Here is a 43,735-nt window from a genome sequence, read left to right as displayed (position 1 = left end):
AAGTAACATCAGAAGTAGATGAGATGGCTAAAGCCATAGTTGAAGATGTTAGGAAGAATAAATTTTAAAAAACTTCTTATTTAGGGTTTTAAATAAACTCAAATTTGTTTAATGAAAAACTACTCAGGCAATTTGCTTGAGTAGTTTGAAATATATATTTTATAAGAAAATAGCTAAAATTTTTAGTTATTTAAGCTATTTTTAAATGATTGCTAACTATAATACGATTTCTTTTAAGTGTTCCGGATTAGCTCAGCGGTAGAGTAGGTGACTGTTAATCACTTGGTCGCTGGTTCGAACCCAGCATCCGGAGCCATTCTTGTTTAAAAATCCTTTTAAAAACCTGATTTTAACGATATTTTAAAAACTTTAAGTTTTCTTATTTTTTGCATTCCCTCTTTATTTCCCATCAGGTCTATTTAATCTTCTAAAATTCTTCTATTTTGCTCTAATGTGTTTTTATGCATGTTATTTTTTGTTTTAAAGAGTTACAGATAAAAAACATAAAATGTTTTTACTCTAATTCACTACAAATTACCCTAAAGAGCTATATTTTATAAAGAATTTCTAAAAATACCTCATTCTGTGATGAAAAAATATCCCAATTAGTATAATTAGTAGTAAAAGTAAAAAGGATATTTATGCTTGATAGTAATGAATTTTTAAATACAGTACTACAAAGTCTAGAAAGACAGTTTCCATCTGTGCAAGCTCTAGATCGGAAGCAAACAGCCAAGGCGATTGGAATCGGACTTTCAACATTAGACTTACGCATTAAAGATGGCAGGAATTTGCCTAGATATATAAAAATAGGTGATGCTAAAAATTCAAGGATAGTTTTCCCTTACTTTCAATAGCTGAGTTTTTAACAAATCAAAGGCAAAAGGTTCTATGATGAAGCAAAATAAGAGAAATAGGCTCACTATAAGACTTGATGATAATGAACTTAATCAAGTGAATCTAAATGCTTCAATATTTGGGCTAAATAAGTCATCCTATATAAGATACGTTTTAATAAACGCTAAGCCACCTATTCATAAATTTGATAAGGCAATGATAATTCAGGTAGCAAAAATAGGCAATAACATAAACCAAATTGCAAAGCATGTAAATATAGATAAAGTCATAGATTGTGTTGTTTTAAAGCAAATAATTGATGTCAATAAAAAATTAGACGACTTAATGCTATAAAAGCAAAGTCCAAGAAGTTAAGCATGTTAGTAAAATTCTGTAAAACTAAAAACGGCGGTAGTGTTGCTGGCATCAACTATCTTTTAAATCATCGGGTGAAAGACAAGACGGCGTTTGTTTTGAAAGGTAGCGAAGTGATTACTAGGTAAATAGTATCCAATATGACCAAAAAACAAAAATTGTGTATCGGTTTTTTGAGTTTTGAAGAAGCTGATATTGCTTTAGATATTAAACAAAAGATTATAATGGTTAGATCATCTGTTTATTTGTAAATTTCACTTTTTATAAGCTCTTTGTGCCCTAACAATAATCGAGCGGATCAAGATCACTATACTCTTTTCATAGTCTATAGTAGTCAAAACACCCAAGCTCTTTTAACGCTAGCCTTAGCTTCTTTCGCTCAAGATGCTCATATCTAAAGCTTATCGCATGTATTAAGATCTCTCTTATAAATTTTTTATCATTGCTAAATTTTTGTGCCGAACTTTTTAAAGTTGCTATGACATTTTTTATAAACACACCTTTATAATAAGCCACACTTAAGGCCTGAAACAGCATTATCTTTGCCTTGTCGATAACTCCATTTTCATAAAAAATTTCTGCTATTTTTATGCATATTAGCGTGTCTTTTTCGAAGTAGATCTCACTATCCCAAAGTCCAAATTCGTCTGATATCTTATCTAAACATATATTTTCTTCTACGCTACAGCCATTATAAGTGTCAAACTCGGCATCAGATCTTAAAAACCACTCAAATTTTATCTTTGCATTTTTGCAGATGACGTAAGTTTGCCAGCTTCTCATAGAGGCTCTTATAGCGTAGCTATGTAGTTTATGTTCGAGTTTTACGAAGTAGCATTTGCTTTTTAGCGGGATTATCTTCACTACTTCGCTTTTTGAAATTTGGTCTGCGATCTCTTTGTAGTATGAGAGCGGTTTTTATCTCTCTTTTGATATATCTTTCTGCCTCATTGGCCACAACGAAAAATTCTTCTTTTGTTGTGGAGGCTTTTATAAGTTTTTTGAAAACCTCGCGAGCCCATTTGTGAAAGCCTATATGTGAGAAAAGATCGTCCTCTAGTTCATATACTCGCCCAAATATCTCAGCGCTTTTGTTCTTTTGCATGAGCTTAAATACAGCAGCAGCACCGGCTATGCCGTTTTCAGGCCTACCACACATCATGCGGTATATCCATCTTGTGCAGACAAAGCATTGATTTGTCGAGTCATTTAGTAAGTGACCTAGCATATCCTTTGCTTGCTTCTCTTTACCAGCTTCAAATAACTCTTTTATCTGTTTGATCTTCTTCATCGCCACTCCTTTTTGGGATGAATTCTAAAGTAAAAAACGGACAAAATTTATTCCTATTTTGTTGGTATGATCCTGCAAAAGGACGTTAAAATAAAGATCTTTTTGACGATATAGAGTAGATAAAGGAGGAATGTAATGGAAAATGAAACAAACTATATTTTAAGTGCTGGCGATATGCTAAGTTGTCAAAAATATCAAATTCCAGACTATCAGCGCCCATATGTGTGGAGTGAGGATTTAGCCTTGGGGCTATTTTCAAGCATTAAGAGGTCATTTGAGAATGGAATCTCTGATGAAATTTTATTAGGACATATTATATTGCATGTAGAAGCAGACGCCATCAATATAGTTGATGGACAACAGCGTATAACTACGCTGGCCCTTATTTTAAAAGCTTTAGGCGATAATGATGTGCTTTTTTTAAATAATAAACTAAATATCTTATCGCACAAGGCTTTGAAAAGAAATTTTGAGCTTTTAAAATTAGAATGGGCTGATACAAAAGATAAAGAAAGACTCGTAAAATATATAAAAGAAAAGGTTAAATTTACGTTCGTAAAAACTGAAGACTTAGACGAAGCATTTTTGTATTTTGATACGCACAATACTAGCGGCAGAGCCCTTAGTGAAACAGATCTGCTCAAAAATCACCACCTAATGTTTATGGATGAGACAAAATCAAAGCAATTAATGCTTCACTACACTAAAAAATGGAATGAGTACTCTTTATGCGGGGTTAATACCTCTTGGTTTTTGAGGGAGAATTTGATATTTCGCACACTACGAACTGCACTAACCATAAGAAGTATAAAAACTAATGCATATTATCCACATATAGTATTTGGTTATTATGGAGCAGATGAAGAGTGGTATAGGATAAATTATTCTATTTTTCAAGAATTTAAAAACCATTTCGATGAAAAAATAAAAATTTACAAAAGCAATATATCGATAGTAGATGATGTGCTTGGTGGCGCAAATTTTTTTGAATACGTTTTTAAGTATTGCGATATCTTAAAATATATTGAAAGTAGTTTTATATTTTTTAATGGAGATTTTACAGGATGTAGTTACCTAAATCATGCTTGCCACGTGGTTTTACTGTGTGTAGCTGATAAATTCGGTATTGAAGCATTGGATGAAATTTCAGATTTAGTACTTTTCAATGTCTTAATAGTAGTTTGTAAACATGATAGGATTGATCCGAATAACTATATGCTATCAAATTTGACCAACCGACTCCTGCAGCTCATAGACACATCAAGTGTATTAGAAACTTTAAAAATAAAGATAGAAAAAGAGTTAAAATCTAATGTTGATACAGTATATATCTCGCCTGAAAAACTAAAAAAATTAAAAAATAAGGATAAATATACAGAAAATTATATAAAAAGTTGCTCGTTTGGTATTATAAAATTGAAAGGAAAAGAAGATGGAAGCAATAAAAAATAATATAGGCAGTTTAAAAAAGCTTAAATTTGAAATACCTTTTTACCAAAGGGCATATTCTTGGGAAAAACAAGATATTGAAAAGTTAATAAATGACATAAATGCTAGAAGCAAACACTATCTTGGCAATATCGTATTTAAAAAAAATAATGATAAATTTATAATTATAGACGGGCAGCAGAGGCTAACTACCATTTATATTATTTTTATGGATCTAAGAGAAAAACCGTTTGAGTTAGATTATGAAATAGACAGTGGTGACGGCGAAAAACTAAAAAACTTTGATATCAACGAACATAGATATATTAACCAGCAAATTTTAGATGCTATTAATTTTGTAAAAGATAACAAGACTTTATGTGAAATTTCTTTTAAAGAAAAAATAAACTCAGCTATTTTTACAATGACTATTATCCCAGAAAATATCAAAGCTACTGAGTATTTTGAACTAGTTAACACAAAAAGCATCCAGCTTGAAAATCATCAAGTTTTAAAGGCTAGATTTTTAAGTAAAATTCAAGATAACTATACAGACGTAGCAAGAAAATGGGATATGATCTCAAATATGGATGAAAAGTATAAGGATCAAGTAAAAAACAACAATAAAGATATACAATGCGGGGAGCTAGAAACTATAAATGTGCTTTTAAACAAAACCTACAAAGAAGAGCAAAAAGCACAAACTAAAACAAATTCTGTTGCAAAAAGCTTGGTAAAATTTCCGGTATTTTTACTTCTAGCTTTAAAGGTCTTTGTTGCTAAAAAAGAACTCAAAATAGACATTATCATAAACAAAGATAAACTTTTAGGTGAATTTGATAAGGTTTTTAAGGAAGAAACCAATATATACTCTGAATTTATTAAGTTCCTAGAAGATATGCGTAATAAATTCGATGAATTTGTCTATAGAGATGACGATATGAAAGACAAAAAGCTACTAAATTTACAAAGGATGTTTTACTATACCAGTGAATATGATAAGCCAGAATTTATTGCTGCACTACTAGCCTTCTTAGATAAAAGCTCGCTAGGAGAGTATAATGAGGAAAATGCAAAAAAAGTTACTAAATTTCTTGAGCAATTAGACAACGAACTGGTAAAAAGTGCTCTAAGAAATAACGGATCTCGTAAAATAGTAGAAACAATAAATAACGTTATAGAAAAAATTTATAAAAACGAAAACATAGAAACACAAATGCTTGAAAAAATAGACTCAAGTTTTTTGGATAATGGGACAGCGGTACCACACTATTGGTTCTATAGGCTAGAGTATCTCCTTTGGCAAGATTTTGAAGATTTAAATGTTTGTGGTATTTGTGCAAACAATATAAAAACAGTATTTCCTAAATTTAATAGAGACGAATACCTAATCAAATCCCAAGACACAGCAGAGCATATGTGGGCAACAAATCTACAAGAAAATAACAAAGCACTAGATGATTTTGGAAATTTGGCCTTAATAAGAAAGGATTTTAACTCTAGTTTAAGCGATTATGATTTTGGTGAGAAGCTAAAAAGGATAAAAGAAAATCCAAACTCAAGTATAAAAATGTTGATATTTTACACACTTCAACAAGGCTATAACATTGAAAGAATAAAAGACCTTGGCGTAAAAATGAAACAAATTCTTTTTCAAGGCATAACCAATGGCACTATCTAAATCCCTCTACATCCGTGGTCTTCAGTGTGAAAAGAGCTTGTGGCTTAAAAAGAAAAAGCCTGAGGTTTTGCAAGTTCCAGATGATGGCGCGCAGGCTGTGTTTGACACTGGCACATCAGTAGGCGAGCTAGCCTGTGAGCTTTTTAGCGGTGGCAAGAGGATAGAGTATACTGGCGACTTTGGCTCGCAGATAGCAAAAACGAAAGAGCTTATCGAGCACGGCACAAAGGTCATCTACGAGGCCACTTTTTGCTTTGACGGCATTCTCGTGATGGTTGATATCCTTCGTATCGGCAAGGACGGGCTTATCATCAACGAAGTAAAGAGCTCAACCTCGGTAAAAGAGGTCTATATCGATGATACAAGCATTCAGTACTACGTCATTAGCTCGCTTGGCTACAAGGTGAGTGCCGTAAATATCATCCACATAGATAATAGCTACGTAAGAGGCAAGAAGCTCGAGCTTGAGAAGTTTTTTCACACCGAAGACGTGACTGAGCAAGTAAAGCAAAAACAAGCAGATATCCCTCAAATTTTAAGTAAATTTGACGAAATTCTTAGCAAAGACACTGAGCCAGAGATTGATATCGGAGTTCAGTGCGCTAACCCATATCTCTGCGACGCTTGGGAATACTGCTGGCGCGAGCAGCGAGGCATACCAGAGTATAGCGTCTTTAACATATCTAGGTTAAGAAGTGATAAGAAATTTGAGCTTTATAAAAGTGGTGTGGTTAAATTTGAAGATATCAAAGAGCTGGATAAATTTAACGCCTCTCAGCAGATACAAATCCGCTCCGAACTATCCAAAGAGCAGATCATAGACAAAGAGGCTATCAAAGAATTTCTAGACACACTTAGCTATCCGATCTACCACCTTGACTTTGAGACATTTCAGCAAGCCGTGCCCGAGTTTATAGGGCTTAGTCCGTATGAGCAGATACCTTTTCAGTTTTCTATCCACAAGGATGATGGCAAGGGAAATTTGGAGCATTTTGAGTTTTTAGCAGAGGTCGAGGCTGATCCTAGATATGAGCTGGCGCTAAATTTGATCAAATTTATCCCGAAAGATGCCTGCGTATTAGCCTATAATATGAGTTTTGAAAAAAGGGTGATAAGACGTCTTGCTGAAATTTATCCGCAAATTTCAAACGAGCTTATGGCAATACACGATAACATAAAAGACCTGATGGCGCCATTTGCTAGCAAAAGCTACTACCACCCAAAAATGCAGGGCAGCTACTCTATAAAATACGTCCTACCAGCGCTCGTGCCTGAATTTGAGTCGGCATATAAGGATCTAAATTTGATCCACCATGGTGGCGAAGCGATGCAGGCCTATGAGGCTATGGCGTATATGCCAGCCAAGGAGCGCGATGCCTATAAAAAGGCACTTTTAGCATACTGCAAGCTAGATACTCTAGCTATGGTTAAGGTTTTAGAAAAACTGCGCGAAGTGGTAAAATAGACAAAAAAGTGTCCGCTTCGCTGGCTATAATGCTTTAAAAATTAAAGGAGAAAAATATGGATATAGAAAAATTTGAATCTATACTAAAGCAAATCAAAGTCCTAAATGACAAGCTAGAGATCAAAAAGCTACGCGGCAATAACGACTATAACTTATTTTGAGCACTTCTTGATATAAACGACGAGGTGCGATTACACTCACGATTTATCTACTCATTGCTTGATCCAAATTCATTGCACTACCAAAAAGAGTTATTTTTGGAACTTTTTATAAAGGCGTGTGGGCTAGAGAATTTTGGACTAAATTTACAAACTGCAAAAGTCTATAAAGAATACAAAAATATCGACATTTACATCACAGACGGCACAAAACATATCATCCTAGAAAATAAAATAAATGCCGGCGATCAAGAAGCCCAAATAAAAAGGTATATAGAAAACATTCAAGAAGAAAATAACGGTGAGGCTGATATTTGCGTGTTGTTTTTATCTAAGCAAGGGCGAGAACCTAGTGACTATAGTTTAAGTGAGCTAAAGATCGAAGGCTACAAAATTTTAGATATAAGCAGTAATGAAATAGCTAAATTTAGGGCTATTTCATACAAGAAATAAATAGTGGAGTGGCTTGATTTGTGTCTTGATGAGGCTGGAAATTTGGCAAATTTAGCTGCTGTGATATCACAATATAAAAATGTCATTGAAAAAATTTATGGAATTTACAAAGGAGTACAAATGGATCAAGAAAAAATAAGCGAGATAATACTAGAAAAGGAAAACTATAAAATAGTTAGCGAAATAGTAAACAGCGCTTTTGATAAGGCCAGAGAAAAAGTTATTAACAATTTTTTTGTCAGTGCATCAAAGATTATAAAGGATAAGCTTGATGGTTATTGGGAGGTTAGTATAACTAAAGCAGATTCTAAAAAATATTTTAAACCAATTAGAATTTATAAAAAAAGTCACTGTGCCACTGGAGAAGATTTGTGTTTTTGCATAGAATTTCAAAAACAAAATTTTACGGAAGCTTGGGCTGGTTTTCAATGTATTATAAAAAAAGAGGATGTTGATATATTAAAACAGTATATTGCTAACTGTAATCCCAAATATTGTAATGAGTGGTGGGCGACTGGACAATACTTAAGTGTTGGTAATGGTGACTTCGTAAAAGCTATAGTGCTAGATGATTATTCCGCAGAAAAATTCGCAGATGAAATGGTAAAAATGATAAAAGATTTTGAAGGCATGGCTAATCAAATAGATGTCCTTAAAAAAGAAAAAAAATATAAATTTAAGTGTCAAAAATGAAAACAGTTAATCAAGAAACAATACTTTGCGCAAAAGAGATCATCAAAAACGCAGACGCCATAGTCATCACAGCAGGTGCTGGCATGGGTGTGGATAGTGGATTGCCTGATTTTCGTGGGGATCAAGGCTTTTGGAAGGCATATCCGCCGCTAAAAGATAAGGATCTAGGCTTTACTGATATAGCAAATCCTCAGTGGTTTTTTGATGATCCAAAGCTAGCTTGGGCATTTTACGGCCACAGACTAAAGCTTTACAACAAAACTGAGCCTCACGCTGGTTTTGCCATGCTTAGAGAGCTTTGCGCACAGAAAAACGAAAACTACTTCATTTGCACTTCAAACGTCGATGGACACTTTGCCAAGGCTGGCTTTAGCAAGGATAAAATTTACGAAGTTCATGGCTCGATCCACCACGCCCAGTGTATCCACAACGACGATGGGATAATATGGCCTATGCGCGAGAGTAGTGTAGAGGTTGATGAGGCTAAATTTATCGCTACAAAGATGCCAGTTTGCCCTGAGTGTGGCTGCGTGAGCCGTCCAAATATCATGATGTTTTACGATCACGAGTTTAATCCAAAAAGGACCTGGGCGCAGCGCAAAAGATATGAAGCGTGGCTAAGTGAAAATGAAAACTCAAAAATAGCCATAATAGAAATAGGCGCAGGCCTAGCGGTGCCAACCATCAGAAAGCATGGCGAGGCGCTAGTAAAACGCTCTAAAAAGGCAACCCTTATCCGTATCAACCCAAAAGATAGCGACCTAAACCCACAGCTTGGTATCAGCCTAAAGCTAGGCGGCCTAGAAGCGCTAAATCAAATTTTATAGCAGGAGAGAAAATGGAGCACACCAGCATCTTTGAAACTTGGTATAAAAATGACAGTGGTGAGTCAAAGCACATGGCTATATTTAGGGCAAGGCATGACATATATGCGCTTAGTCAAAGCATATCTGATAAGCTCTTGGCGCTTCTTGAAAACGCAAAGGGCACCGAGATAAATTTTAAAATTTCTAAAGATATGCCACTTGATGCCGTGATCAAGCTTTGCTTGGAGCAGATAAGAGATACGCTTTGCGAAGAGTGTAAATTTAATGTGATCATCACTGATGATCTAGCTTATGTCGATGAGCGGATCATTGATATGAAAGCGACTATAAAATATTAAAAAAATAGACGATGTAGATATCAAATTCTAAAAGGAGAGAGGATGGAGATAAAGTCACGAAAAGAGGACTTTGAAAAGCTTTTTGCAGATATGAGCAAAGGCTACATGGCGGCAAAGGCGCAGGCAGATAGGCAAAGAGCCATGGGCAAGCATGACTATAATATCTTTACTTTGTTTCATGGTTTTAACGATGAAGTAAATTTGCACTCAAATTTCATAGCTTCGCTACTTGATCCAAATGGTGATCACTACAAGGGTGATCTATTTTTAAAGCTATTTTTAGAGATGTGTGGCATAGATGACTTTAGCATAGATACGAGCAGGGCCACCGTTTTTAAAGAGTTTAAGCATATAGATATCTACATAAGCGATGGCAAAAAGCATATCATCTTAGAAAATAAAGTATATGCAAAAGACCAACCTACGCAGATAGCAAGGTATATTGAAACTATTAAAGGAGAAGGCGCTAAAGAGAGCGACCGTGTTAAAGATGAGGATATATGTGTTTTGTATCTGCATCCAGACGGCAAACTACCAGATAATCAAAGCTTTGGCGACTATCATACTAGACTACTAGGAGAAAATCCGTCTATTAAATTTAAAGTCATTAGCTATGGCAAAGAAATTTTAGAGTGGATAGATAAGTGCAAAAATGAGGTGTCAAATTTAACTGACCTAAATGTATTTTTATCACAATACAAGGACGTGATAGAGATGATTTATGATAGATACAAAAGGATAGATAAGATGGAAACAGCAAATTTGGTAGAAATTTTTAAAGAAAACTATACTGCGGTATCGGAGATAGCAAATAACTATCAAGAGATGAGAAAGAAGATAATATATAGTTTTTTTAGCAATGCAGCAAAAATTCTGAGAGGTGATAGCGAAATCAAAAGCGTATATGATATTAAAACTGAAGAGAACCAAGACTATAGACCTATAATTATCACTAAAAAGAACCCTAAGGATGGTGAAATATGGGAAAAATTTTACTTTACAGTCGAATTTCAAAAATCTCCCTATTCTATGCCATATGTTGGTTTTCGTAGAAAAGAAGATAAAAATACAAATGCTAAAAATTACAAAAAACCTTGTGAAGATCAGTTGAAAAAACAAACAGAATATTTCTTGGCCGTTGATGAGTTATATAAGGATGTTAATATTGATATTTGCAAAAAAATAATAGAAGAAGAATTTAAGCCAGAAACTTTTGTAAAAATGACAAATGCAATCTTAATTAAGCTTAAAGAGCAAAAATTAGAAATGCAAACAAACCAAAACTAATTTTAGTGGCTTTTGCCACTAAAATTTTAAATTTAAGACCAAAATTTTATAAAATAAGACATACAAAAGTCCAAAAAGCCGAGTATCATCTCAAAATAAAAAATGAGATGAGATGAGAAATTTTGACAGACTTGTTACATTTTATCTATTGCGTGCAGTGCTTTATGACGGGCTATTTGACAAAGTAGATGGACGTACAGCTGATAGGGCTATAGAGGGTCTTGGTTATGGCGAGGAGCAGATAAAAGCGATAGGCGGTATGTCAAATTTCTTAAAAGAGCTAAAGAAAAGGCATGATGATATCTTAAAAAATATGCCAAAATTTCCTGCTGTGCTAGATAAAAACCTAAAAATGATTAGCGAAAAGTTAAATTTGGATGAGACGCAAAAGCAAATTTTAGGCTTTTTGATCATCGTATTAAACTCAAGAGCGCTTGAAAACACTATTGGCAAGATCGAAGAAATATACAATAGTGATTTTAATAAAATGATCGCCATTATCTTAAATTTACCGCAACGTGCTGTAAATAATGCACTAAAACATGATGGGAAGTTGATAGGCTCAGGACTACTTGTAATATTGAGCCATGAAGATACTTTTTGTTGCAAATATGGCTTTATAAATGGTGACTTTGCTTTTGAGATATTTGAAAACAAAAACTATTTCAATAAAATTTTCTTAGAAAGCATAGTGCCTTGTGGCAAGGGCGATCTAAAGAGCTGTGACTATGGGCACATAAAGGACGAGCTAGCTCTTACGCTTGAGTATCTAAAAAATGCCATTAGCACAAAAAGACATGGAGTAAATATCTTGCTTTACGGACCTGCTGGCACTGGCAAAAGTGCCTACGCCAAATACATAGCAAAGTCGCTAAACAAGCCACTTGTTCTAAAAAAATCAAGCGATCTAATAAACCAATATATCGGTGAAACAGAAAAAAATATAGCTCAGGCTTTTAAAGATGCTAAAGAAAAAGGCGCTGTGCTTGTTTTTGATGAGGTTGATACCTTTTTGCAAGATAGAAATAATGCGGTTAGAAACTGGGAGATAAGTCAGGTAAATGAGATGCTAGTGCAGATGGAAAACTTTGAGGGCATATTTATCGCTACGACAAATTTGCTTGACAGGCTTGATAGTGCGAGCATCAGGCGCTTTGATATGAAGATAGAATTTGGCTATCTAAAAAGCGAGCAAGCACTTAGCCTTTTTAAAAAAGAGTGTGAAATTTTAGGGCTAAAGGCTAGCAGTAGCGATCTAGAGCTTGTTGGCTCGTTCGCCTTTTTAACGCCTGGAGACTTTGCAGCTGTGCTAAGAGCAAACAAATTTAGCCCACTAGCAGATGCAAACGAATTTGCAAATCGCCTAAACGACGAGATCAGATATAAAAAGATAGAAAACGAAAGAAGGGTTGGGTTTTAAAAATGTGATCTTTAGTTATAAAAATTATAAGTCAAAAGTAATCTAGGTTTATATAAACTTTTAGAAAAATGCTTTAAAACATTTTAAAAGGAGATAATTGTAATGGAAGCAAAAACAACTATTAGAAGAATGTTAAGTGGTAACTTTATTCGTGTGCCAAACTACCAGCGAGCTTATTCATGGGATAAAGATAAGCAAGTTAGGCAATTTTTGATTGATTTAGATGATTATATAGATAGTGGCTCTACTACTCCATATTATTTCGGACATTTTCTTTTTGAGCAAAAAAGTGAAGATTTATACAATATAATTGATGGACAGCAACGTTTAACTACAATTGAAATTTTTCTCTCGTCAGTATTTAAAAGACTGGCAAGTATCAGATCTTTAATAGAAGATGATAAAAAAATAATAGAAGACGATAAAGAAATAAAAGAAGATGTGATAAAAAGAAACAGCAAATATAGATTTTCGACCGTCGAATATGATAATCCGTTTTTTAAGGACTATGTAATTGATCAAAAAGATATTTCAAGAGAAAGTCTAGAAACATTATCAGCTGTTAGAATTATGGAAGCTTTTGATTTTTTTGAAAATAAATTAAAATCAAAAGATGAAGTAAGTTGCAGACAATATATAAATTGTGTAATAAATTCAGCTTGCACAACACACATTGTAAACGAAGAGGCTGAAGCTATACAAATGTTTATATTTCAAAATAATAGAGGAAAAGACCCTACAAAACTTGAGATTGTAAAAGCGCAATTCATGTATGAAATTTGGATTTCAAATATCAACCAAGAAGAAAAATCAGAAAAAATTAAAGAGCTTCAAGAGCGATTTGAACATATTTATAAGTCTATATCGGTTATTGAAAATAATATTAGCGAAGATGATGTTTTGCTATATGCTCTACGGGTTTCTTTTAATACACTTGATATTGATGTCTCTATGGAAAAAATTGAAAAAGAGCTTAAAGATAAGAACAATGCTATAAATTTTATAATGAATTTTACACTTGAATTAAAAAATAGTTTTGATAGTCTAAAATTATTTTTTAAAAATAGGAAAATTTATGAGATCTATTCTTTAGCGCTTTTAGCAGAAACACAAGTAATGCCATTTGTAATAAAATCATATAAATATAGGATATCAGATGAAGATAAAGCAAGGTTGTTTGCTGAGTTAGAATCGCTTGTTATAAGACATAGAATAATTAGAACAAGAGCTCACCTTGAAGATAGAATTAAAAAGGTTTATGAAAAATTTACGGAAGAAAATAAAGATGTATATCAAATTATTGATCGTATTAGATGGCTAAAAAAGAAACAAATAATAATGATTTGTGGTGGTATTATTATTGGTCTGATGCAAAATTTAAGGAGGCATTGCAAGGAGCCCTAGATCATAAAATAGCAAAACATATTCTTTGGAAATATGAAAATTATCTAATATCACAAGAAAAACAAGGCTACGGATTTATGCAAATGGAGCAGATCGCAAGCCCTGAATTAGAGCATATTGCGCCACAAACTCCTTCAGACGGAACTCCTGTTGCCAGAGGATATTGTGAATACGATGAAGAATTTAAAAATATGTATTTAGACTGCATTGGTAACTATCTTTTGATCTCAAAATCCCATAATTGCTCAATCGGAAATGTTTCATTTGCGGACAAACTAAGCTCTTATAACGTTTTAGCTCAACAAAGAGAGATAAAGGAAATAGCAAAAGATAAGTGGGATAAGGATGCCATCAAAAAACGTCACGATAAAATAGTGAAATTTGTGGTAGAAAAAATATAGATATACGATGACTTTTTTAAATGAAATAAAATATCTTTAAATATTTTATTTCATTATTTTGATTTAATAGTCTATCATCTCATCAAAAAGCTCATCCTTTGCCTTTTTAAAGCCTACATTTAGCCCGTAAAATCTCGCTGTATCTACCTTATCTTTTGATAAATTTACCTTTGCAAACTCAAAGTCGCTTATCACTAGCACATCTGCATTTTGAAATTTTCATCACTTTTTATGAGCTCATGGCGTGCCTTAAGGCTGGCTGCACATCCGTGCCGCCATTAAAACTTTTTTAAAAAATTTAGAAAAGTTTTTACAATTTTAGTTAGATCAAGCGAGTTGACATTTTTACTAAAATTTATGAGATAGCATGCACGTTTTTGGCTTACTGCGGTGTTTGCCATATATAGCGCAACGCTTTTTGCAACCATTTCTCGTTTGCCTATCATGCTACCGCTTGTATCTATGTAAAGCACCGCAGGACCTTATTTTCTAGGCTATTTTTGTAAAATTTCTGATGGTTTTTATATTTATCTCATATATCACGCCTTTTCACTTCTCTTTTGCGCGATAACGCAGAGCATATCTTCTATAAGCCTTTTGTAAAAAGGCACCATCTCCTTATGACGTGTATCTTGAAAGGGATCTGAGCTAATGCAAACACAAAGAGGCATTTTGTTATCTCTTGCCAAAGCAGTCACGACCGCATCACGCTCGATTAGTAAATTTACATCTACTGCAAAATATCCAAACTTCATAGACACATCCGAGCTATAGATGATGAGATCTGGCTTTATATTGCTTATAGTTTTGCCAAGCCCATCTTTTATATTTTGTAGATATTGCTCTTTTGTGGTATTTGGCAAGACGGAGTCACAATAGACGTTATCTAGGTTAGGAAATATATCTCTAAAAAATCTATCACATCCTGAGTAGATCTCATAGACCCAAAGGCTTTTATCATCTTGCGCTAGCTCAAAGACGCCTTCACTTTTTTTGCTACCAAAATTTACATATAAAATTTTAAGATCCGGCCTGTCTTTGTGAAGCTTTATAACGCTTAGCGCTATGTCGTTATATGGGGCTTTTACTGCACCATAGTTTTTAGTGGAGTATCCAAAGCCACCACGAGCGTTTATGGCAAAACCTAGCTCAAGCGCTAGCTTGCACGCGTGTAAAGTCCCTTTGCACATCGCTTTATATGCGTCTAAAACACTCCTTGCGATCATATCTAGCGGTACATATTTTGATATTATAAGCCCAGTTGTTTGCTCAACAAATTCGTAGTCTTTGTATAGTTTTGATAAATAATCCTTGCCGTGAAAACTATCTAGATCTATAAAGCTTTGAGTTGGCGTTTGTCTAAAACGGGTGATAAAATTTTTATAACTTTTTGGCAAAATTTTATATTCAAAATCAAACCAAGAGGTCAAAAAACTATTACGAATATACATATTATCAAAGTCTTTAAAGGTGCTTGCCTCTCTAACGCCATTTGGCAGATATATGTTGTAGTCATCAGAGCTTACAATAGGCATCCAAATGAGCTTTTCGTTGAGCGAGGCACTTATTTTTTCTTTTTTGTAGTATAGCCTTGGCTCAAAATGCCAACATATATCATCAATAGACAAAATTTCTTCTATAGTCATTGAGGCGCTAGACATCTTAGTGAGTATGATCGAGCAGTCAAAGCCATGTGGTCGCCCGTCATAGCATAGTTCTATGCCACTAAGATCATCATCATCTTCAAAGTAAAAGTCATGTAGCTCAACAGAGAGAATTTCCTCCTCGTAGTCTTTCATATAAAAACTAACCTCACAAATAATGTCTATCATATCTTTATCATGATCAAGATATGCCTTAAAAAGCTTTTTAAGACGCAGATACTCTGCCTTCATCTCGCGCTGTATCTCAAGAAGCTTTTGATCAAAAGCTACCAAAAGCTCTTTTTCTTCTTTGGTGCAAACTATTTTTACCTCCTAAAAATTTTTAAGAGGATATTAACAATAGTTAAAGACAGAAAAATGTCTGCTTTTTGGATAGTTTATAGACAAATTTTGTCCAAATTTTTATTTATAATAAAAACATAGGAGTAAAAATGAGCGAGAAAGAACTTTGGCAAGAGTATGATGAACTTTCTTTTTTGGCACAGGCTAAGTCAAGCTATGATTACGTAAATAACGCAAATTTTATGAAATATAGCAACACTGAGATGTCAAAAGATTTCTACAGGCAAGCTGTCAAGGTATTAAGCAACCCCCATGATATCGTTATTGAGGCTAAATTTATACTGCAAAATCTAAAAAACGACTTTGGATATGAGAGCGAATTTATAAAAGAGATATGCTTGCAAATTTTAGATACAGAAATGACGCCCTATGAGCATCAAGAGGTAGCTAAAATGATAGAGAGCTATAGCTCTATCACTTGATAAAATGGCTCTTTTGCACCGCTACTTGCAGAGTTATAAATTTTAACTCCGTTTAAAACGTCTATGTGAGATTTTGGCTCATGGATATGCCCACAGAGGATGATCTTTGCCTTTAAAAGATTGTTTTTGATAAGCCTTGCAAGCTCTATATCTCCGTGATCCTTTTCATTTTTACTAATGCTCGTGCTTGTCTTTGCTGGTGGGACGTGGGTTATTAAGATATCGCACTCTGCAAATTCAAGCAGGTCATCACACAAGTAAGGCACGCAGCCAAATTTAACGCCGTTTATAGTTTTTATAGTGCCATCAGCGTATATGCCACTTATAGAATTTAGCCAAAAAGGCGGCATATCGTGGTTGCCAGAACATACAAATACCGGCTTTTTAAAGCTTTTTAGCCACAAGGCAGTTTGCTCTTTTTCTTGCGCGCTCTCTTTGTATAAAAAATCACCGCTAAAACAAAAAATGTCAAATTTGTCTTGAAAGGCTAAAATATAATCAAAATAGCCAGCGCCAAAGTGCAGATCGCTAGCGTGGAGAAGTTTTAAGCCGCTCATTTGTGTCTATCAGCCTTTAATCCACGAGCAAATTTGCGATCAAATTTACCACCATATCTTTTTGCTTTGGCTCGCTTTGAGCGATGAACAGTGCAAGTGCAACAAGGGCGTTGTCGCTCATCTTGCGCTCGCCGTTACTTTTAAAAAGTAGCTTGCATTTTGACAAAAACAAGACAAACATAAATGATCCGATGCGCTTGTTGCCGTCGCTAAAAGGGTGGTCTTTGATGATATAGTAGATCAAATTTGCCGCTTTTTCTTGTGGGCTTGCTAAAAGATCACGTCCGCCAAATGTCTGGTAGATATTTTTTATTATCCCTTCAAATTCATCTGCCTTTTGAACGCCAAAGATATTTGACGCCTCGCCCTTGCTTATAAGCTCTCTTTTTAGCTCATCTACAGCCATTAGTGCCTCGTCATATCCAAGGATGAAATTTTCGCCCACATCGCTTTTGCAAAGACCAAGCGAGCCATCATCAAATTTTTGCAGTAGCGACCAGCTCTTTTTATAGTATCTAATAAGCTCTAGCGTCTCTTTATCGTTGCTGCTCATAGTGCCTCTTTGATCAGAAATTTATCTCTTTTAGATACTCGCTGACATCTTTTTTGACCTCGTCAGCCAGCTCTTTTGGCTCAAGCACCTTTATAAATGGCAGGTAGTAGTATATGAGCGGTTTTATCTCCATTATGTGGGTAAATTCTATCTCGATCTCGACTGAGCCGTCGCTATCTTGACCAGTTATGCGCTGTTTTGCGTGCGGTTTTCGCTCAAAGTATTTTGCCACTTCAGGTGCCAGCAGTAGCCTTGCCGTTTTTGGAGCTTCTAAGTTTGCCCATGCTGAGTTCATCGCCTTTACACGCTCATCTAGCTCGCCACTTAGCTCAAATTTCTCCCCGCTATGCTTTATATCTTTTATGCTTTTTAGGTGAAATTTCTTAAATTTATTGCCCTTTTTGCTATCAAGCAAGAGCAGATACCAAAATCCCTCAAAAAGTGCCAGTTTTAGAGGTTTTACAAGAAACTCAAAGCCGTTATACGTGCATGTTATCTCCGCTTTTTCTCTTATAGCATCCTCAAGCGTTTGAAAATTTACAAGATCATCCTCGCTTAGCTTTTCGTTGTTTATGTTTGTAAGTATCGGGTGGTTTAGCTGCTGAGAAATTTGCTCTAAAAGCACGTGAGCCTTGCTGTAAAAATTTGAGCCCATGTTTTTTGCCACGTTATCAAGGATATTTAGCACCACCCTATCATCGCCGTCTAGTCCGTCGCTCGCCTCTTCGTCATTTATGCTCCAGTAGTGCCCCTTTTTGACGGCACCATACTCTCTTAGCGTGTCGTAAAGGTCGCGCTGGATTGTCTTTGAGGTCACTCCAAGCATAGCTGTTAGCTCTTTTATCGTGTGCGGTCTCTCTCTTAGCTTTGAGGCTATTAAATTTATACGTTCAAATTTGCTGTTTTCTTGTTTGGTTATGATGGGTTTCATTTGACCTCCTAGTTCGGGGATTATATCCAAATTAGGACTAGAGAGTGTCTTTTCTAGCATAATATCTGCCTAAGGCCATCTAGTGCGCCACATTTTAGACTTATGCCGAAATACTGCGAGATGTAGTTATCTCGTGGGTTTATGCGGATAAGCGTTGCTTTTTTGGAGCGTCTAACAAATTTCTCACCAAAATTTCTGATTGTTGGCACCGCAAGACCTGCGCCTAGCTCTATGATCACAAAGCGGCTATCTTTGTTTTGCTCTAGCCACGCTTCATATCTTTTATACTGCTCGTTTATGCGCCTTGTATTTACCATCCAGTCGTAAAACATCACGATATTTGGGCGGCTCACGCAGCCACACTCTGGACAAACTGGCATATCTAAAGCGACAAATTTCTCTTCATCTACTCTTATATCGCTACAAGTCTGCCATATAGCGCCATCACGCTTATGGATGCACTGAGAGTAGTGGATAGAGCCGTGGCACTCGTAAATTTTCTCCTCGCTAAAGCCAGCCTTGGCAAAGTGTCCATCGACGTTTGAGGTATAGACGAAATAGTTTTCGTTTTTGCTTTTTACAAGATCTAAAAGCAGTCCAAATCCCTCGTGAGGCTCTGTTTTTTTGTATAAATTTAGCCTGTGACCATAAAATGCCCATGCTAGCCTTGGATCATCTAAAAACCACTGCGGATTTGCCATATCCTCAAAGCTTAAATTTTTGTCCCTTAAAAGTGGATACGCCCTCCAAAATCCTACATCTCCCCTAAAATCAGGCAATCCACTATCCACACCCATGCCAGCACCTGCTGTGATGATGACCGCATCAGCCTCGGCGATAGTCTTTTTGATCCTATCTATCTTCTCTTGCATTTTGATCCTTTCAAAGAAATTTGGGTAATTGTATTGATAAGACTAGACATTTTTGTGTCTGATCTCTTTTGGTAAAATAGTGAAAATTTTATAGGAGAGTAAAATATGATAGAGAAATTAACGCTTAGAACAAGGGCATATATTTTAACAGATAAGAGATTTGAGAATTTTGTATCTAATCCTGGTGACTGGTTTTATGCCGAAAAAGACGATGAAAAGGTGATTGTAAAAAGTATTTCAAAAAGAGCTGATAAGAAATATAGGCTTTTATTAAAAAAAGAAATATTGGAAAAAGTTAAAAATAATGTCAATGTAATTATTGGTTGCATTGATGATGATAAATTTTATAGGCTTGAGCTTGAGATAAAAAATTTTGATGCTGATAAAGAGGTGCTCTTTAATGATAAATTTGAAATTTGTAAAAATAAAGATAGCGTAACAGTAACACAAAAAAATATGATTGACTTAAATATTGAATCATTTACTGATTATGCCGACAACGATAGAAGAATAAATAGCCTAGCTACTGCAGATAGAATAAAAGGTTTTGGCGGAAGAGATGAATTTTTAAATTGGTATAACAATCAAGAGAAAAAATGCTGCTATTACGGCGTTGAAGAAGCAGACCTAAAAAAATATTTTCATAGCAAAAACACACAATATGAAGATGCTAGACAAAGAGGAAAATTTTTAGAAGTTGAGCGAGTGATAACAGCGCCAGAAAATAAATATTCAAAAGATAATTGTCGTTTGGCTTGTTATATTTGTAATAATGCAAAAAGTGATTTTTTGTCTGCTGAGAGTTTTGAACCTATTGCCAGAGGTATAAACAAATTTTGGAGTAACTATCTAAACAAAAATGTAGAATTTCCAGAAGATTTTGAATATTGGAGCAAAAATAAAAAATAGTTTTAAAAATGGCGGTAACTCTACCGCTCAAATTTCTCCGCCGTTATGCAGTGTAGCGCACCGCCAAGCTCTATAATTTCGCTTAAATTTATCGTCTCTACTTTATAACCACTATAAAATTTCTTGATCTGCTGCAGCGCAACATCGTCATCATCTATCCCATATATAGGAACTATTAAAATATCCTTAATTTTAATAAAATTTAAGTAAGCACCCCAGTCTCTCTTTTTAGTGAAAAATCCCTCTTTATACTTCATAAATTTCACATCCAAACCGCTCTTTTTAAGCGCTTTTATGAGCCTATCGTTAAAGCTTTTACTCTCATTTGAAAGGTCATTTACTAGCACACTATTTTCATCTATCCACCTCACCATTGAGTCGCTGTGCCCTAACATATCGTAAGGCTGTTTTGGTATAATGATGAGCTCAATTTAATGCGCATTTTTGCTTTATAGTTCTCACGATCTCTGCCTTTGTTTTTGATGGATTTTCTCTAAAAATTTTATCTGTCATGATGGCTCTACCTCCAAGCCTTACGAAATTTCCGCCATCTAGGACTAAATTTATATGCTCTTTTAATGGCTGGATATTTGTTCTTAGATGGCTATATTTTTTATCTTTTAGGTAGTCTGGATCGTAGTCATAAGAGACAAGGCGCCCATCATCAAGCAAAATCGGCATAAAGTCTCTCATCCAAATATCTTTAGTCTCTAAAAACTCGTATTTGACCCCGTGTTTGTCAAATATCTGGCACAAGCTTTTTGCTGTTTTTGTGTGGTGCTTTGCTAAAAGTGCGGAAAGCAGGATGGTTGGCTGCATATTTGCTCCTAAATTTGATAGTTTTTGTGAAATTTTACTAATAAATTTCTAGACATTTTTTGTCCATTTGAATAGCTATAATTTCACAAATCGCAAAAAATGTATCGGCGATAAAAATCAAAAAAGGATAATCAATGATCTACGAGCAACTTAAAATTCTTACACAAAACAGCGATAAAAAGGCGCTCTCAAAAGCACTTGGCTACGTAAGAGAGCAAAATTTCACAAGAGCACTTGCAAATTTAGAGGCAGCAAAGAGCCTAGATGAGTTCATCACAAAGGGGCACTTTGACTGGGCACACAGCTCAGAAACGCTCATCCTAGCACTTAGCAAGCACTTTGCTCTTAACATAGACGCTGAGCTTAGCGAGGTGCAAAAACTCTACAACGAGCGAGTGAAATTTAGAGGCTTATATATCTATATAGATACGGATTTTAGGCGCAAGAGTGAGCCTATATTTGCCCTTGCTATGGCGCAACACCTAAGATATATCAGCCTAACGCCGTTTTTAGATGAGATTTGTTTTAAAGCATTAAATGAGCAGTTAAAAGTTATCTCAAAGATCACTAAAAACTACTATCAAAAAACGCAAACTCTGCCTATTTTTGGAGCTATAACTGGCTTTAAGCTCTATTTTCTAGGCAAAAATTACTCGCTTGATACAAATGGAAATTTTACAGATAAAGAGATTGCCGAACAGGTGGCGGTGATTAAATTTTAAAGGACAAAAATGGGACAATTTACAAAGGAGCAAAGGCGAAAGCTAAATAGCATAAACGAAAGGCTCTATGACCTTGAGCGCCGTGTCGTGCCACGTGCAAAGCAGATAGACCTCTGCGCAAAAGATATAAAAGAGGCGTGTGATCATTTTTGTGAGCTACTGCTCTCTTTTTACTCAAAAGACGAACTTCTTATGCGATATGGGCAGTTCATGAATCACATAGATGACTACTTTTATACGGAAAATCAAAACGAATTTAAAAACTGGCCCACACATGAGATGTCTGGCGAGTGGCACTGCTGGTTTTACCACTGCTTATATGACCATACGGATCTTAGCTGGGATGAAATTTTAACTATCGACAGGATGGATGGTAAGCTTCGCTCATGGTATGACTATACGCCTATAGATCTTTGCCTGGAGAAGCTAGAGTGTAGCGAGAGGGAAGAGTATATCTCTGATGCCAATAAGGACCAGTGGGAGCAAATAGAGAAGATAAATAAAGCTCTAGCTAGTTACCAAGATATCCTAATAAGAGATGCAAAAATGCTTGAAAACAGGCTAAAAGCAAGGGTTGAGGGTGGATTTATCGAGGATTATGCTATGGAATTTCGTTTGGTCTTTCGCTTGCGCGAAGACGATCCAGATTATGATGAAAATGACGATAATTTCTTAGCTATCATCAACGAGCCTATCGTCCCTGGCGAAATGAGCAAACAAAAGAGCCGCTGGACACAAAACTGTAATGAATATTTTGGTAGCTCTGTCTATTTTGATAAGAAGGCATACTTTTGCTATCTATTTGCAGCTTTTGAAAACAACACACATATCTGTAAGATCAAAGACATACTACGTATAGGCTCTGTTGATATGGCGCTTTGCTGGGATGAATACTATGAAATTTAAAGCAAGACAAAAAAATATTAAATTTTTAATTCAAATTTATAGATATAGACATTTCTTGTCCATTTTGCCTGTTATAATTTCACATGTCACAAAGATATCTTGACAAAAAATAATTAAAACAAAGGAGAAAAAATGTCAAAGAAAAAAGTTGTTAAAACTGCTCCAATAATTGAGCAGTTTGTAGATTTAGCTAGCACACAAAGAGAGTTAGCAGATGAATTAGGAGCTAAGTTTTTAGAATTTTGCAACACATACCTAAATGAAAAATGTGTTATTACTAGAAGTGAATTTGCTTACCAAGACTCTTTTTTACCGGTAAATCTAAGTATCGAAGCTCACACTAAAAAACCGACTTCTAACACATCAATAGTAGATGCATACATTGGTAATGTGCATTTTAGCTTAAATTATGATTATTCATATGAAGAGTATGATGATGACCATTTTAAAGATGAGTTAGTTAAGTTCTTAAATAAATAACACTTTATAGTAAAAATAAACCTACCATAGAAGATCGTGCTAGTCTAGTGTAAAAGATATTGAGCTACCATATAGCAGCGATGCGCAGGAGTAAATAAAGAGCGTTTTAGGGCGCTCTTTTTTAAATTTATCTTTCACAACAAATTTCTCAAATTTTATATTTATGGACATAAAAATGTCTTTTTGGCTAAGTAAAATAACTCCAACAAAAGCAAAAAAGGAGCTTATCATGCAAAAAGAAAATTTTTTCGTAGATAATGAGATATATGAGCTTGCAACACTTTGGGTGCTTCGTGCCATTTTTTATGCTGGAGGTGAGAAAGAGTTTTTAAGATGCCGAAGCGATGATGTGTTGGAGTTTTTGGGCATATATACAAGTGAGCCCAAAGAAGAAGACATCGAGGCTTTAAAAAATAGACTTTGGCTCCTTGAAAAAAGCAAAATTTCATGCGAGTTAAAAGAGCTTGAGCACAACCTAAATTTACTTCAAGAAAATTTAGGTCTAAATGAGACCGAAAAAGAGATTTTGAGATTTGTCGCGATCATGTATAACTATGAAGTAGTCTCAAACGCTTGTGATCTGCTAGGAGAGCTAAACACCAGACAGGCCATAAAAGCGATCTCAAAGATACTAAAACTAAAATTTAGCGATGTGCAAAATGCCTTTAGAAAAGATGGAGTTTTTGCTAAGACCTCGATACTAAAAATAGATAGTTACGGACGCAGTCTAAGGTCAAAAACCGATGTTATAAATAATAGTTTCATGGGTGATTTGTTTGTTGAGTGCAAAAGCATAGACGAGATATTTGAAAGTGCGATAAAGCCATGTAGCAAGACAAATTTAACCACAAAAAACTACCCCCATATAAAAGAAGATGTGAAAATTTTGCTCTCGTTTCTAAAAAATGCTATTCGCAAAAAGCAAAAGGGAGTAAATGTGCTTCTTTATGGCTCTGCAGGAACGGGTAAAACCGAGTTTAGTAAAGTAGTAGCTAGTGAGCTAAATTTAAAACTTTACGAAGTAGCTTATGATGATGGAGATGGTTACGCAAACGAGTACCAAAGGATAAGATCATATTGCCTTGCACAAAGTGTATTGTCCGCTGGGTCAAATTTACTTATGTATGACGAAGCAGAAGATATATTTAATACCAAAAATGACGAGAAAAGGCAATATGGCAAAGCCTTTATCAACAGATCTCTTGAGACTAACGAAGTGCCAACTATATGGATAACTAATAATATCCTTGATATGGATGAAGCCGTAGTTAGAAGGTTTAACCTAGCCATAGAGATAGGCATACCAACTGAAGATGTAAGAGCAAAGATCATAAAAAAATATAGTGAAAATTTGATAGATAGTAAGCTCGTAAAAAAGCTAGCTAAAAATCGATTTGTAGCTCCAGCAGTCGTTAGTAACGCTAGCTTAGTCGTTTCAAATTTAAACACAAAAGACAAAAACAAAGCCTTTGAGCGAGTGATAAGCAATACTCTAAAAGCGCAAGGCTACGACGAGATAGAAAAAGACGAGAAGCCAAGCGTTGATCTGCCAAGCAGCTATGATCCAAATTTCGTAAACTCAGACTGCGATCTAAACGAGCTAATGCAAGGCATAAAAGCGAGCAAAAACGCAAGGATATGCCTTTACGGTGTGCCTGGAACTGGCAAAAGTGCTTACGCTAAATTTATTGCTAAAAGCCTTAAAAAGCCGATCATCATCAAAAAAGGAAGTGATCTTTTGTCTATGTTTGTAGGAGGAACTGAGAAAAACATAGCACTAGCTTTCAAAGAAGCCAAAGATAAAAAAGCTGTGTTAGTCTTTGACGAAGTAGATAGCTTTTTGCAAGATAGAGGCATGGCTACAAGAAGCTGGGAGGTGACCCAAGTGAACGAGATGTTAGTGCAGATGGAGAGCTTTGATGGCATCTTTATCGCTACGACAAATTTGATAGATAATCTTGATAAGGCCTGTCTTAGAAGATTTGATCTAAAGCTTGAGTTTGGATACTTGCTGCCAGAGCAAGCGCAAAATTTATTTAAAAAAGAGTGTGCGCTGCTAAAAGTCAAATTTGACGAAAATGCAAGCAAAAAGGTCTCAAACCTAGGCTTGCTAGCGCCTGGAGACTTTGCTAGTGTGAGAAGACAAGCTAAATTTAGACCTATAAAAAATGGCGACGACTTTTGCCATAGACTTGAGCTAGAAGTCGCACTAAAAAATGAAGAAAAGAGTGCGAAGATAGGGTTTTAGGAGATGCCTTATCTCCTAACCCATACAGATAGCGGCTTAAAATTTTTGAAGTTTTAAGTCACCTTTTAAAAATAATGGATGAGCAGGTTCTCCGCTGGTATTTAGTTTTATGTAAAATTTATTTTTTAAGGCATCTAGCACCTCTTTGCTCCTGCCCTGATACGATCCATTATTTCCCCAAGCACATACTACTTTATCTACTTTGCTTGAATAATCTGCAAGCATTTTGTCATTTTCTTTGCCAATAGGATCTTTTGCGGAGTAGATCACAGACGGGTCTGTTGAGACGATTGCAAATAAATTAAGCATATAAAAACCGCCGTAACCCCAGTATTGAGCAAATTTTATGCACTTTTTAATAGTGGGATCATCTTTTGTTTCATCTGCGATGGATGGATTTAATCCTACAAAAACAAGCATTGGTTTATTTTTATCCCAAACTCTTGTTAAAACATATCTATATTTCCTATCTTGTGAGAAAACCGCTGAACATTCCATTGTGTTGTCCTTTCAAAAAATATTTTTAAATTATATCAAAAACCATTATTAATTAAAACAATATCTTTTGCATTGTAAAAATTATTTTTAATAACATTAAAGTTTTTATCCACCAAACTAAGATAGTTATTCTTTTTTATTACAATCTTTTCATCATAGATAAATTTATAATTATCACATTCGATTGTTACGATAAAATCGTTTCTATAAAGCCTATATTTCCCATTGGTCAAGGAGTGGCTAAAAATCCCATTGCACACATAGAGATTATCGCTTGCTTCGATAAAAATTTTAGCATCATCATCCCAGCCGCTTTTTAGCGTATATTTGCCTTCTTTTTGAATGATAAATTTATCTTTATCAACCATCCAAATTTCATCAATATCATCCTTGTGTATTACGGTATGGTCTTTTAGTACAAATGCTTTTTTATCAAATTCTTCACCGTTTATCAGCTCTGCACCAATAGCTTTTATCGTGGCGATATCATCATAGTCATAAAAAGATATAGAAATTTCGTCATATTCTTCTTTAAAAGCACATTACCTTCTGTATCACAAAGTCCAAATTTAGGCTGGTAAAAATCATATGGATTTTTTTCGGATCGGCTAAAAGCAAAAAGTCCAAAAGCCAGATAGTCAAAAGAAAAATAGTTCGCCTCTAATTTGATATTTTCTTGGTAGTCTATCAAGCCTATTTTGTTATTTTTTTCATAATAAAATATCTCTCCATTATAAATATCTTGTTCTATATCAGTTTGCACCATTATTTTGTTGATATAAAAGTAGTCAGTAAAAATGGGTTTATTATTAGCTAGATCAAAGTATTCATTTTGGCATTTATCATTACGAAGTTTTACAATCGTGTCGCAAATCATACTAACATCTAAATATTTTGATGGTACTTTTATATTTCCTTCTAAATCACTAACACCAAAAAAATTATCGTTCTTTGGATTTTTTACCGCAACTAAATTTTTTTCTAAAAATTGACCAGAAATAACCTCTTTTACTGTTTTGGTTATCGGATCAAAAAGTTCTAACTTACTGTTACTAAAAGCATCTTCGTTGTCACTTTTGCTAATGTATATTCCATCCAAATAACTATAATAATAGGCATGTTTATAGCCTTCAAGTGGTATGGGATTGCCGTATCCATCAAAAAATTTAAGATCCTAATTGCATTTAATCCAAGAAATATTATCTTCAACCGAAAATAAAGAGCTGGAGAAAGGCCAATCAAAAAGTTCCAGATCATTTTTATGATACGCTAATGTTTTTAGCTCTTTATGCTTATAATTATACGCAAAAAATTTTTCTGGCGTTAGGATAAAATAAGTGTTGTATCTTTTGTGGGTTTCTTTTATCTGAAGAATTTCTCCAATATCCTTTATCTCATTTACATCTAAATCAATAACAATTTTTTTATTACCTTTTTTCTTAAAAAAATCAAATCCACTATCTACCCTTTTAAATTTTTCTCTATCAACTCAAAGTCACTCTGATTATAGCCATAAACCATAACATCGCACTTTTTATCCGCATTTTTTTGACACAAGAAAAAATTCTTGTACTCTAATACAACTTCACTTTTTTCAAGACCGCCAATACCGCAACCAATAAGTGGTAGAGCAAGAGTTAGATTATCTTCTTGTTCAAGTAGTAAAATTTGCTGTAAATTTTGCAAAATTTCTTTTATGGTCTGTATCGTTGGCACTTTGGGTTTATTTTTTTCAGTATAGTTCATCACTGCGGCATGTAAAACATATGAGAAATTTTTATAGTTTGATGCAGTTTTTATAACGTTACCTTGGTTTATTACTCCACGATTTTTTAGTGCGTCTTGCATATATTTTTCTAGTATTACACCACAACTTCGTTTAAATGCCATCGATACGCCGCTTCCAAGCAACATGGCAGTGTTTGATGGATTTACAGCAAAATCAGCTTTTGCAGTTAGTAAATCGCCTTGTTTGGCAAAAAGTTTATACGATATCATGCAATGCCTCTCATATATTATCTTCTTCTTACTTTTTTTCTAGAATTATAGTAAAAAAATGGAAATAAAAATGTCCTATTTGGTGCACATTTACCAGCGGCTACAAACAGACAAGATTTTAAAAAATGTTAATAGGTTACACGTGTTTTGTTTTATTTTGATTGTATATTTTTAGTATTGTTGAGCGATGTTTATTCATAAATATAGGGGTTTTAGGGATCATCCCTAGCGAGGTCTTTTTGTCTGACAAGTCAGACAAAAAGTATCCTCGCCCAGACGAGATAAAAGAGCCTTGTGTGGTTTTGGTGTCATAATTTGGCGAATTTTTCGTGTAAATTCATTTGTTAATACTAGTGCCTCATCGCTTAAAAATTTTGTATATCTTTTTTATTTATATTTAATACGTCATCAAACCTAGTTCTTATTTTATTCATTCATCCTAGCTTCATTTAAGACTTTTATAATGCGCTCATCCAAACGAAAGTTGGAAATTAAAAATAAAAGGATTAAAAATGAAAAAGGTATTAGGCGCGGCAGTTTTAGCAGCAGTTTTAGGAGTGACAGGTTTGCAAGCTGCCATCACATCAAAAGAGGCTTTAAACATAGCTGAGAAAAACTTTCCAGGCTCAAGCGTCAAAGATATCGAGATGAACGTCAAAAAGGGCGTGACTTTTTACAAGATTGAGTCTTTTAAAGACGGCGTCAAACAAGAGATTAAGATCGATGCTAACAGCGGCCAGATCATTAAAGTAGAGAATAAAAATAAAAAACATATCTTGCCGATCGAAGCGGTAGATTTTTCAAAATTTGCTCTAAGTATCGACGAAGCAGTAGCTAAAGCTCAAGCGCTAGAGGCTGGCTGGAGCCTTGATGAGGCAGAGCTTGATAATAAAAATGGTGCTTGGATATACAAAGTAGAGCTTAAGCGTGATAGGAGCGAGAAAAAAGTGATCATAAACGCTCAAACTGGCGAGATAATCGGCAACTATACAAAGTGATCTAGCGCCCTTTTTGGGCGTTAAATTTTTATAAAGGTGAAAAAGATGAGTGAAAATTTAGAGCAAAATTTAAACGATAACGTTGGTGGGCAGGTTTTAGAGAGAAATTTGAATGAAAATTTTAGCCAAAGCGCGAGAGAGAATTTAAGTAAAAAAGCCGAGGCTGGTACTAATAAAAATAGTTGCGAAAATTTAAGAAAGAGCGAGCAAAGCCCTGAAAATTTAGATAAAAATTTAAGCCAAACAGCTCCGAAATGCAAAGCTCAAAATTTTTTTAAAAATGCGCTTGAGCTTTCGCTTCAAGGTGTAGCGGATGTGCTTATCTACACTGGCAAGGCTGGAGTGTGGCTATCAAACGCTTCAAACTGCCTAAAAGACGAGGCGCAAAGGGCGGAGCTATCAAAGATAAATGAAGAACAGGCCAAATTTGAAGGGGTGGCTTGCATCTTGCCAGAAAAAGTTAAAGAGCTTATCATTGACCGTCTAAAAACAAAGCCAGAAGAGGTGGAGTTTTCTCCGATCTATCTAGCTAAAAAACAAAGTTTTGGCACGCTTGGAGTGGAGTATTTTTATGAGGCAAGGGCTAAATTTAACGGCTTTTTGTATGATTTTAAGATAGGCGCAGCAAATGGCGAAATTTTAAATCTAAAAATAAAAAGCCAAATTTGATAAAATAGCTGGCAAAACCAAGTGAGGCAGGTAAGGCAAAGATGAAAATTTTAGTAGTCGAGGACGAAATAGACCTAAATAGCGTCATCACAAGGCACCTAAAGAAAAACGGATATAGCGTCGATAGCTCGTTTAACGGCGAGGAGGCGATGGACTTTACCGCCGTCGCGCACTACGATCTTATCGTGCTTGATCTTATGATGCCAGTGATGGACGGACTTACATTTTTGCAAAGATCGCGCGCCGCAAAGCTAGCGACCCCTGTGCTGATACTAACGGCAAAAGACGATGTGGACGACGTTGTAAAGGGGCTTGACGCGGGCGCGGATGACTACTTGGTCAAGCCATTTGACTTTAAGGAGCTGCTAGCTAGGGTGCGCACGCTCATTCGCCGAAATAGCGGCAACGTGGCTAGTGAAATTTGCGCAGGTGAGCTCAAGATCGACCTTTCTAAAAAGTCAGTCGAATTTAGCGGCGAACAGGTCGAGCTAACTGGCAAAGAGTATGAAATTTTAGAGTTTTTGATGCTAAATAAGGGCAGAATTCTAACTCGCGACCAGATCAAAGAGCACGTCTGGGACTTTGACTACACGGGCGGCTCAAACGTCATCGATGTGCTTATAAAAAACATAAGAAAAAAGCTTGGTGAGTGCGATGTGATCCAGACTAAAAGAGGGCTTGGCTATGTTGTTAAGGACTAAACAAGCATTTGCAAACATCCCAATAACCGCGCGCGTAACGCTCTGGTACTCGTTTTTTATCATCGCTATCGTGGCGGCTTTAGTTGCTATCTCGGCGGTCGTGGCGGATGAGGTTTTTGAGGACGTGAGCCAAAAAAAGCTAGCCAAATCAGTCACCAAAATAGCCAACAATATGGATGAGTTTGAGCCATATGATGATGGGATATTTTTTATAAAATATAACGCAAAAGGCGATGTGATCGGTGGTCTAGCACCAAAACACTTTCAAATTTCACTTAAAATGAACAGCGGTGCAGTGCGGCTTTATGAAAACGGCGAAAACCGCTTTTACTACTATGATATCGCAGCTAAAGGCAAAAATGTCTGGGTCAGAGGCGTGATAAATGCGGAGAAATTTTTTAAAAAAGAGGGGCTATTCTTACTGGCTCTTGGCGTTTTTGTGCCAGTTTTGTTTATTTTTGTGCTTTACGGTGGCTATAAAACGATAAAAAACGCGATGAAGCCAGTCGCTACGATGTCAAAAACTGCCCTTAAGATAGGCAGCAGCCGGGACTTCTCAAAGCGTATAGACCTGCCTGCTGACAAAGACGAGCTACACGCTCTTGCAAGCGTTTTTAACCAGATGCTTGACTCCCTAGAAAAGGTCTATCAAAGCGAAAAACAGCTCACATCAGATGTCTCGCACGAGCTGCGAACGCCGCTATCTGTCATCATGGCTGAGAGCGACTACGCTAAAAATTACTCACAAAATTTGGACGAGGCCAAGGAGTCGCTGGAGGTCATCTCTAGGCAGTCAAGAAAGATAACCTCGCTGATAGATCAAATTTTAGAGCTTTCAAGACTGGAAGCTGGCAGAAATTTGGAGCTAAAGCGCATAAATTTAAGCACTATCTTGCAAAATTTAGCCAGTGACTATGAAAAGCTAGCAAGCGCTAGGGGGTTAAAATTTAGCTGCGTTGTAGCGCCAGATATCCAAATTTTAGGCAATGAGCTGATGATCTCAAGGCTGGTGGATAACTTTTTAAGCAATGCACTAAAATTTGCAGAAACTAAGATCGAGCTAAATTTAAGTGTGTCAAAAACGCATGCGCTTTTATCTGTAAAAGACGATGGTGTCGGTATCTCTAAAAAAGATAGCGAGCTAATCTGGAATAAATTTTATCAAGTTGAAAGCTCAAGAAACAAAAGCCAAAACATAGGTAGCGGCCTTGGGCTAGCCATCGCTGCAAATATAGCTAAAATTCACGGCGCAAAGCTTGGCGTAAAAAGCGAAGCAGGAGCTGGGAGCGAATTTTGGGCTGAATTTGAGCTTGTAAATTCAAAAGAAGCATAAATTTAAGCAGTTTGCTAAGACAAAATTTACACAAGAGCAAAACTAATATAAGAGTGAATTTAAATTTCACACAAAACTATCAAGGCTATAAGATAGATGAATATTGAACAAAGTATTAAGATGTCTGATTTAAAACCCATTTAAAGAGCTTTAAAAGAGTTTGCAAAGTAATGTAAAGAAATTTCGCCACCTTGCTTTAGAGCAAAACTCACTCTAGCTACGAATAAACCGCACTTTTCTATGCCTTTATAACTTTGATATCTAAGATAGCTTTACAAAATTTAACCAAGAGCCAAGAGCTGTAAGACACACAAGCCAAGAGCCACACAAGAAAAAATCAAAAGCCAAGCGAGCAAAAAACCAAAAACCAAAAAAGACACTAAATTTAGTGTCTTTTATCGTTATCTTTCGCCAAGCTTCCCGCATGCATCAGCGCGGCACCTACTGCAGTGCGTCATCTGGTCTATATCACTAGATATCGATCTTCTTATGCGGTGGATCTCATCGGTTGAAGGGGACTTTAAATTTTCAAAAGGTGTGTCATGCACCGGTATCATCGCCATGCAGTTCATTATGTCAGCTCCCCACTGCTTTGCCTTTGCCGAGATGCTTTGGACGTGGGTCATATTGACTCCAGGGATGACTACGGTGTTTATCTTTACTAGCATGCCAGCCTCTTTTAGCTTGCGGATGCCCTCATCCTGGCGTGCTAGCAGTATCCTAGCAGCCTCCTCGCCGTAGTAGTTTTTACCCTCATATCTCACCCACGAATAGACCTTCGAGCCAACATCTGGCGTCACGGCATTAACAGTCACTGTCACGTGGCTCACGCCAAGACGCACGATCTCATCCACATGCTCAGGCAGCGCTAAGCCATTAGTCGAGAGGCAGAGTAGGGCGTTTGGGAAGTGGGACTTGCACTTTTCAAAGGTCGCTAGCGTCTTGTCAGCGTCGCACATCGGATCGCCAGGTCCAGCGATGCCGATGACTGAGATGTCTTGTCTAAATTTAAAGAGCTTTTCTAAAAATTTCACCGATTCATCTGGTGTTTGCACCTTTGCCGTTACGCCAGGGCGATTTTCATTAGCGCAGTCATATATGCGGTTGCAGAAGTTGCACTGGATGTTGCAGTGAGGGGCAACTGGCAGATGCACGCGTCCGTAGCTAGCGGAGGCCTTTTTGTTAAAGCAGGGGTGGTTGTCTAAATCAGCTTTAGTGCGAAAGATCATTAGCTCTTTTTCCTTCCAAATTTAATGGCATTTGCATGGCAGACATTTAGGCAGTCTCCGCAGTTTGTGCAGTTTATCTCATCAGGTCTTGTCCCCATCTCGCACTTACGCAAGCATGCGTCGCAGTCGTCACAGGCACTTGTTTTATAGACGCGAAATATCGAAAATTTACGCAAAATTTCAAGCACGCCACCTGATGGGCAGACGAAGCGGCACCAAAGGTTGGCTATGATTAGCGAGGCTAGCATGACTGAGATGATGACTGCCGTGCGTGTGACCCACTCCCACTCGCCAAAGCGAAGTGACAAAGTAACGGCAGTTAGATACTCATCGCTCGTTCTTATAGGTATCATCATGCGTGGATTGCCCCAGACGAAATAGACCCAAAGGCTGATCGCTATGGTAGCTAGCATGCCTATTTGAGCGAATATCAGCTTTTTGCTGCGAATTTTTAGCTTGAAAAAGGCAAATTTACCAAGCATTTGATTGACAAAGCCAGCTGGACAGACCCAGCCACAAAATGCCCTGCCAAAGAGGATGACAAGCGCTGGGATAAATAGCCAAAATCCAAAAAACAGCGACGTGATCCGCCCCCAACAGGTGATGATAGGGCAGTTTTGGCAATTTACAAAAGGCACCACAAAAGGGCATCTAAAAATGCCGTAATACGCCCATTGACCGATGCCAGCTATAAAGATGAGCTGCACTAGGCGTCTTATCTTTGTTGTGGGAGAGTTTTTGCTTTTCTTTTTTAAATTTACATTGCCGCATGCACTGCTATTAGAGCATGCGCTATTACAGCTACTACACATCTTTTACACCAAACCTTTCTATAAGCTCTAGCCCACGCGCTGAATAAATGGAGGTAAAGCCATGTTTTTCAAAAATTTCTTGACCCTCGGTGCCGCAAACAAAGTCTGCAAAATCATTTGCAAGCCTTTCATCTTTTACATATTTCATTATATTTAGCGTAAAAGTGAGCGGTCCAGGCGGGATGAGCTTTTCATCGATGGGCATATACTCAATCTTATCTTTAAACCTATCGTGCGTTGTTAGGCGTTTTTCGATGATCGAGGCGTCGCCCTTGCCATCAACTAGCTCGCACATCATATTTATGACGCATGATCCATTTGCGACCATGTTTTTCATCACCGCATCAGTTAGGTTTGAGTTTTTTAAGATCCCTTTGACTGGGCCACTGCCAGGGGGCGATGATCTAAGAGGCAGCATCACCCTAACTCCTGGCTCTGCAAGGTCCTTTAAGTCGCGAATGCCAGCAGGGTTGCCTTTTGGCACGACTAGGACGTAGTCGGTAAAGCATAGCGGTCTAAAATGAAGGCTAAGACCAGCTTTGCGAAGTTTTTTAGAAAGCTCTAAAACCCTTGCTCCAAAGAGCTCGGTCGTGCTTTGAAGTGCTAAAAGCGACTTGCCAAGAGCACCAGCAAAAGCGCCAGTGTATTGGATGTTGTGCCCTGTTCTTGACTCGTAAATGGCATTTAGCTCATTAAATGCTTCAGACAAGCCTCCACACGACCAAACCTGAAGCGAGTCAGACTTAAATGGCGTAAAGCCAGCCAGCATCGTTTGTGGCGTGGCAGCAGCAGCTGTGGCTAAAGCACCTTTTAAAAAGCCACGGCGTGATATACCAGTTTGTTTTAATTCCACGAAATCTCCTTTTGGGATTTAAGAAATGTAAATTTGATATTTTCGGCACGCGAAACTTGTGAAATTTGACTTTTGAAATTTGCAAAAATGGTAGTTGAAGATAAATTTATGCAAATGTAAATTGCGACCGCAATCTAAATTTGAGTGATTATAGCCAAATGCTAGCTTAAAAATCGAGATAAATTTAAAAAGCGCAGAGGTAAATTTGCTAAAGTAAATTTATCGTTTAAAAAATAATTAAGATTTTAGTCGTCGATTTGATGTATTATTTTAGAAATAATATAAAAATGTATTGTTAGTTTTTATCTTTTTTGATATACTTCGGTCATAAAAGCATTAGTATTATTTTTAAAATAATACAGAAAGGGGCACCTTGAAATGATAAAAATAGGCGACGTATCTGAGATAAAAACTGGGTTAGTTTTAAATCGCAAAAAGGCGGACAAAAACGTAGATGAGAAATTTCGCTATAAAGTAGTCTCGCTAAAGTCCTTTAATGAAAATGCGCTTTTTGATGACACATTTGCCGATGAGTTCATATCAAGCGAAAAAATAAGCGATGAGTATAAAGTGAGCCGTGGCGATGTTTTGTTGCGGCTTAGAGAGCCAAATTTCGCCGTTTATATAGACAAGGACTATGATGATCTTATCTACACATCTTTGATGGTTCGCATAAGGGTTAAAAGCGATAAATTTGATCCGTGTTTTGTGGCGCACTATCTAAACAGCAGTGCTGTTAAAAGAACCCTTGCGCCAGATGTTTCAGGCACTACAATAGCGATGATAGGCGTTGCAAGCTTAAATAATATAAAAATACCAGCCATAAATTTGCAAACTCAAAACAAGATAGTAAAATACCTAAATTTAGCTCGCCAGGAGAGCGAAATTTTACAAAATTTAGCAGCCCAAAAGCAAAGATACAACAAAAGCATATTTGAAAATTTAATAAAAGAGGAGAACTAAGATGCAAAAGACCACACAAGATACCATAAATAACGTAGTTTGGAAGGCTTGCGACACATTTCGCGGCACGATGGACGGGAGCGACTATAAAGACTATGTTTTAACGATGCTTTTTGTTAAATATCTATCTGATTTTTATAAAGAAAAGCTTGAGTTGCTAAGAGCTGAATACGGTGACAAGAACGAGAGGATCGAAGCAAAGCTAAAGAAAGAGAAATTTAAGCTTGATGAGAGTTGCACCTTTGAGTATCTTTTAGCACACAAAGAGGCTGCAAATTTAGGCGAGATAATGAACAAAACGCTAGAAAAGATCGAAGAGGACAACAAAGATAAGCTTGAAGGCATATTTAGAAGCATCGACTTTAATAACAAAAACAAGCTTGGGGACACAAAAGAGAGAAACGCTATCTTGCAAAATTTGCTTGAGGACTTTAGCGACACTAGACTAGATCTTCGCCCATCTATGCTTGAGGGCAACGACATAATAGGCGACGCATACGAGTATCTTATAGCTCACTTTGCAAGTGACGCGGGCAAAAAAGGCGGAGAGTTTTATACGCCAAGCGAGGTTTCGACGCTTCTTGCAAAGCTGGTTGAGCCAAAAGAGGGCGATATGATCTATGATCCTACTTGCGGCTCTGGCTCGCTTCTTATTAAGGCTTCAAAAGAGGTCGGTAGCAAAAATTTCCGCCTTTACGGACAGGAGAAAAACGGACAGACTCACGCACTTTGCAAGATGAATATGTTTTTGCATGAGATAAATGACGCCGTGATCGAGTGGGGCGACACGATCAGAAACCCGCTTCATCTACAAGACAATCTTATAAAGACATTTGATATAGTCGTGGCAAATCCACCTTTTAGCCTCGATAAATGGGGTGCTGACTTTGCCGTGAACGATTCTTTTATGAGATTTGCTAGCTACGCTTTGCCGCCAAAGAGTAAGGGCGACTACGCATTTGTCGTGCACATGATAAAAAGTCTAAACAACAGCGGCAAAATAGGTGTCGTGCTTCCGCATGGAGTGCTATTTCGCGGGGCAAACGAGGGCAAGATCCGCCAAAAGCTAATCGAAGAAAATTTACTAGACGCAGTCATCGGGCTACCGGCAAATTTATTTTACGGCACGAGCATCCCTGCTTGCATACTCGTTTTTAAGAAAAACCGCGCAAACGAAGATGTGTTGTTTATCGACGCTAGCAAAGAATTTGAAAAAGGCAAAAACCAAAACTCGCTAACCGAGCAAAATATAAAAAAGATAGTCACTACCTACAAAAACAGAAGTGAGATAGAAAAATACTCCCACCTAGCAAGCCTTAGCGAGATAAAAGAGAACGACTACAACCTAAACATCCCTCGCTACGTCGATACATTTGAAGAAGAAGAGCTTGTGGATATCGAGGCTACAAAGGCTGAGATTTCACGCCTAGAATCCGAGCTAAAAAGCGTTCAAAGCAAGATGAGCGAGTATCTTGCGGAGCTTGGGCTATGAGCGAATTTAAAAATTTACCAAGCGGGTGGAGGGTCGTGAGGCTTGGGGATGTTTTTGATTTTTTAAAATCTTATACAAATTCACGTAAAAGTCTAAATGATTATGATGAAATTTCATATATCCATTATGGGGAAATACATAAAAAATATAAATTTTACTTAGATTTTCGTGTTGCCTCTTTGCCAAAAATACATCAAAGCAAGTTGGGGGACAAGCCAGAATTTATCAAAAATGGAGATTTGGTCATTGCCGATGCTTCGGAAGATTATATAGATATCGCAAAAAGCGTGGAAATTAAAAATTTAGAACACAAAGCGGTTGCTGGGCTACATACTTTTTTGCTTAGAGATAAAGGTGATTATTTTGCAGATGGTTATAAAGGATATATTCTTTACGAGCCTTGGGTTGCAAAAGAGCTAAAGAAAAAAGCCACAGGCATTTCTGTTTTGGGGATTTCAAAATCAAATTTATTAAATTTAAAAATCAAACTTCCGCCATTGGACGAGCAAGAAAAGATAGCGGAAATTTTATCTACTTGGGATGAGGCTATAAATTTAACTATAAATTTGATAGAAAGCAAAAAGCAGTTTAAAAAAGCTCTTATGCAAAATTTACTCACAGCCAAAATCCGCTTTCCACAATTCAAAGATGAGTGGCAAAATGAAAAATTAAATAAAGTTACTTTTTTTCAAGAAGGTCCTGGTGTAAGAAATACACAATATAAAAAAGAAGGTATTAAGCTGTTGAATGTTGGAAATTTAAACAACAATACATTAAATTTAAATACGACTACAACATATATAAGTGAAACTGAAGCTTACGGAGCTTACAAACATTTTTTAATCGATGATGGTGATTTGCTAATTTCTTGCTCTGGCATAAATTCAGCTAGCTTTAAAAATAAAATAGCCTTTGCTGAAAAGAAGGATTTGCCATTGTGTTTAAATACAAGCACAATGCGATTTAAAAGTTTAGATGACAGATTGCTGTTGAAATATTTGTATTATTTTTTTCAGACAATATATTTTGAAAGACAAGTGCTTGGGGTTTTGACTGGTTCGGCACAATTTAATTTTGGTCCAACGCATATAAAATGGTTTAAAATAAAGCTTCCAAATTTAAAAGAACAACAAAAAATCGTAGAGGTTTTAACGGCTTGCGATGATGAGATAAATTTACTAAATTTAAAGCTTGAAAATTTGAAAAAACAAAAACAAGGCTTGATGCAAAAACTACTAAGCGGAAACATAAGAACAAAAGTAAAAGGAGGAAAAAATGTCAAGATGGATGACTAGGTATGGGTCGAGTGATTTTCATAGCAAATGGGAACTATTTAAGACAAAATTTAGTGAATTTAATATTAAAGAGATTGGGAATGTAGAAATTATTGATGAATACAATAGACTTGGAAAAGTTATAATTTTTATAGATAGCTATCTAAAGCTAATCGATCCTGAATTAAGCCAAGAAAATTTATTGGATAATTCAAGAAGTTATTTAGAAAGTGCTTTGCATTATTTTGATTTATTCATCAATAATAGAACTATTGATTACATTGTAGCAACAAATAACTATATAGATCAGCTTATTGCTGGGTTAAGGAATTTAAATATTCTAATGCCTAAAATTTCTAGCAGATCAGTTTCTAACATGGTGCAAGAATACACAGATACTATAAAAAAGGCTTTGGAGGATATAAATTTAGAAAAAATAAAAACAGATGTCAGGGAAATTTATAGATTAAAGAATGAGTTAATAGATGGAGAGAATAGCATTGAAGATAGTGTTAAAGACTTTTTTGACGAAATAAAAGAAAAATATACAAAAATTGCAGAATTTCATGATGAAACTTTAATCGATGAAAAAGATTATATATCAACAAAAACTGAGATACTGGAAGCAAAAAAAGATATTTTAAATGATATAAATTTAACTAAAAAGTATTTAACGGAAACAAATAAGGATTTGGAAGATCTTGAAAAATTTTATGTAAAAATTTTTGGAAAATTTGATGAAGAAGAAGGAAAAAGAATAGGAGGATTAGAACAAGAACTGGCGACAAGAAAGAATGAACTTGAGGAATTTAAAAACGATCAAATAAATAAGTTAAATGAACTTAAAGAAGAACACGACTCAAAACACAAAGCCTTTGAAGAAGAAATAGAAAAATTATTAGAAGGTGCAACTAGTGCAGGGTTAGCAAATGCTTATAGTGTTGAAAGAAAAAAATTTAAATGTCCAATTATAATATGGAATATTGTATTTATAAGTTGTCTTTTTGCTATATCGCTTTTGTCTTTTTCTACATTAAAAAATTTAAGTTCAATAGAAGAGATAACAAAATACATACTACACTCTTTACCTATAACATTGCCTTTAATATGGGTCGCTGTATATGCCAGTAAGAGACGTAGTGAAAATCAAAGACTAGAACAAGAATACGCACATAAGGAAGCATTGGCTAGATCATATATAAGCTATAAAAAGCAGATTAGTGAGCTAGGTAAAGAAGATAGTGAATTGCTAGAAAAGCTAATTTTGGAAGCTATAAATGCAATATCTTATAATGCAAGTAAAACATTGGATAAAAAGCACGGAGATGGAACAATATTAAATGAAATAACACAATCTATTAAAAATTTAAGTCAAAGAGAGACAAAATGACCCCAGATACTTCAGAAAATAAGATCCAGCAAAACAGCATAAATTTACTTCAAAGCTTGGGCTATAAATTTATAAGCAGGGAGGAAAATTTAAAACTTCGTGGCGGTAAAACTAGCGAGGTTTTGTTTAGGGAAATTTTAACCAAAAAGCTTGGTGAGATAAATGGCTATGAGTATAAGGGCAAGAGGTATAAATTTAGCCAAAGTAGCGTTTTAAAAGCGGTCGATGAGCTAGCTGGGGTATCTTTAAACGAAGGGCTAATGGTCGCAAACGAAAGGATCACAAATTTACTCTTGCTTGGCACCAGTTTGGAGGAAAACTTAGAAGACGGCACGAGAAGGAGCTTCTCTTTTAAATTTATAGACTTTGAAAATTTTCAAAACAACGACTTTTATGTGACTGAAGAATTTGAAGTAAGTAGAGTAAGCCAGAGCGACGCACAAAAGCACAGAAGGCCTGATCTTGTGCTTTTTATAAACGGCATACCAATAGTCGTGATCGAGCTTAAAAAATCAAGCGTGAGCCTTGAAAACGGCATAAAGCAGCTTGAAAAAGAGCAGGGCAAAGATGAGATAGCACACCTTTTTAAATACATCCAGCTAACTATCGCGGCAAACGGCAGTGGAGCAAGATATGGCACAACTGGCACTCCGTTTAAATTTTATAGTGTGTGGAAAGAGCAAGATGAAGCTAAGGCAAAAGAGAGCTTAAAGAGCTTGATAAATGGTAGAGAGGTGAGCGCGCTTGATATGACGCTCTTTGCGCTACTATCTAAAGATAGGCTGCTAAGGCTAGTTAGGCACTATATAGTGTTTGATAAGAAAATGAAAAATGTTTGCCGCTATCAGCAGTTTTTCGCTATCGAAGAGACGCTAAAGAGGGTATCAGCGAAAAAAGAGGGCGCAAGAGCGGGCGGACTCGTCTGGCACACGCAAGGAAGCGGCAAGTCGCTCACGATGGTGATGCTAACAAAACTTTTAAAGCAAATTTATATAAACTCAAAGATCATCGTAGTAACTGATAGGATAGATCTAGACGGGCAGATACACGAAACCTTTGAAAACACGGACGTAAAAGCAGGACGAGCAAGTAGCGGAAGCGATCTAATAGAAAAGCTACAAAGTGGAGTTAGCGTGATAACTACGCTCGTGCATAAATTTGAAAAGGTGAAAAACCAAAAGGTAGTGATAAGAGATGGCGATATATTTGTGCTAGTGGATGAGAGCCACCGCACGCAAGGCGGCGATCTGCATAAGGCTATGAAAAAGGCGTTGCCTCTTGCTTGTTATATAGGATTTACTGGCACGCCGCTTTTAAAGCGTGAGAAAAACAGCTTTGCGAAATTTGGCGGAGAAATTCATAGATATACGATAGATGACGCGGTAAAAGACGGAGCCGTGTTGCCGCTACTTTATGAAGGGCGATATGTGGGTCAAGAGGTGCTAGACCCTGAGGGGCTAACTAGGAAATTTGACCTCATATCAAGAGAGCTTGGCGATGAGGCTAAAAGGGACTTGCAGCAAAAGTGGGCGAGGTTTGAGCGTGTGGCATCAAGCGAGCAAAGGCTGGAGCTAATAGCCGTTGATATAAATGAGCACATTAAAAAGACTTTGAAAAAAAGTGGCTTTAAAGCGATGCTGGCAACGCAAAGAAAATATGACGCTATAAAATATCATGAGATATTTGAAGAATTTGGAGAGATAAAAAGTGCTTATGTGATATCAAGCAACGAGCACGAGGAGCTTGAGGGCGGGCATAAAGAGTATGTCGCAAAGGCGTGGCAAGAGACCATAAGGGGCTACGGCAGCGAGGAAGAGTATCTAAAGCATGTGAAGGATGAATTTGTTTATGGCGACGAGATAGACCTGCTTATCGTCGTGGATAAGCTTTTAACTGGATTTGACGTGCCAAGAGCAAGCACGCTTTATATAGATAAACAGCTAAAAGAGCATAATTTACTCCAAGCCATAGCTAGAGTAAATAGGCTTTACGACGGAAAAGACTACGGATACATTATTGATTATAGAGGGCTTTTGGGCGAGCTTGATGAGGCGCTTACTAGCTATGCTTCGCTAAACGGCTTTGACCCAGAGGATATAACAGGAGCCGTGATAGACGTAAGAAGCGAGATCGTAAAGGCTAAGACCTACTATACTCATTTGGATGGGCTTTTTAGCGGCGTAAAATTTAAAGACGATCTAGAGAGCTACGTGGCGGTTTTAGAGGATGTGCAAAAACGAGACGACTTTAAAGAGTGGCTGTCGCAGTTTGCTAGAGCTTTTAAACTAGCGCTTTCGAGTGAGAAAATTTGCGATATCTTAAGCGAAGAGGAGATAAAAGCTTATAAGCAAAGGGTTAAATTTTATAACGAGCTAAGAAAGGCGGTGCAGCTAAGGTATTATGAGGCTTGCGACTTTGGCAAATACGAAGCGCAGATGCAAAAGCTGCTCGATACTTACATAAATGCACAAGGGGTTAATGAGCTTACGAAGCTCGTAAATATCTTTGAGACGGAATTTGACGATGAGGTGCAAAGGATTGAGGGCAAAAATGCAAAAGCCGATACGATAATCAGCGCCGTAAGTGCGGTGGTAAAAGAAAAAATGGACTCAAATCCAGCATTTTATAAATCAATAGCGCAGCAAATACAAGACATCATCGACGAATACAAGGCAAAAAGGCTAAGCGAAGAGGAAAAACTTGCTAAAGCAAAACAGCTAAAAGACCTGATAACTGGGGCTTTAAAGCCAAATGAAGATAGGTATCCAAAAGAATTTAATGCTAATAAAATTTTGTTTGCTATTTATGATAATTTGCTCGATATTTTGGGCGATGTGGGGCTTGCGGATGTCGAGGTGGTAGCTAAAAATTTGAGCCTGAAATTTTATGAAATTTACGAAAAAGCCTCAAAAAAACCGGAATGGCACAAGAATAAAGACGTAGAAAACGAGATAACAAGCGCGATGGAGGATGCTCTTTGGGATGTCGAGGACGAATACAGCGTTTCTATCGATGAGAAAGAGAAAATTTACCAAACTATCCGAGGCATAGGGATAAGTTTTTATGCTTGAAGGCGTAAAAATCGTCCGAAAAGACGTAAAAAATATCACTTTAAAAGTTAGACCAAATGGCGAAGCGATACTAACGGCGCCAAAGTCGGCAAGCGATGAGCATATAAAATTTATTATGCAAAAAAGAGCCAAGTGGATAGCGCAAAAACGTGCGTTTTTTTCTTCGTTTAGGACGCCGCAAAAAGAGTATGTAAGCGGCGAGGATTTTAGATATCTTGGGCGAAGCTACCGGCTTAAAGTCGTGCAGTCTAAAGAGGAGCGAGTAAAGCTTCAAAGGGGCTATCTGGAGCTATTTATAAAAGATAAAAGCGACCTAAAGCGAAAAGAAAATTTGGTCTATGAGTGGTATTACGAAAAGGCGACGTTATATTTTTTTAATATCTTGCAAGAGTTTAACAAGATAGTAAAACAAGATATCAAAAGCGTAAAAATAAGGCAGATGAAGACAAGATGGGGGAGCTGCAATCCATATAAATCATATATAAATTTAAACATAGAGCTTATAAAAAAGCCAAAATCATGCATCGAGTACGTCGTATTTCACGAGCTAGTGCATCTTCTCCATCCTGATCACTCAAAGAAATTTTATGACTATCTGACGCTTTATATGCCTGACTGGCAAAAACGCAAGGAAATTTTAGAGAGAGCTTAGAAATTTGGACCTGGCTTTTGGGCTATTATACATATTTTATTTTTGTAAATTTTAAAAAAAGAAAAAATTGGCTTTTGAGCGTTTGATTGGTAGGTGGTGGGTTCACCAGGACTCGAACCTGGGACCATCCGGTTATGAGCCGGATGCTCTAACCAACTGAGCTATGAACCCACAGTTGAAAGAAAATCGTATTATACAAGAAAAAGCTTATTTGTTGCTAAATTTATAGGTTTTTGCATATTGGTAATTAAATATCTAGCTGTTTATTTTAGTAGATATTAGCAAGCTTTAGCTTGACTTTGTTTTTTTTTTTTTTTTT

The 43,735-nt window shown here is 36.3% G+C and carries 47 protein-coding genes and 2 tRNA genes; 30 read left to right on the top strand and 19 right to left on the bottom strand.

Annotated elements, in window-relative coordinates:
- Positions 1-241: 241 nt before the first annotated feature.
- The 3 genes from UNSWCS_RS06450 to UNSWCS_RS11690 all read left to right on the top strand — a co-directional run bounded on the left by UNSWCS_RS06450 (position 242) and on the right by UNSWCS_RS11690 (position 1,191).
- A tRNA-Asn gene (locus UNSWCS_RS06450) sits at positions 242-316 on the top strand.
- 325 nt (positions 317-641) lie between these two features.
- Positions 642-857 (top strand): helix-turn-helix transcriptional regulator, encoded by a 216-nt coding sequence (locus UNSWCS_RS06445; RefSeq protein WP_035143648.1) that lies wholly within the window; start codon positions 642-644, stop codon positions 855-857.
- Positions 858-894: 37 nt separating this feature from the next.
- Positions 895-1,191, top strand: a complete 297-nt coding sequence (locus tag UNSWCS_RS11690) for a plasmid mobilization protein (protein WP_080655751.1) — start codon at positions 895-897, stop codon at positions 1,189-1,191.
- 339 nt (positions 1,192-1,530) lie between these two features.
- On the opposite strand, the gene UNSWCS_RS06435 is transcribed toward UNSWCS_RS11690, so the two are convergent.
- Complete coding sequence (locus UNSWCS_RS06435) at positions 1,531-2,076, bottom strand: hypothetical protein (RefSeq protein WP_155242306.1); 546 nt, start codon at positions 2,074-2,076, stop codon at positions 1,531-1,533.
- Positions 2,024-2,503, bottom strand: coding sequence for a hypothetical protein (locus UNSWCS_RS06430; protein WP_021087820.1), 480 nt, complete (start codon positions 2,501-2,503; stop codon positions 2,024-2,026). Before UNSWCS_RS06430 ends, UNSWCS_RS06435 begins: the two co-directional genes overlap by 53 nt.
- 135 nt (positions 2,504-2,638) lie before the next feature.
- Between UNSWCS_RS06430 and UNSWCS_RS06425 the strand changes: the two genes are divergently transcribed.
- From UNSWCS_RS06425 to UNSWCS_RS12360, 11 genes are all read left to right on the top strand, one after another.
- On the top strand, positions 2,639-3,955 hold the full coding sequence (locus UNSWCS_RS06425) for a DUF262 domain-containing protein (RefSeq protein ID WP_021087809.1): 1,317 nt from the start codon (positions 2,639-2,641) through the stop codon (positions 3,953-3,955).
- Positions 3,936-5,612 (top strand): DUF262 domain-containing protein, encoded by a 1,677-nt coding sequence (locus tag UNSWCS_RS06420; protein WP_021087817.1) that lies wholly within the window; start codon positions 3,936-3,938, stop codon positions 5,610-5,612. Before UNSWCS_RS06425 ends, UNSWCS_RS06420 begins: the two co-directional genes overlap by 20 nt.
- Positions 5,599-7,077, top strand: a complete 1,479-nt coding sequence (locus UNSWCS_RS06415) for a DUF2779 domain-containing protein (RefSeq protein WP_021087806.1) — start codon at positions 5,599-5,601, stop codon at positions 7,075-7,077. Before UNSWCS_RS06420 ends, UNSWCS_RS06415 begins: the two co-directional genes overlap by 14 nt.
- 173 nt (positions 7,078-7,250) lie before the next feature.
- Entirely contained in the window at positions 7,251-7,688 is a 438-nt protein-coding gene (locus UNSWCS_RS06410; protein WP_080655750.1) for a PD-(D/E)XK nuclease family protein, read from the top strand.
- 3 nt (positions 7,689-7,691) lie between these two features.
- Complete coding sequence (locus UNSWCS_RS06405) at positions 7,692-8,381, top strand: hypothetical protein (protein ID WP_155242304.1); 690 nt, start codon at positions 7,692-7,694, stop codon at positions 8,379-8,381.
- Complete coding sequence (locus UNSWCS_RS06400) at positions 8,378-9,208, top strand: SIR2 family NAD-dependent protein deacylase (protein WP_021087804.1); 831 nt, start codon at positions 8,378-8,380, stop codon at positions 9,206-9,208. Before UNSWCS_RS06405 ends, UNSWCS_RS06400 begins: the two co-directional genes overlap by 4 nt.
- Before the next feature lie 11 nt (positions 9,209-9,219).
- Positions 9,220-9,546 (top strand): hypothetical protein, encoded by a 327-nt coding sequence (locus tag UNSWCS_RS06395; protein ID WP_021087818.1) that lies wholly within the window; start codon positions 9,220-9,222, stop codon positions 9,544-9,546.
- A 42-nt stretch (positions 9,547-9,588) separates the two neighbouring features.
- Positions 9,589-10,833: a PD-(D/E)XK nuclease family protein gene (locus tag UNSWCS_RS06390; protein WP_021087830.1), complete on the top strand. Its 1,245-nt coding sequence runs from the start codon at positions 9,589-9,591 to the stop codon at positions 10,831-10,833.
- A 112-nt stretch (positions 10,834-10,945) separates the two neighbouring features.
- Positions 10,946-12,253 carry an ATP-binding protein gene (locus UNSWCS_RS06385; RefSeq protein ID WP_021087822.1) on the top strand — a complete coding sequence of 436 codons (1,308 nt, stop codon included), beginning with the start codon at positions 10,946-10,948 and terminating at the stop codon, positions 12,251-12,253.
- Between the two features lie 102 nt (positions 12,254-12,355).
- Complete coding sequence (locus tag UNSWCS_RS06380) at positions 12,356-13,657, top strand: DUF262 domain-containing protein (protein WP_021087814.1); 1,302 nt, start codon at positions 12,356-12,358, stop codon at positions 13,655-13,657.
- Complete coding sequence (locus tag UNSWCS_RS12360; protein ID WP_051267832.1) at positions 13,642-14,058, top strand: HNH endonuclease family protein; 417 nt, start codon at positions 13,642-13,644, stop codon at positions 14,056-14,058. Before UNSWCS_RS06380 ends, UNSWCS_RS12360 begins: the two co-directional genes overlap by 16 nt.
- 63 nt (positions 14,059-14,121) lie before the next feature.
- Here the strand turns inward: UNSWCS_RS12360 and UNSWCS_RS11980 are convergent, their stop codons facing one another.
- The 3 genes from UNSWCS_RS11980 to UNSWCS_RS06370 all read right to left on the bottom strand — a co-directional run bounded on the left by UNSWCS_RS11980 (position 14,122) and on the right by UNSWCS_RS06370 (position 15,995).
- A complete protein-coding gene (locus UNSWCS_RS11980; protein ID WP_162142144.1) occupies positions 14,122-14,259 on the bottom strand; it encodes a hypothetical protein in 138 nt (45 codons plus the stop codon).
- 77 nt (positions 14,260-14,336) lie between these two features.
- On the bottom strand, positions 14,337-14,531 hold the full coding sequence (locus UNSWCS_RS06375; protein WP_035143647.1) for a hypothetical protein: 195 nt from the start codon (positions 14,529-14,531) through the stop codon (positions 14,337-14,339).
- A gap of 66 nt (positions 14,532-14,597) precedes the next feature.
- Complete coding sequence (locus UNSWCS_RS06370; protein ID WP_021087835.1) at positions 14,598-15,995, bottom strand: histone deacetylase; 1,398 nt, start codon at positions 15,993-15,995, stop codon at positions 14,598-14,600.
- A 158-nt stretch (positions 15,996-16,153) separates the two neighbouring features.
- On the opposite strand from UNSWCS_RS06370, the gene UNSWCS_RS06365 reads away from it, so the two are divergent.
- A complete protein-coding gene (locus tag UNSWCS_RS06365; RefSeq protein ID WP_021087797.1) occupies positions 16,154-16,486 on the top strand; it encodes a hypothetical protein in 333 nt (110 codons plus the stop codon).
- Here the strand turns inward: UNSWCS_RS06365 and UNSWCS_RS06360 are convergent.
- From UNSWCS_RS06360 to UNSWCS_RS06345, 4 genes are read right to left on the bottom strand one after another with little or no spacing between them, the layout of a single operon-like run.
- On the bottom strand, positions 16,468-17,043 hold the full coding sequence (locus UNSWCS_RS06360) for a metallophosphoesterase family protein (protein WP_021087811.1): 576 nt from the start codon (positions 17,041-17,043) through the stop codon (positions 16,468-16,470). The two genes, UNSWCS_RS06365 and UNSWCS_RS06360, sit on opposite strands and share 19 nt — an antisense overlap.
- A 16-nt stretch (positions 17,044-17,059) precedes the next feature.
- Entirely contained in the window at positions 17,060-17,596 is a 537-nt protein-coding gene (locus UNSWCS_RS06355; protein WP_021087813.1) for a type II toxin-antitoxin system death-on-curing family toxin, read from the bottom strand.
- 13 nt (positions 17,597-17,609) lie between these two features.
- Positions 17,610-18,527, bottom strand: a complete 918-nt coding sequence (locus tag UNSWCS_RS06350) for a helix-turn-helix transcriptional regulator (protein WP_021087802.1) — start codon at positions 18,525-18,527, stop codon at positions 17,610-17,612.
- A 53-nt stretch (positions 18,528-18,580) separates the two neighbouring features.
- The gene (locus UNSWCS_RS06345; protein WP_021087824.1) at positions 18,581-19,399 is read right to left on the bottom strand and encodes an SIR2 family NAD-dependent protein deacylase; all 819 of its coding nucleotides are present in this window, start codon (positions 19,397-19,399) and stop codon (positions 18,581-18,583) included.
- 105 nt (positions 19,400-19,504) lie between these two features.
- On the opposite strand from UNSWCS_RS06345, the gene UNSWCS_RS06340 reads away from it, so the two are divergent.
- Positions 19,505-20,308, top strand: a complete 804-nt coding sequence (locus tag UNSWCS_RS06340; RefSeq protein WP_021087832.1) for a hypothetical protein — start codon at positions 19,505-19,507, stop codon at positions 20,306-20,308.
- A 20-nt stretch (positions 20,309-20,328) separates the two neighbouring features.
- On the opposite strand, the gene UNSWCS_RS12660 is transcribed toward UNSWCS_RS06340, so the two are convergent.
- Positions 20,329-20,682, bottom strand: a complete 354-nt coding sequence (locus UNSWCS_RS12660; protein ID WP_265182493.1) for an agmatine deiminase family protein — start codon at positions 20,680-20,682, stop codon at positions 20,329-20,331.
- Positions 20,683-20,734: 52 nt separating this feature from the next.
- Positions 20,735-21,127, bottom strand: coding sequence for an agmatine deiminase family protein (locus UNSWCS_RS12655; protein ID WP_265182492.1), 393 nt, complete (start codon positions 21,125-21,127; stop codon positions 20,735-20,737).
- A gap of 134 nt (positions 21,128-21,261) precedes the next feature.
- Here UNSWCS_RS12655 and UNSWCS_RS06330 point away from each other — a divergent pair, with 134 nt between their 5' ends.
- From UNSWCS_RS06330 to UNSWCS_RS06315, 4 genes are all read left to right on the top strand, one after another.
- Positions 21,262-21,849: a hypothetical protein gene (locus tag UNSWCS_RS06330; RefSeq protein WP_021087815.1), complete on the top strand. Its 588-nt coding sequence runs from the start codon at positions 21,262-21,264 to the stop codon at positions 21,847-21,849.
- A 9-nt stretch (positions 21,850-21,858) separates the two neighbouring features.
- Positions 21,859-22,755, top strand: a complete 897-nt coding sequence (locus tag UNSWCS_RS06325; RefSeq protein WP_021087831.1) for a hypothetical protein — start codon at positions 21,859-21,861, stop codon at positions 22,753-22,755.
- Positions 22,756-22,887: 132 nt separating this feature from the next.
- Positions 22,888-23,235: a hypothetical protein gene (locus UNSWCS_RS06320; protein WP_021087829.1), complete on the top strand. Its 348-nt coding sequence runs from the start codon at positions 22,888-22,890 to the stop codon at positions 23,233-23,235.
- 229 nt (positions 23,236-23,464) lie between these two features.
- Positions 23,465-25,483, top strand: a complete 2,019-nt coding sequence (locus UNSWCS_RS06315; protein ID WP_035143651.1) for an AAA family ATPase — start codon at positions 23,465-23,467, stop codon at positions 25,481-25,483.
- A 36-nt stretch (positions 25,484-25,519) separates the two neighbouring features.
- On the opposite strand, the gene UNSWCS_RS06310 is transcribed toward UNSWCS_RS06315, so the two are convergent.
- From UNSWCS_RS06310 to UNSWCS_RS06295, 4 genes are all read right to left on the bottom strand, one after another.
- A complete protein-coding gene (locus tag UNSWCS_RS06310; RefSeq protein WP_021087816.1) occupies positions 25,520-25,981 on the bottom strand; it encodes a DUF1643 domain-containing protein in 462 nt (153 codons plus the stop codon).
- Positions 25,982-26,016: 35 nt separating this feature from the next.
- Positions 26,017-26,349 carry a hypothetical protein gene (locus UNSWCS_RS06305; RefSeq protein ID WP_021087819.1) on the bottom strand — a complete coding sequence of 111 codons (333 nt, stop codon included), beginning with the start codon at positions 26,347-26,349 and terminating at the stop codon, positions 26,017-26,019.
- 104 nt (positions 26,350-26,453) lie between these two features.
- Positions 26,454-27,080, bottom strand: a complete 627-nt coding sequence (locus UNSWCS_RS06300; RefSeq protein WP_021087807.1) for a hypothetical protein — start codon at positions 27,078-27,080, stop codon at positions 26,454-26,456.
- A gap of 362 nt (positions 27,081-27,442) precedes the next feature.
- Positions 27,443-27,979 (bottom strand): macro domain-containing protein, encoded by a 537-nt coding sequence (locus UNSWCS_RS06295; protein ID WP_021087823.1) that lies wholly within the window; start codon positions 27,977-27,979, stop codon positions 27,443-27,445.
- Between the two features lie 512 nt (positions 27,980-28,491).
- On the opposite strand from UNSWCS_RS06295, the gene UNSWCS_RS06290 reads away from it, so the two are divergent.
- Genes UNSWCS_RS06290 through UNSWCS_RS06275 form a run of 4 tightly spaced genes read left to right on the top strand, consistent with a single transcriptional unit; the run spans position 28,492 to position 31,680 of the window.
- Positions 28,492-28,977: a PepSY domain-containing protein gene (locus tag UNSWCS_RS06290; RefSeq protein WP_021087805.1), complete on the top strand. Its 486-nt coding sequence runs from the start codon at positions 28,492-28,494 to the stop codon at positions 28,975-28,977.
- A 45-nt stretch (positions 28,978-29,022) separates the two neighbouring features.
- Positions 29,023-29,646, top strand: coding sequence for a hypothetical protein (locus tag UNSWCS_RS06285; protein WP_021087799.1), 624 nt, complete (start codon positions 29,023-29,025; stop codon positions 29,644-29,646).
- A 41-nt stretch (positions 29,647-29,687) separates the two neighbouring features.
- Positions 29,688-30,347 (top strand): response regulator transcription factor, encoded by a 660-nt coding sequence (locus UNSWCS_RS06280; RefSeq protein WP_021087838.1) that lies wholly within the window; start codon positions 29,688-29,690, stop codon positions 30,345-30,347.
- A complete protein-coding gene (locus UNSWCS_RS06275; RefSeq protein ID WP_021087796.1) occupies positions 30,331-31,680 on the top strand; it encodes a sensor histidine kinase in 1,350 nt (449 codons plus the stop codon). Before UNSWCS_RS06280 ends, UNSWCS_RS06275 begins: the two co-directional genes overlap by 17 nt.
- Before the next feature lie 401 nt (positions 31,681-32,081).
- Here the strand turns inward: UNSWCS_RS06275 and nifB are convergent, their stop codons facing one another.
- From nifB to UNSWCS_RS06260, 3 genes are read right to left on the bottom strand one after another with little or no spacing between them, the layout of a single operon-like run.
- On the bottom strand, positions 32,082-32,909 hold the full coding sequence (gene nifB, locus UNSWCS_RS06270) for a nitrogenase cofactor biosynthesis protein NifB (protein WP_021087837.1): 828 nt from the start codon (positions 32,907-32,909) through the stop codon (positions 32,082-32,084).
- The gene (locus tag UNSWCS_RS06265; RefSeq protein WP_021087834.1) at positions 32,909-33,721 is read right to left on the bottom strand and encodes a 4Fe-4S binding protein; all 813 of its coding nucleotides are present in this window, start codon (positions 33,719-33,721) and stop codon (positions 32,909-32,911) included. The genes nifB and UNSWCS_RS06265 overlap by 1 nt, the downstream gene beginning before the upstream one ends.
- Complete coding sequence (locus tag UNSWCS_RS06260; RefSeq protein WP_021087798.1) at positions 33,714-34,574, bottom strand: substrate-binding domain-containing protein; 861 nt, start codon at positions 34,572-34,574, stop codon at positions 33,714-33,716. Before UNSWCS_RS06260 ends, UNSWCS_RS06265 begins: the two co-directional genes overlap by 8 nt.
- 378 nt (positions 34,575-34,952) lie before the next feature.
- Between UNSWCS_RS06260 and UNSWCS_RS06255 the strand changes: the two genes are divergently transcribed.
- Genes UNSWCS_RS06255 through UNSWCS_RS06230 form a run of 6 tightly spaced genes read left to right on the top strand, consistent with a single transcriptional unit; the run spans position 34,953 to position 43,416 of the window.
- Positions 34,953-35,537 carry a restriction endonuclease subunit S gene (locus tag UNSWCS_RS06255; RefSeq protein ID WP_021087801.1) on the top strand — a complete coding sequence of 195 codons (585 nt, stop codon included), beginning with the start codon at positions 34,953-34,955 and terminating at the stop codon, positions 35,535-35,537.
- 1 nt (position 35,538) lies between these two features.
- The gene (locus UNSWCS_RS06250; RefSeq protein WP_021087826.1) at positions 35,539-37,029 is read left to right on the top strand and encodes a type I restriction-modification system subunit M; all 1,491 of its coding nucleotides are present in this window, start codon (positions 35,539-35,541) and stop codon (positions 37,027-37,029) included.
- Positions 37,026-38,324: a restriction endonuclease subunit S gene (locus UNSWCS_RS11515; RefSeq protein WP_021087808.1), complete on the top strand. Its 1,299-nt coding sequence runs from the start codon at positions 37,026-37,028 to the stop codon at positions 38,322-38,324. The genes UNSWCS_RS06250 and UNSWCS_RS11515 overlap by 4 nt, the downstream gene beginning before the upstream one ends.
- Entirely contained in the window at positions 38,305-39,693 is a 1,389-nt protein-coding gene (locus tag UNSWCS_RS06240) for a hypothetical protein (protein WP_021087827.1), read from the top strand. The genes UNSWCS_RS11515 and UNSWCS_RS06240 overlap by 20 nt, the downstream gene beginning before the upstream one ends.
- Positions 39,690-42,764, top strand: a complete 3,075-nt coding sequence (locus UNSWCS_RS06235; protein ID WP_021087833.1) for a type I restriction endonuclease subunit R — start codon at positions 39,690-39,692, stop codon at positions 42,762-42,764. Before UNSWCS_RS06240 ends, UNSWCS_RS06235 begins: the two co-directional genes overlap by 4 nt.
- Complete coding sequence (locus tag UNSWCS_RS06230) at positions 42,757-43,416, top strand: M48 family metallopeptidase (RefSeq protein ID WP_021087795.1); 660 nt, start codon at positions 42,757-42,759, stop codon at positions 43,414-43,416. The genes UNSWCS_RS06235 and UNSWCS_RS06230 overlap by 8 nt, the downstream gene beginning before the upstream one ends.
- Positions 43,417-43,510: 94 nt before the next feature.
- Here UNSWCS_RS06230 and UNSWCS_RS06225 read toward each other — a convergent pair.
- Positions 43,511-43,587: transfer RNA gene (locus UNSWCS_RS06225), tRNA-Ile, on the bottom strand.
- Positions 43,588-43,735: the final 148 nt, after the last annotated feature.

The sequence above is a fragment of the Campylobacter concisus UNSWCS genome (assembly GCF_000466685.1).
Taxonomy (GTDB): domain Bacteria; phylum Campylobacterota; class Campylobacteria; order Campylobacterales; family Campylobacteraceae; genus Campylobacter_A; species Campylobacter_A concisus_A.
Note: the sequence above shows the minus strand (reverse complement) of the source record. Positions and strands in the feature narration are given on the sequence as shown.

Bases quoted from the DNA above. Each gene is read 5' to 3' on its own strand.
- UNSWCS_RS06240 (WP_021087827.1), top strand. From the start codon at position 38,305: ATGTCAAGATGGATGACTAGGTATGGGTCGAGTGATTTTCATAGCAAA.
- UNSWCS_RS06395 (WP_021087818.1), top strand. From the start codon at position 9,220: ATGGAGCACACCAGCATCTTTGAAACTTGGTATAAAAATGACAGTGGT.
- UNSWCS_RS06230 (WP_021087795.1), top strand. From the start codon at position 42,757: ATGCTTGAAGGCGTAAAAATCGTCCGAAAAGACGTAAAAAATATCACT.
- UNSWCS_RS06400 (WP_021087804.1), top strand. From the start codon at position 8,378: ATGAAAACAGTTAATCAAGAAACAATACTTTGCGCAAAAGAGATCATC.
- UNSWCS_RS06365 (WP_021087797.1), top strand. From the start codon at position 16,154: ATGAGCGAGAAAGAACTTTGGCAAGAGTATGATGAACTTTCTTTTTTG.
- UNSWCS_RS06330 (WP_021087815.1), top strand. From the start codon at position 21,262: ATGATCTACGAGCAACTTAAAATTCTTACACAAAACAGCGATAAAAAG.
- UNSWCS_RS06415 (WP_021087806.1), top strand. From the start codon at position 5,599: ATGGCACTATCTAAATCCCTCTACATCCGTGGTCTTCAGTGTGAAAAG.
- UNSWCS_RS06305 (WP_021087819.1), bottom strand. From the start codon at position 26,349: ATGGTTGATAAAGATAAATTTATCATTCAAAAAGAAGGCAAATATACG.
- UNSWCS_RS06280 (WP_021087838.1), top strand. From the start codon at position 29,688: ATGAAAATTTTAGTAGTCGAGGACGAAATAGACCTAAATAGCGTCATC.
- UNSWCS_RS11515 (WP_021087808.1), top strand. From the start codon at position 37,026: ATGAGCGAATTTAAAAATTTACCAAGCGGGTGGAGGGTCGTGAGGCTT.
- UNSWCS_RS06355 (WP_021087813.1), bottom strand. From the start codon at position 17,596: ATGAGCAGCAACGATAAAGAGACGCTAGAGCTTATTAGATACTATAAA.
- UNSWCS_RS06235 (WP_021087833.1), top strand. From the start codon at position 39,690: ATGACCCCAGATACTTCAGAAAATAAGATCCAGCAAAACAGCATAAAT.
- UNSWCS_RS06275 (WP_021087796.1), top strand. From the start codon at position 30,331: ATGTTGTTAAGGACTAAACAAGCATTTGCAAACATCCCAATAACCGCG.
- UNSWCS_RS06390 (WP_021087830.1), top strand. From the start codon at position 9,589: ATGGAGATAAAGTCACGAAAAGAGGACTTTGAAAAGCTTTTTGCAGAT.
- UNSWCS_RS06345 (WP_021087824.1), bottom strand. From the start codon at position 19,399: ATGCAAGAGAAGATAGATAGGATCAAAAAGACTATCGCCGAGGCTGAT.
- UNSWCS_RS06425 (WP_021087809.1), top strand. From the start codon at position 2,639: ATGGAAAATGAAACAAACTATATTTTAAGTGCTGGCGATATGCTAAGT.
- UNSWCS_RS06385 (WP_021087822.1), top strand. From the start codon at position 10,946: ATGAGAAATTTTGACAGACTTGTTACATTTTATCTATTGCGTGCAGTG.
- UNSWCS_RS06315 (WP_035143651.1), top strand. From the start codon at position 23,465: ATGCAAAAAGAAAATTTTTTCGTAGATAATGAGATATATGAGCTTGCA.
- UNSWCS_RS12655 (WP_265182492.1), bottom strand. From the start codon at position 21,127: ATGCAGCCAACCATCCTGCTTTCCGCACTTTTAGCAAAGCACCACACA.
- UNSWCS_RS06295 (WP_021087823.1), bottom strand. From the start codon at position 27,979: ATGATATCGTATAAACTTTTTGCCAAACAAGGCGATTTACTAACTGCA.
- nifB (WP_021087837.1), bottom strand. From the start codon at position 32,909: ATGATCTTTCGCACTAAAGCTGATTTAGACAACCACCCCTGCTTTAAC.
- UNSWCS_RS06340 (WP_021087832.1), top strand. From the start codon at position 19,505: ATGATAGAGAAATTAACGCTTAGAACAAGGGCATATATTTTAACAGAT.
- UNSWCS_RS06250 (WP_021087826.1), top strand. From the start codon at position 35,539: ATGCAAAAGACCACACAAGATACCATAAATAACGTAGTTTGGAAGGCT.
- UNSWCS_RS06255 (WP_021087801.1), top strand. From the start codon at position 34,953: ATGATAAAAATAGGCGACGTATCTGAGATAAAAACTGGGTTAGTTTTA.
- UNSWCS_RS06445 (WP_035143648.1), top strand. From the start codon at position 642: ATGCTTGATAGTAATGAATTTTTAAATACAGTACTACAAAGTCTAGAA.
- UNSWCS_RS06430 (WP_021087820.1), bottom strand. From the start codon at position 2,503: ATGAAGAAGATCAAACAGATAAAAGAGTTATTTGAAGCTGGTAAAGAG.
- UNSWCS_RS06325 (WP_021087831.1), top strand. From the start codon at position 21,859: ATGGGACAATTTACAAAGGAGCAAAGGCGAAAGCTAAATAGCATAAAC.
- UNSWCS_RS06290 (WP_021087805.1), top strand. From the start codon at position 28,492: ATGAAAAAGGTATTAGGCGCGGCAGTTTTAGCAGCAGTTTTAGGAGTG.
- UNSWCS_RS06360 (WP_021087811.1), bottom strand. From the start codon at position 17,043: ATGAGCGGCTTAAAACTTCTCCACGCTAGCGATCTGCACTTTGGCGCT.
- UNSWCS_RS06265 (WP_021087834.1), bottom strand. From the start codon at position 33,721: ATGTGTAGTAGCTGTAATAGCGCATGCTCTAATAGCAGTGCATGCGGC.
- UNSWCS_RS12660 (WP_265182493.1), bottom strand. From the start codon at position 20,682: ATGGTGAGGTGGATAGATGAAAATAGTGTGCTAGTAAATGACCTTTCA.
- UNSWCS_RS06310 (WP_021087816.1), bottom strand. From the start codon at position 25,981: ATGGAATGTTCAGCGGTTTTCTCACAAGATAGGAAATATAGATATGTT.
- UNSWCS_RS06420 (WP_021087817.1), top strand. From the start codon at position 3,936: ATGGAAGCAATAAAAAATAATATAGGCAGTTTAAAAAAGCTTAAATTT.
- UNSWCS_RS06380 (WP_021087814.1), top strand. From the start codon at position 12,356: ATGGAAGCAAAAACAACTATTAGAAGAATGTTAAGTGGTAACTTTATT.
- UNSWCS_RS11690 (WP_080655751.1), top strand. From the start codon at position 895: ATGAAGCAAAATAAGAGAAATAGGCTCACTATAAGACTTGATGATAAT.
- UNSWCS_RS06350 (WP_021087802.1), bottom strand. From the start codon at position 18,527: ATGAAACCCATCATAACCAAACAAGAAAACAGCAAATTTGAACGTATA.
- UNSWCS_RS06285 (WP_021087799.1), top strand. From the start codon at position 29,023: ATGAGTGAAAATTTAGAGCAAAATTTAAACGATAACGTTGGTGGGCAG.
- UNSWCS_RS06320 (WP_021087829.1), top strand. From the start codon at position 22,888: ATGTCAAAGAAAAAAGTTGTTAAAACTGCTCCAATAATTGAGCAGTTT.